At 50.0% G+C, this 57,008-nt stretch carries 61 protein-coding genes and 1 riboswitch (1 of these 62 running past the window's edge); of the genes, 28 read left to right on the top strand and 33 right to left on the bottom strand.

All coding sequences use genetic code 11. The features are described 5' to 3' along the window. Positions 1–394 precede the first annotated feature (394 nt). Complete coding sequence (locus IT781_RS08195) at positions 395–859, top strand: hypothetical protein (RefSeq protein WP_194969663.1); 465 nt, start codon at positions 395–397, stop codon at positions 857–859. Between the two features lie 787 nt (positions 860–1,646). On the opposite strand, the gene ilvC is transcribed toward IT781_RS08195, so the two are convergent. The 3 genes from ilvC to IT781_RS08215 form a co-directional block, all read right to left on the bottom strand. Beyond that, positions 1,647–2,663 (bottom strand): ketol-acid reductoisomerase, encoded by a 1,017-nt coding sequence (ilvC, locus tag IT781_RS08205; RefSeq protein ID WP_194969664.1) that lies wholly within the window; start codon positions 2,661–2,663, stop codon positions 1,647–1,649. Positions 2,664–2,739: 76 nt separating this feature from the next. Then, positions 2,740–3,231, bottom strand: a complete 492-nt coding sequence (gene ilvN, locus IT781_RS08210) for an acetolactate synthase small subunit (RefSeq protein WP_194969665.1) — start codon at positions 3,229–3,231, stop codon at positions 2,740–2,742. Then, positions 3,231–4,967 (bottom strand): acetolactate synthase 3 large subunit, encoded by a 1,737-nt coding sequence (locus IT781_RS08215; RefSeq protein WP_194969666.1) that lies wholly within the window; start codon positions 4,965–4,967, stop codon positions 3,231–3,233. Before IT781_RS08215 ends, ilvN begins: the two co-directional genes overlap by 1 nt. Positions 4,968–5,420: 453 nt before the next feature. Here IT781_RS08215 and IT781_RS08220 point away from each other — a divergent pair, with 453 nt between their 5' ends. Then, positions 5,421–6,680 carry a 6-phosphofructokinase gene (locus IT781_RS08220; protein WP_194969667.1) on the top strand — a complete coding sequence of 420 codons (1,260 nt, stop codon included), beginning with the start codon at positions 5,421–5,423 and terminating at the stop codon, positions 6,678–6,680. A 337-nt stretch (positions 6,681–7,017) separates the two neighbouring features. On the opposite strand, the gene IT781_RS08225 is transcribed toward IT781_RS08220, so the two are convergent. After that, entirely contained in the window at positions 7,018–7,836 is an 819-nt protein-coding gene (locus IT781_RS08225; protein ID WP_194969668.1) for a DUF2797 domain-containing protein, read from the bottom strand. 75 nt (positions 7,837–7,911) lie between these two features. Here IT781_RS08225 and ppa point away from each other — a divergent pair, with 75 nt between their 5' ends. Next, the gene (ppa, locus tag IT781_RS08230; protein ID WP_194969669.1) at positions 7,912–8,460 is read left to right on the top strand and encodes an inorganic diphosphatase; all 549 of its coding nucleotides are present in this window, start codon (positions 7,912–7,914) and stop codon (positions 8,458–8,460) included. A 63-nt stretch (positions 8,461–8,523) separates the two neighbouring features. Here the strand turns inward: ppa and IT781_RS08235 are convergent, their stop codons facing one another. Next, positions 8,524–8,973 carry a molybdenum cofactor biosynthesis protein MoaE gene (locus IT781_RS08235; protein ID WP_194969670.1) on the bottom strand — a complete coding sequence of 150 codons (450 nt, stop codon included), beginning with the start codon at positions 8,971–8,973 and terminating at the stop codon, positions 8,524–8,526. A gap of 2 nt (positions 8,974–8,975) precedes the next feature. Continuing rightward, positions 8,976–9,209 carry a MoaD/ThiS family protein gene (locus IT781_RS08240; RefSeq protein WP_194969748.1) on the bottom strand — a complete coding sequence of 78 codons (234 nt, stop codon included), beginning with the start codon at positions 9,207–9,209 and terminating at the stop codon, positions 8,976–8,978. Positions 9,210–9,383: 174 nt separating this feature from the next. Here IT781_RS08240 and moaC point away from each other — a divergent pair, with 174 nt between their 5' ends. Beyond that, positions 9,384–9,860 carry a cyclic pyranopterin monophosphate synthase MoaC gene (gene moaC / locus IT781_RS08245; protein ID WP_194969671.1) on the top strand — a complete coding sequence of 159 codons (477 nt, stop codon included), beginning with the start codon at positions 9,384–9,386 and terminating at the stop codon, positions 9,858–9,860. Positions 9,861–10,142: 282 nt separating this feature from the next. Here the strand turns inward: moaC and IT781_RS08250 are convergent, their stop codons facing one another. Together IT781_RS08250 and thiC are read right to left on the bottom strand one after the other, a co-directional pair. After that, the gene (locus IT781_RS08250) at positions 10,143–10,973 is read right to left on the bottom strand and encodes a hypothetical protein (RefSeq protein ID WP_194969672.1); all 831 of its coding nucleotides are present in this window, start codon (positions 10,971–10,973) and stop codon (positions 10,143–10,145) included. A 90-nt stretch (positions 10,974–11,063) separates the two neighbouring features. Beyond that, entirely contained in the window at positions 11,064–12,929 is a 1,866-nt protein-coding gene (thiC, locus tag IT781_RS08255; protein WP_194969673.1) for a phosphomethylpyrimidine synthase ThiC, read from the bottom strand. A 30-nt stretch (positions 12,930–12,959) separates the two neighbouring features. Then, positions 12,960–13,061, bottom strand: a riboswitch (TPP riboswitch). A gap of 451 nt (positions 13,062–13,512) precedes the next feature. On the opposite strand from thiC, the gene minC reads away from it, so the two are divergent. From minC to IT781_RS08275, 4 genes are read left to right on the top strand one after another with little or no spacing between them, the layout of a single operon-like run. Beyond that, positions 13,513–14,250, top strand: coding sequence for a septum site-determining protein MinC (gene minC, locus IT781_RS08260; RefSeq protein ID WP_194969674.1), 738 nt, complete (start codon positions 13,513–13,515; stop codon positions 14,248–14,250). Between the two features lie 29 nt (positions 14,251–14,279). Then, a complete protein-coding gene (gene minD, locus IT781_RS08265) occupies positions 14,280–15,089 on the top strand; it encodes a septum site-determining protein MinD (RefSeq protein ID WP_194969675.1) in 810 nt (269 codons plus the stop codon). Beyond that, positions 15,089–15,358, top strand: coding sequence for a cell division topological specificity factor MinE (minE, locus tag IT781_RS08270; protein ID WP_194969676.1), 270 nt, complete (start codon positions 15,089–15,091; stop codon positions 15,356–15,358). The genes minD and minE overlap by 1 nt, the downstream gene beginning before the upstream one ends. Positions 15,359–15,393: 35 nt before the next feature. Further along, entirely contained in the window at positions 15,394–15,591 is a 198-nt protein-coding gene (locus IT781_RS08275) for a winged helix-turn-helix domain-containing protein (RefSeq protein WP_194969677.1), read from the top strand. 55 nt (positions 15,592–15,646) lie between these two features. Here the strand turns inward: IT781_RS08275 and mgtE are convergent, their stop codons facing one another. From mgtE to IT781_RS08330, 11 genes are all read right to left on the bottom strand, one after another. After that, positions 15,647–17,005, bottom strand: a complete 1,359-nt coding sequence (gene mgtE, locus IT781_RS08280; RefSeq protein WP_194969678.1) for a magnesium transporter — start codon at positions 17,003–17,005, stop codon at positions 15,647–15,649. Between the two features lie 74 nt (positions 17,006–17,079). Then, a complete protein-coding gene (gene rapZ / locus IT781_RS08285) occupies positions 17,080–17,937 on the bottom strand; it encodes an RNase adapter RapZ (RefSeq protein ID WP_194969679.1) in 858 nt (285 codons plus the stop codon). 50 nt (positions 17,938–17,987) lie between these two features. Continuing rightward, positions 17,988–18,278 (bottom strand): ribosome hibernation-promoting factor, HPF/YfiA family, encoded by a 291-nt coding sequence (gene hpf / locus IT781_RS08290; RefSeq protein ID WP_194969680.1) that lies wholly within the window; start codon positions 18,276–18,278, stop codon positions 17,988–17,990. Between the two features lie 51 nt (positions 18,279–18,329). Next, positions 18,330–19,778: an RNA polymerase factor sigma-54 gene (locus tag IT781_RS08295; RefSeq protein WP_194969681.1), complete on the bottom strand. Its 1,449-nt coding sequence runs from the start codon at positions 19,776–19,778 to the stop codon at positions 18,330–18,332. 30 nt (positions 19,779–19,808) lie between these two features. Further along, positions 19,809–20,534 (bottom strand): LPS export ABC transporter ATP-binding protein, encoded by a 726-nt coding sequence (lptB, locus tag IT781_RS08300; RefSeq protein ID WP_194969682.1) that lies wholly within the window; start codon positions 20,532–20,534, stop codon positions 19,809–19,811. Between the two features lie 2 nt (positions 20,535–20,536). Continuing rightward, a complete protein-coding gene (gene lptA / locus IT781_RS08305) occupies positions 20,537–21,055 on the bottom strand; it encodes a lipopolysaccharide transport periplasmic protein LptA (RefSeq protein WP_194969683.1) in 519 nt (172 codons plus the stop codon). Continuing rightward, positions 21,042–21,608, bottom strand: coding sequence for an LPS export ABC transporter periplasmic protein LptC (lptC, locus tag IT781_RS08310; RefSeq protein WP_194969684.1), 567 nt, complete (start codon positions 21,606–21,608; stop codon positions 21,042–21,044). Before lptC ends, lptA begins: the two co-directional genes overlap by 14 nt. Further along, the gene (gene kdsC / locus IT781_RS08315) at positions 21,605–22,147 is read right to left on the bottom strand and encodes a 3-deoxy-manno-octulosonate-8-phosphatase KdsC (protein WP_370526966.1); all 543 of its coding nucleotides are present in this window, start codon (positions 22,145–22,147) and stop codon (positions 21,605–21,607) included. Before kdsC ends, lptC begins: the two co-directional genes overlap by 4 nt. Continuing rightward, the gene (locus tag IT781_RS08320; protein WP_194969685.1) at positions 22,147–23,124 is read right to left on the bottom strand and encodes a KpsF/GutQ family sugar-phosphate isomerase; all 978 of its coding nucleotides are present in this window, start codon (positions 23,122–23,124) and stop codon (positions 22,147–22,149) included. The genes kdsC and IT781_RS08320 overlap by 1 nt, the downstream gene beginning before the upstream one ends. A 15-nt stretch (positions 23,125–23,139) precedes the next feature. Beyond that, complete coding sequence (locus IT781_RS08325; protein WP_194969686.1) at positions 23,140–24,108, bottom strand: calcium/sodium antiporter; 969 nt, start codon at positions 24,106–24,108, stop codon at positions 23,140–23,142. 350 nt (positions 24,109–24,458) lie between these two features. After that, the gene (locus IT781_RS08330) at positions 24,459–24,707 is read right to left on the bottom strand and encodes a hypothetical protein (RefSeq protein ID WP_194969687.1); all 249 of its coding nucleotides are present in this window, start codon (positions 24,705–24,707) and stop codon (positions 24,459–24,461) included. Positions 24,708–24,928: 221 nt separating this feature from the next. Here IT781_RS08330 and IT781_RS08335 point away from each other — a divergent pair, with 221 nt between their 5' ends. The 14 genes from IT781_RS08335 (at position 24,929) to IT781_RS08400 (ending at position 37,604) form a co-directional block, all read left to right on the top strand. Then, a complete protein-coding gene (locus IT781_RS08335) occupies positions 24,929–26,194 on the top strand; it encodes a cobyrinate a,c-diamide synthase (protein ID WP_194969688.1) in 1,266 nt (421 codons plus the stop codon). A gap of 475 nt (positions 26,195–26,669) precedes the next feature. Then, positions 26,670–27,527 carry an ABC transporter ATP-binding protein gene (locus IT781_RS08340; protein ID WP_194969689.1) on the top strand — a complete coding sequence of 286 codons (858 nt, stop codon included), beginning with the start codon at positions 26,670–26,672 and terminating at the stop codon, positions 27,525–27,527. 2 nt (positions 27,528–27,529) lie between these two features. Continuing rightward, positions 27,530–28,309, top strand: a complete 780-nt coding sequence (gene mlaE / locus IT781_RS08345) for a lipid asymmetry maintenance ABC transporter permease subunit MlaE (RefSeq protein ID WP_194969690.1) — start codon at positions 27,530–27,532, stop codon at positions 28,307–28,309. Positions 28,310–28,314: 5 nt separating this feature from the next. Continuing rightward, positions 28,315–28,794, top strand: coding sequence for an outer membrane lipid asymmetry maintenance protein MlaD (gene mlaD / locus IT781_RS08350; RefSeq protein ID WP_194969691.1), 480 nt, complete (start codon positions 28,315–28,317; stop codon positions 28,792–28,794). Beyond that, on the top strand, positions 28,791–29,123 hold the full coding sequence (locus tag IT781_RS08355) for an STAS domain-containing protein (RefSeq protein ID WP_194969692.1): 333 nt from the start codon (positions 28,791–28,793) through the stop codon (positions 29,121–29,123). Before mlaD ends, IT781_RS08355 begins: the two co-directional genes overlap by 4 nt. A 30-nt stretch (positions 29,124–29,153) precedes the next feature. Next, positions 29,154–30,419 (top strand): UDP-N-acetylglucosamine 1-carboxyvinyltransferase, encoded by a 1,266-nt coding sequence (gene murA / locus IT781_RS08360; protein ID WP_194969693.1) that lies wholly within the window; start codon positions 29,154–29,156, stop codon positions 30,417–30,419. Positions 30,420–30,429: 10 nt separating this feature from the next. Then, the gene (gene hisG, locus IT781_RS08365) at positions 30,430–31,056 is read left to right on the top strand and encodes an ATP phosphoribosyltransferase (protein WP_194969694.1); all 627 of its coding nucleotides are present in this window, start codon (positions 30,430–30,432) and stop codon (positions 31,054–31,056) included. Positions 31,057–31,060: 4 nt separating this feature from the next. After that, positions 31,061–32,371 (top strand): histidinol dehydrogenase, encoded by a 1,311-nt coding sequence (gene hisD / locus IT781_RS08370; RefSeq protein ID WP_194969695.1) that lies wholly within the window; start codon positions 31,061–31,063, stop codon positions 32,369–32,371. A gap of 78 nt (positions 32,372–32,449) precedes the next feature. Beyond that, positions 32,450–33,538: a histidinol-phosphate transaminase gene (gene hisC / locus IT781_RS08375; RefSeq protein WP_194969696.1), complete on the top strand. Its 1,089-nt coding sequence runs from the start codon at positions 32,450–32,452 to the stop codon at positions 33,536–33,538. A gap of 194 nt (positions 33,539–33,732) precedes the next feature. Continuing rightward, positions 33,733–34,335 (top strand): ubiquinol-cytochrome c reductase iron-sulfur subunit, encoded by a 603-nt coding sequence (petA, locus tag IT781_RS08380; protein ID WP_194969697.1) that lies wholly within the window; start codon positions 33,733–33,735, stop codon positions 34,333–34,335. Continuing rightward, on the top strand, positions 34,332–35,732 hold the full coding sequence (locus IT781_RS08385) for a cytochrome bc complex cytochrome b subunit (protein WP_194969698.1): 1,401 nt from the start codon (positions 34,332–34,334) through the stop codon (positions 35,730–35,732). The genes petA and IT781_RS08385 overlap by 4 nt, the downstream gene beginning before the upstream one ends. Position 35,733: 1 nt before the next feature. Continuing rightward, positions 35,734–36,456, top strand: a complete 723-nt coding sequence (locus IT781_RS08390; protein ID WP_194969699.1) for a cytochrome c1 — start codon at positions 35,734–35,736, stop codon at positions 36,454–36,456. 168 nt (positions 36,457–36,624) lie between these two features. Continuing rightward, entirely contained in the window at positions 36,625–37,230 is a 606-nt protein-coding gene (locus IT781_RS08395; RefSeq protein WP_255528668.1) for a glutathione S-transferase N-terminal domain-containing protein, read from the top strand. Further along, positions 37,227–37,604 (top strand): ClpXP protease specificity-enhancing factor, encoded by a 378-nt coding sequence (locus IT781_RS08400; protein ID WP_194969701.1) that lies wholly within the window; start codon positions 37,227–37,229, stop codon positions 37,602–37,604. The genes IT781_RS08395 and IT781_RS08400 overlap by 4 nt, the downstream gene beginning before the upstream one ends. A gap of 40 nt (positions 37,605–37,644) precedes the next feature. Here IT781_RS08400 and IT781_RS08405 read toward each other — a convergent pair whose 3' ends face one another. Both IT781_RS08405 and IT781_RS08410 read right to left on the bottom strand, forming a co-directional pair. Beyond that, positions 37,645–37,998: a DUF1820 family protein gene (locus IT781_RS08405; protein WP_228779014.1), complete on the bottom strand. Its 354-nt coding sequence runs from the start codon at positions 37,996–37,998 to the stop codon at positions 37,645–37,647. Positions 37,999–38,064: 66 nt separating this feature from the next. Then, the gene (locus tag IT781_RS08410) at positions 38,065–38,565 is read right to left on the bottom strand and encodes an NUDIX hydrolase (RefSeq protein WP_194969702.1); all 501 of its coding nucleotides are present in this window, start codon (positions 38,563–38,565) and stop codon (positions 38,065–38,067) included. 141 nt (positions 38,566–38,706) lie between these two features. Between IT781_RS08410 and IT781_RS08415 the strand changes: the two genes are divergently transcribed. Next, positions 38,707–39,273: a cytochrome c gene (locus IT781_RS08415; protein ID WP_194969703.1), complete on the top strand. Its 567-nt coding sequence runs from the start codon at positions 38,707–38,709 to the stop codon at positions 39,271–39,273. Between the two features lie 210 nt (positions 39,274–39,483). Further along, positions 39,484–41,727, top strand: coding sequence for a fused MFS/spermidine synthase (locus IT781_RS08420; RefSeq protein ID WP_194969704.1), 2,244 nt, complete (start codon positions 39,484–39,486; stop codon positions 41,725–41,727). 80 nt (positions 41,728–41,807) lie between these two features. Here the strand turns inward: IT781_RS08420 and IT781_RS08425 are convergent, their stop codons facing one another. The 12 genes from IT781_RS08425 to IT781_RS08480 form a co-directional block, all read right to left on the bottom strand. Further along, a complete protein-coding gene (locus IT781_RS08425) occupies positions 41,808–43,421 on the bottom strand; it encodes a glycosyltransferase family 39 protein (RefSeq protein WP_228779015.1) in 1,614 nt (537 codons plus the stop codon). 36 nt (positions 43,422–43,457) lie between these two features. Then, a complete protein-coding gene (locus IT781_RS08430; protein ID WP_194969706.1) occupies positions 43,458–43,736 on the bottom strand; it encodes a lipid-A-disaccharide synthase N-terminal domain-containing protein in 279 nt (92 codons plus the stop codon). A gap of 1 nt (position 43,737) precedes the next feature. After that, positions 43,738–44,460: a glycosyltransferase family 2 protein gene (locus IT781_RS08435; RefSeq protein WP_194969707.1), complete on the bottom strand. Its 723-nt coding sequence runs from the start codon at positions 44,458–44,460 to the stop codon at positions 43,738–43,740. A gap of 109 nt (positions 44,461–44,569) precedes the next feature. Further along, positions 44,570–44,962 (bottom strand): 30S ribosomal protein S9, encoded by a 393-nt coding sequence (rpsI, locus tag IT781_RS08440; RefSeq protein ID WP_194969708.1) that lies wholly within the window; start codon positions 44,960–44,962, stop codon positions 44,570–44,572. A gap of 11 nt (positions 44,963–44,973) precedes the next feature. Beyond that, positions 44,974–45,402, bottom strand: coding sequence for a 50S ribosomal protein L13 (rplM, locus tag IT781_RS08445; RefSeq protein WP_194969709.1), 429 nt, complete (start codon positions 45,400–45,402; stop codon positions 44,974–44,976). 129 nt (positions 45,403–45,531) lie between these two features. Next, a complete protein-coding gene (locus IT781_RS08450) occupies positions 45,532–46,893 on the bottom strand; it encodes a sigma-54 dependent transcriptional regulator (protein ID WP_194969710.1) in 1,362 nt (453 codons plus the stop codon). A 21-nt stretch (positions 46,894–46,914) separates the two neighbouring features. Further along, a complete protein-coding gene (locus IT781_RS08455; RefSeq protein WP_194969711.1) occupies positions 46,915–49,056 on the bottom strand; it encodes an ATP-binding protein in 2,142 nt (713 codons plus the stop codon). After that, the gene (locus tag IT781_RS08460; protein WP_194969712.1) at positions 49,038–49,616 is read right to left on the bottom strand and encodes a DUF4390 domain-containing protein; all 579 of its coding nucleotides are present in this window, start codon (positions 49,614–49,616) and stop codon (positions 49,038–49,040) included. Before IT781_RS08460 ends, IT781_RS08455 begins: the two co-directional genes overlap by 19 nt. After that, complete coding sequence (gene rsmB, locus IT781_RS08465; RefSeq protein ID WP_194969713.1) at positions 49,594–50,880, bottom strand: 16S rRNA (cytosine(967)-C(5))-methyltransferase RsmB; 1,287 nt, start codon at positions 50,878–50,880, stop codon at positions 49,594–49,596. Before rsmB ends, IT781_RS08460 begins: the two co-directional genes overlap by 23 nt. 7 nt (positions 50,881–50,887) lie before the next feature. Continuing rightward, positions 50,888–51,811, bottom strand: coding sequence for a methionyl-tRNA formyltransferase (gene fmt, locus IT781_RS08470; RefSeq protein WP_194969714.1), 924 nt, complete (start codon positions 51,809–51,811; stop codon positions 50,888–50,890). 2 nt (positions 51,812–51,813) lie between these two features. Further along, complete coding sequence (gene def, locus IT781_RS08475; protein ID WP_194969715.1) at positions 51,814–52,320, bottom strand: peptide deformylase; 507 nt, start codon at positions 52,318–52,320, stop codon at positions 51,814–51,816. Positions 52,321–52,920: 600 nt separating this feature from the next. Then, positions 52,921–53,166, bottom strand: a complete 246-nt coding sequence (locus tag IT781_RS08480) for a hypothetical protein (RefSeq protein ID WP_194969716.1) — start codon at positions 53,164–53,166, stop codon at positions 52,921–52,923. A 250-nt stretch (positions 53,167–53,416) separates the two neighbouring features. Between IT781_RS08480 and IT781_RS08485 the strand changes: the two genes are divergently transcribed. The 4 genes in view from IT781_RS08485 to topA are tightly spaced (at most 50 nt apart) and all read left to right on the top strand, a layout consistent with a single transcriptional unit that may run on beyond the window. Then, positions 53,417–54,529, top strand: coding sequence for a LysM peptidoglycan-binding domain-containing protein (locus IT781_RS08485; protein ID WP_194969717.1), 1,113 nt, complete (start codon positions 53,417–53,419; stop codon positions 54,527–54,529). A gap of 50 nt (positions 54,530–54,579) precedes the next feature. Beyond that, positions 54,580–55,632 carry a DNA-processing protein DprA gene (dprA, locus tag IT781_RS08490; RefSeq protein WP_194969718.1) on the top strand — a complete coding sequence of 351 codons (1,053 nt, stop codon included), beginning with the start codon at positions 54,580–54,582 and terminating at the stop codon, positions 55,630–55,632. A 19-nt stretch (positions 55,633–55,651) separates the two neighbouring features. Continuing rightward, positions 55,652–56,119, top strand: a complete 468-nt coding sequence (locus tag IT781_RS08495) for a DUF494 family protein (RefSeq protein WP_194969719.1) — start codon at positions 55,652–55,654, stop codon at positions 56,117–56,119. 23 nt (positions 56,120–56,142) lie between these two features. After that, positions 56,143–57,008, top strand: partial view of a type I DNA topoisomerase gene (gene topA, locus IT781_RS08500; protein ID WP_194969720.1) — the beginning only. It continues 1,444 nt past the right edge of the window; the window shows 866 of its 2,310 coding nt (coding positions 1–866); the start codon lies at positions 56,143–56,145; its stop codon lies off the right edge, out of view.

A 57,008-nucleotide genomic window follows, 5' to 3' on the forward strand; every position in this document is an offset into this window, starting at 1 on the left:
TTTGGCACATCGTGATGCCGCAGGGAAGAGGAGGAGTCCATACCATTATCCTACGCGCTAGCGTATTGCGCCCTACGGATTGCGCCTTACCAGTTGGCGTCTGGAATGTCTGGGTAAGAGAAAACATGAGCACCAGCGCCTTAAGGAGGCAAAGAGCGAAATCATCGCTCGCGGTCGCCTAGCGATGATAACTTCATTGCAAGTTTATCAGTCAATGGTTAAGCTGTGTAGCGACAAAGTCCCTCGGTAATTAGTCCGTCAGTTCCCCCCTCGGTAATCACACTCTTACAAATTAGGGCTGAACCTCAACTAGACAATATCAGATTTGATCTGCTTTTTTAAAACCGTTCGCGTCGGACCTATGGAAAATAATGTGCACTTTCTGAATAAATTTATGTTCGCTCTGGCCTATCTGGGTATTGCTGGTCTCGTCTTTTTAGATACTGTCATTTTTTTATTCATTATATTTACGCTGAGTGCAGGAGTTGATCTTCTTAATGTTCTCTATCTTTCAGCGCTAGGCGCTATCTGGAGTGTCATTCTGCTTGTGATTTTTGCCCTCACAGGATCTAAAAGCTTCGTAAATAAATTTGTGTTCGCTCTAGCCTATCTGGGTCTTGCTTGCCTCGTTTTTTTAGATACTGTCATTTTTTTATTTATTATATCTATGCTGAAAAGCGCAAGCGTTGATCTTTTTTATGTTCTCCTTCTTTCAGCACTAGGCACTTTCTGGAGTATCATTCTGCTTGGGATTTTTGCTTTCAAAGGATTTAAAAGCTTTGAAAGATATTTGTTGGCGGTCTGTACAGTGCTGCCAGTAACTACTTTGGTATACCTGATATGGTTTCGGGGTCGGTAACCAAAACATGTAACAAATGTAACTTGAGGCACATTTGGCGGAAGACTGACACAGGCATTTATCCTAATGTTGGTCCCAGTATGCTAGGTTGTGTTGACATTTACCACGAGTTTCAGAGAAATTGCGCCATTTTTTGAGCAATGGCGAATCGACTGGTACTCAGTGATGACGAATGGCGTTATATTTTCCCCATTCTGGCGAAGCATCAGCATGTTTATGTGGGATCAGAACAAGCCCTTCGCAGCTTCATGACCTCAGCGCGTAGGATGCAATAATCGAGGAGTCCATATATGCGGTGAGGTACGAACCGCATCGATCGCGTTATGAAAGCTGGGGTGCGGCCAATCTTTAACCTACCTTAGTCGGCGGCAGTGAATTGCCACCACAACTACGTCAGCCGTGAACGTCATTATGGCAAAGACGTATTGGTAATCCGCAAGGACACCAAATCGTTTATCGTCCTCTGACTGGGCAACGAGGAAAGTTTTTGCAGTTGCAGCCACGGCACCGTGTAAATCATGTCAACAACGACGGCGAAAAAGCAAGTGTCGCTTTAAGAGCATATCGCCGCACCCAAGGGCGTGGAATGCCGCAAAGATCAGCCGGTGATCGATGCAAACCCGGACGACTACAAACCCATCAAGCAGGTCATGCAGGCGCAAAGCGATCTGGTGAAAAGCAGGTGATTTGGGCCAAAGGCTAACAATATCTTTTATACAAACTAAACCTGAAAGCAAAAAAAAGCCCGTCTAAAACGGGCTTTTTAAAACAGTTAAACTGAATTTGATCAGTTTTTGGTTTTATCAACGATCTGGTTGGCTTTGATCCAAGGCATCATGCTGCGCAGTTTTGCACCGACAACTTCGATCGGATGCTCTGCATTCAGGCGGCGTTTGGCTGTCATTTCAGGATAGCCGGTCATGCCTTCCAGGATGAATTTCTTGGCGTATTCACCGTTTCTGATGTTTTTCAGCGCTTCGCGCATCGCCCAGCGGCTTTCTTCGTTGATGACTTGCGGGCCTGTCACATACTCGCCATACTCTGCATTGTTGGAGATCGAGTAGTTCATGTTGGCGATGCCGCCTTCGTACATCAGGTCAACGATCAGTTTCAACTCGTGCAGGCACTCAAAGTAAGCCATTTCAGGCGCGTAGCCGGCTTCAACCAGCGTTTCAAAACCGGCTTTAACCAGTTCAACGGCGCCGCCGCACAATACTGCCTGTTCGCCGAACAGGTCGGTTTCGGTTTCGTCGCGGAAGGTCGTTTCGATGATGCCTGAACGGCCGCCGCCGATGGCCGATGCGTATGACAGACAGATGTCTTTGGCTTTGCCTGACGCGTTCTGATGCACAGCGATCAGGTCAGGGATGCCGCCGCCGCGGACAAATTCCGAACGCACGGTATGGCCCGGCGCTTTAGGCGCGATCATGATCACGTCCAGATCGGCGCGTGGTGCAATCTGGTTGTAAAGAATCGCAAAGCCGTGTGCGAATGCCAATGCTGCGCCCTGCTTGATGTTCGGCTCAATCTCGGCTTTGTACAGTTGAGACTGGAACTCGTCAGGCGTCAGGATCATGACCACGTCAGCGCCGGCAACGGCTTCAGGCACGTCTTTAACGGTCAATCCGGCATTCTGCGCTTTCGCAACTGAGGCAGAGCCTGCACGCAAGCCTACGACAACTTCAACGCCGGAATCTTTTAAGTTGTTGGCATGGGCATGACCTTGTGAACCGTAACCGATGATGGCTACTTTTTTACTTCTGATGATTGAAAGATCAGCATCTTTGTCGTAATAAACTTGCATAAGTTTTCCTATGTTTTAAGTTTTTAAAATTTCAAACCAGAACCGGCTGACCGGATTCTGAATAACCAAAGCAGAACTACAGGTGCAGTCCTTTCTCGCCGCGCGAAATGCCGGTCGGACCGGAGCGCACGACTTCAATAATATTGCCTGAGTCAATCGCCGCAATGAATGCATCCAGTTTATCCGACGTACCGGTCATTTCAACCACATAGGATGTCGGCGTCACGTCGATGATCCGGCCGCGGAAGATATCGGTCAGGTTTATGATTTCTCCGCGCGTCTGGTCCGTGGTTTTGACTTTCACCATCATCAGTTCGCGTTCAATGTGCGAGGACTCAGCCAGATCGATCAGCTTGACCACATCGATCAGCTTGTTGAGCTGCTTGGTGATCTGCTCGATGATGTCATCACTGCCGCGCGTGACCAATGTCATTCTGGACAGGCTGGGTTCTTCCGTCGGCGCTACGGTCAGCGACTCAATGTTATAGCCGCGCGCTGAAAACAGGCCGGCAACGCGCGATAATGCACCGGCCTCATTTTCCATCAGTATAGAAATAATATGTCTCATTATGCCAGTTCCCTGTCGGTCGGTGTTCCCGGTGCTACTCTCAATTTCATGTCATGATGGCCTTTGCCGGCTTCGATCATCGGATAAACGTTCTCGGTCCGGTCGGTTATGATGTCCAGGAACACCGTGCGGTCTTTCATCGCAAAGGCTTGCTCCAGCGCCGGCCGCACTTCTTCCGGCTTGTCGATGCGCATGCCGACATGGCCATAGGCGTCGGCCAGTTTCACGAAATCGGGAATCGTGTCCATATAGGAATGTGAATAGCGGCTTTCATACGTGAACTCCTGCCATTGGCGTACCATGCCCATGTAGCGATTGTTCAGGTTGACGATTTTGACCGGCGTATTGTACTGCAGCGCCGTCGATAATTCCTGAATGCACATCTGGATGCTGGCTTCGCCCGTAACGCAGGCTACATCGGCTTCGGGAAAGGCCAGTTTGACACCGATCGCGGCCGGCAAACCGAATCCCATCGTGCCCAGACCGCCGGAGTTGATCCAGCGACGCGGCTTGTCGAAATGATAATACTGAGCCGCATACATTTGATGCTGCCCTACATCCGAGGTGATGTATGCATCGCCTTTGGTCACTTCATAAAGCTGCTCGATCACATACTGGGGCTTGATGATGGCGCTGTTTCTATCGTATTCCAGGCACTTGACGGCTCGCCATTTTTCGATCTGATTCCACCAGCTTTCCAGTTTCTTCTTGTCCGGCTTCTTGTCGCTTTCCTTGATCATTTCCAGCATTTGTTCCAGCACCGGCTTAACATCGCCGACGATGGGCACATCGACTTTAACGGTCTTGGAGATAGACGCAGGATCGATATCGATATGGATAATCTTGGCGTACGGGCAGAACTGATCAAGCTTGCCGGTGACACGGTCATCGAAGCGCGCGCCGATTGCGATGATCACATCGCTCTCGTGCATGGCCATATTGGCCTCATAGGTGCCATGCATGCCCAGCATGCCGACGAACTGCTTGTCTGTCGCGGGAAACGCGCCCAGCCCCATCAAGGTATTAGTGACCGGATAGCCCAGTAGGTGAGCCAGTTTCGTCAGTTCCTTGCTGGCCTCGCCCAGCACGACGCCGCCGCCTGAATAAATCATCGGTTTTTCTGCGTCCAGCAACAGATCAACAGCTTTTTTGATCTGGCCTTTGTGCCCAGCTACGGCCGGGTTGTAGGAACGCATGGTGACTTTTTTGGGATATTTGTAAGGAACCTTGATTTTGGGATCGGTGATATCCTTAGGTATATCGATAACGACCGGTCCTGGGCGTCCTGTGGTCGCTACGTAAAACGCCTTTTTGATTGTTTCGGCCAGTTTGTTCACGTCCTTGACCAGGAAATTATGCTTCACGCACGGCCGGGTAATGCCGACCATGTCGACTTCCTGGAAGGCGTCGCTGCCAATCACCGGCGATGATACCTGACCGGAAATGACGACCAGCGGAATCGAATCCAGATAAGCGGTGGCAATACCGGTTACGGCGTTGGTCGCGCCCGGTCCGGAAGTCACCAGCACCACGCCGGGCTTTCCGGTTGCACGGGCATAGCCGTCGGCAGCATGGGTTGCCGCCTGTTCATGCCGGACCAGAATGTGTTTGACGTCGTCCTGCTGGAAAATGGCATCATATAAATGCAATACCGCTCCGCCAGGATAGCCAAAAATATATTCCACGCCTTCGTCTTTGAGACTCTGAATTACGATTTGTGCGCCATTTAGCTCCACGCTAATTTCCTCAATAAACTTAATAGGACTTTTGATTCAAGCCGATTATATTCGTTTTTCAAAATTCAGGCCCGATGTCGCCGGTATTATTTTGAAAAAAGTTGCATAAACTACTGATATTGTCTTATTCCGTCAAGATAATCTGGACTATTTTACTCGGTTCTTAATCAAATTGTAATTTTGACCTGATGTTAAATTACGGATCGTTTTTTTATGCCGTTTAACATCCAACACTATAACTCTTTGACTGCCTCAGCTAAAGTGCGTATAGATGCGTATATGCTTGTGTTTAATAAACGCCTGCGGTCGAATATCCTATAGGGCGCAGGTAAATTCGACTCTATAATTGCGCAATATCAATTTTGATATTGACTGTACGGTTTAATGCTTGTCTAGCCTATGACAATCCATTATTGTTCTAAAAATCACGCACTCACATAAGGAATCGATAAAATGTCAATAAAAAATGCTTTCTATGCCCAGTCAGGGGGAGTTACGTCTGTCATTAACGCCAGCGCATGCGGAGTTATAGAAACCGCTCGGCAGCATCCCGACAAGATAGGCACAGTCTATGCCGGCTACAATGGCATTATCGGTGCCTTAAAGGAAGAGTTGATCGATACCAGCCTTGAATCGGATGCCGCCATTGCCGCGTTAAGACACACGCCGGCCGGCGGCTTCGGTTCCTGCCGCTACAAACTGAAGAGCCTGGAACAAAACAAGGCCGAATACGAGCGTCTGATCGAAGTCTTTAAAGCGCACAATATCGCTTACTTCTTCTATAACGGAGGCGGTGATTCTCAGGATACCGCCTATAAAGTTTCTCAGTTGGGCGACCAGCTGGGTTACCCAATCACTTGTGTCGGCGTGCCCAAAACCGTGGACAATGACCTGCCCATTACCGATACCTGCCCGGGTTTCGGCTCTGTCGCCAAGTACATCGCCGTTTCAATGCGCGAAGCCAGCTTCGACGTGGCCTCCATGTGCTCCACATCCACAAAGGTTTTCGTGCTGGAAGTCATGGGGCGTCATGCCGGCTGGATCGCCGCGGCAGGCGGACTGGCGGCCGATGCCGACAACGACATCCCGCTGGTTATCCTGTTTCCCGAAGTCAAGTTTGATCAGGCCAAGTTTCTGGCCAAGGTTGATGAAAAAGTCAAAGCGCATGGCTACTGTTCTGTCGTTGTCTCGGAAGGCGTGAAAGGCGCCGACGGCAAGTTTCTGGCCGAGGCCGGCGGCACCGACGCGTTCGGCCATGCCCAATTGGGCGGCGCGGCACCGGTGGTCGCCAATATTGTCAAAGAGGCATTGGGCTATAAGTATCACTGGGCGGTCGCCGATTATCTGCAAAGAGCCGCGCGCCATATCGCTTCGAAAACCGATGTGGATCAGGCTTATGCCATGGGCAAAGCCGCAGTGGAACTGGCTATCTCAGGCAAGTCGGCGGTCATGCCCACTATTGTCAGGACATCGGACTGGCCTTATCAATGGCATGTAGGCCATGCCGAGCTCAAGGATGTCGCCAACGTTGAGAAAATGATGCCGGCCGAGTTTATTTCGGACGACGGCTTCGGCATTACCGAAGCGTGCCGCCGTTATCTGCAGCCCTTGATCATGGGTGAAGATTATCCGCCTTATAAAAACGGCCTGCCGGATTATGTGACCATGAAAAAACAGATGATCGCTAAAAAGCTGGCTGACTTTTCCATCTAGCTTGTCCTGGCCTTTTCTGAAGGGCAAGGAGGCAAGTACATACCGATAACCACGGAAACCGGGCTTTCCGTGGTTATTTGGTAAGGACAGACTCTGCTGAACACTATTCCGCCTAACCAGTCGCTCGTCTCTGCCCTGATCGTGTCTATCAGCGCTATTTCATACGGCCTGCGGTTTCGCCCTGGGTGCATCGTGCCCAGCACTGGCTGGCTTTACGGGTATAAATATTTCGGTTCGCGCCAATGCCTGCACGGTTTAAGCCGCCCGTACGGGCACGTCCCATGCATTTCTGATCGCCATCCGGGGCGACTCCATTACCGGCTTAAAGCCGATGGACTTATTCTGCAGTAAACTCGACCTCGTAACCGGAAAATTTCCGAATATTAATGACGCCTGTGTCCAGTATCAGATACTGGCCTTTAATGCCATGCAGAACGCCTGCAACTTCGGATTGCGAATCAAGATTGAAGGATTTGACCTTTACCGGATAATTGTCGACCGGATAATGAATATCGACCGCTTGCTCATGCGCCAGAAATTCAATCGCCTGTGAGCCGAAGCGCTCGCTTATATCCGCCAGTTCCGTTTTGCACACGACGATCAGTTCATCGCGTTTGGCGGCCAGATCAACCGGCTCGGCATGATTTTTCAACATCTGCTGCCAGCTGGTCTTGTCGCTGACATGCCGGGCGATGGCGACCTCAACCAGGCCGGAAATATAGCGCGACTGCGCTTTAAAAATCGGTAAGGCCTGTACGGCGCCCTGATCGATCCAGCGCGTCGGGATCTGACTCTGACGCGTAATGCCCACTTTGACGCCGGAGGAGTTGGCCAGGTAAACGATATGCGGCTGAAAACAAAATTCGGCCGCCCATGCCGGCTCCCTGCAGGTACCTGCCTCAAAATGGCAGGTTTCCGGCTTCACAATACACATATCGCATTGCGCCAGCGTAGAAAAACAGGGATAACAATAACCTTGGCTGAAACTTTTCTTGGTCTGCCTGCCACAATGCACGCAAAAAATCCTGCCGGTATAGGTAAGTTTGATCGGCTTGCCGATCAGCGGATTCAATGGAATCAGCCGATCCGTTAACGGCAATTCATACCGAACCGGATTGTCCAGTTGGGTATGCATTTTTCTTAATTGTCCCTGCATGCAGGTATTCCTCTAAAAAAGCTGGTAACAACTGATATAATGTCATGATTTGATAATCTACTAAAGAGGACAAGCATGTCACTAATGAGCGTTTCGTCTGGAAAAGATCTTCCGAACGATATTAATGTTGTCATTGAAATACCTGCCTATAGCGACCCGGTCAAGTATGAAGTCGATAAAGAGACCGGCGCACTGATGGTAGACCGCTTCATGGGCACGTCGATGCAGTACCCGACCAACTACGGCTATGTGCCGCATAGCCTTTCAGATGACGGTGACCCGGTTGATGTTCTGGTGATTACGCCTGCACCGTTGTTGAGCGGTTGCGTGGTGCGCTGCCGTCCTATCGGCGTCCTGAAAATGACTGATGAAGCCGGAGCAGATGCCAAGGTGCTGGCCGTGCCGGTGGAAAAGCTGACGCCGTACTATAACCGTGTGAAGACTTACGAAGACATTCCCGAAAGTAAATTAGCCAAAATCGCGCATTTCTTTGAGCACTACAAAGATCTGGAATCGGGCAAATGGGTCAAAGTTGAAGGCTGGTTTGGCCTGGAAGAAGCTCGGGAAGAAATCATGTCAAGCATAGAACGTTATAAAGCGGCCAAGAAGAAACCGCACTTCTAAACATTGTTATCAGCTATGCAGAGGGGGCGGTAGCAGCGCCCCCACAAACTATTCGGTCACCTTTCAGCGCTTATAACCGTCGGTATTTTTCTCGACCCAGCGCTGATCCTCCGACTTTAAAACTTCCTTTTTCCAGAAAGGCGCTTTCGACTTTAGCGCTTCCATAATATACCGGCTCGCATCAAACGCATCGCCGCGGTGTGATGTCCAGACCGCTACCAGCACGATGGGCTCATTAGGCAGAATATCTCCCACGCGATGCACGACCAGCGCATCGATAATCGGCCATTGCTGCTGCGCTTCGGCAACGATTTTTTCAAGCTGCTTTTCGGTCATGCCCGGATAATGCTCGAGATTCATGGCTTTGACATCATCGCCTTCATTGAAATCGCGCATTGTGCCGATAAAGAGGCTGGTCGCGCCGAATTTGCCGGCCATATGCTGCGCCGCGTTTTGATAGGCCTGAACTTCATGCCAGGGATCAAAACCTTCCGCACAAATTTTTACTGTCATTATCAGCCTCCGGTTACCGGCGGAAAAAAAGCCACCTCATCGCCGTCTTTGACAATACTGTTCCAGTCCACATATTCCATATTGACAGCTGCCAGCAGATTATCCGGCAGCGGCTTGCCGGCGTTGGCGCGGCGCCATACATCGCTGACAGTGGCAATGCCCTCAAACTCAAGATCGTCTTCCGAGCGCCCCAGGCTTTCTTTCAAACTGGCGAAATAACGCACTTTAATTGACATAGTCATTCACGCGGCCATAAAAAAAATAGATAATAATACTTTGAACCTCGCCTCGGCAAAACGGCTCAGATAATGACAAGCATGGTTACATATATCTCGCCTTCCTGCACTTTCATAACACGACTTAGCAGTTGCCAGGCCCTTTCATTCCTTTAACGATAATTCTACTGATTTGTGACTCAACTAACCCATTTTAATCAAGCCGGCGAAGCCCATATGGTCGATGTCGGCGACAAAGCGATCACTCAGCGCACGGCCGTCACCGAAGGCTATATTGAAATGCAACCGGAAACGCTCAAGTTGATCATCGAAGGCGGACATAAAAAAGGTGATGTGTTGGCTATCGCTAGAATTGCCGGCATCATGGCCAGTAAGAAAACGGCCGATTTGATTCCGCTCTGCCATCCTCTGCCCATCACGCATGTAGACATCAGCCTGACCGCGGAAACCGATAAAAACCGCGTACGCTGCCAGACCACGGTCAAAACCAACGGCCAGACCGGCGTAGAAATGGAAGCGCTTACCGCCACGCAGATCGCTTTGCTGACTATTTACGACATGTGCAAGGCCGTGGATCGGGGCATGGTCATTCAATCCGTCCAGCTGTTGGAAAAAGACGGCGGCAAATCGGGACACTGGCAACGCCAATAAACCCTCTGCCATAAATCTTCTCCCGGATACATTCTCTGCCGCGGCCGGTCTTATTTTCCAGCTTGGCCCCAAGGTTTATGAGATAGCCAAGCCTCCATAAAAATCTCGCTGATGGCCATGCCGGCGGTCATGATAGGTTTTCTGATTTTTTACAGCCCTCTCATCCTTAGCGGGGCTTGAAGAGAATTCGGTTCGCCGCACAGCAGACTACTGGCCATTGATCATACTCATGGGCATGGGGCGGACCGCCTAGGAACTCACATGAATAGCGATAGGAATTGGCTATGACTTATTTTTTCTTAACCCGGCTAATGCCTTAAACAGTTTCCCGGCTTTGCCGTTGTCAGGCTTTTGCTGAGCAAATAATTCATCACGGCGGACCAGATTCAGCCATTTTTCATATTCTCTTTGCGTTTCTTCCAGTTTGCTGCGAATTATTTTTTTATGTTCACTGGTAATCTCAAGCCGAATGAAATCGCTGTCTATCCTGAGCATGAACCGGGCAACTTCATCCAACAGATCATCATCGACTTCTTCAGGGGCAAAGCTTTTTTTATAGACGCCAAAATTCTCGTGATTATTGATGAGTATTTTTATATTTGAGGCGGCATAATCCACTTCAAACTTAAATCTTACCGGAACTTTCCGCATCACCGTAAAACTGGCATTTTGTACCGTACCGACGCCCTGGAAATACTTCCATTCAAAAGGCACCTTGTGCGCGCTTAAAAAGGCAACCTCCTGCTCAATCAGACTTCTTCCTTGCAGATGATAAGTAAATGTACCTTCGTTCTGGCAGAAGAAATTGACATTGACCTGCATAAGTTTATCGGGATCGGCATATCCCATAATGCCGTCGGTGTTTATTCTGTATCCGGTCTGGATCAGTCGGCCGAACTGGGGGTATCTGGAACTATAATCATCAATGAAAACGGCCTGTTCAAGATAAGTTAAATGCTCCACCATTTCTTTCATGAATACAAAAATGCTTTGCATTTTGGGCAGGATCGATTTCTTATAGCGCGCAGCCAATTCTTGCTCAATAGTTTGTTGATCCAGCGCATCATCTTGCTTTCGATTTACCTGATCCCTTAATTGCTCAAGAACCCCCATAGTCACTCCTTTAGCTTTTATTACAGATTACTGCAATAAGTGTAGCGCAGATTTCATAATAAATATGGGATCTGCGCTACTTTAGCGCCTCTAAATTTTATGATAGATGGCTGCGCCTTCCTCAACAAACTGCTTGGATTTCTCATCCATGCCTTTTTCCAGGGCTTCTTCTTCGGCGATGCCTTTTTCAGCCGCGTAATCGCGTACATCCTGGCTGATTTTCATTGAGCAGAAATGCGGACCGCACATTGAGCAGAAATGCGCGATTTTGGCCGATTCCTTGGGCAGGGTTTCGTCATGGAACTCGCGCGCCCGTTCCGGGTCCAGGCCGATGTTGAACTGGTCTTCCCAGCGGAATTCAAAGCGCGCCTTGGACATGGCATTGTCGCGCGCCTGCGCGCCGGGATGGCCTTTGGCAAGATCGGCGGCATGCGCGGCAATTTTGTAAGTCACGATGCCTTCTCGCACGTCTTGCTTGTTAGGCAGGCCCAGATGCTCTTTCTGGGTCACATAGCAGAGCATCGCACAGCCGTACCAGCCGATATTGGCGGCGCCGATAGCCGAAGTGATATGGTCGTAACCGGGCGCGATATCGGTCGTCAAAGGCCCCAAGGTATAAAAAGGCGCTTCGCCGCATTCTTCGAGCTGCTTGTCCATGTTGACCTTAATCATATGCAGAGGCACATGTCCCGGACCTTCGATCATGGTTTGCACGTCATGTTTCCAGGCGATTTTCGTCAGTTCGCCCAGGGTTTCCAGTTCGCCGAACTGCGCGGCATCATTGGCGTCGTAAATTGACCCCGGCCGCAATCCATCCCCTAATGAGAAAGACACGTCATAGGCTTTCATGATTTCGCAGATCTCTTCGAAATGCGTGTACAGGAAACTTTCCGTGTGATGTGCCAGACACCATTTCGCCATAATGGAGCCGCCACGCGACACGATGCCGGTCATTCTCTTGGCGGTCAGAGGCACATGATGCAGGCGCACGCCGGCATGAATCGTGAAGTAGTCGACGCCCTGCTCGGCTTGTTCGATCAACGTATCGCGGAAGATTTCCCAGGTCAGTTCCTCGGCCTTGCCGTTGACTTTTTCCAGTGCTTGATAGATAGGCACGGTGCCGATAGGCACGGGCGAGTTGCGCAAAATCCATTCGCGCGTTTCATGGATGTTCTTGCCGGTCGACAAATCCATGATCGTATCGCCGCCCCAGCGGATGCCCCAAAGCATTTTTTCGACTTCTTCCTCAATGGACGAGGTAACTGCCGAATTGCCGAGATTGCCGTTGATTTTCACGAGGAAGTTGCGGCCGATAATCATTGGCTCCAGCTCGGGGTGATTGATATTGGCCGGAATAATGGCCCGACCGCGCGCGACTTCGGAGCGCACAAACTCGGGGGTAATAACCGATGGAATCGACGCGCCGAAAGAATCGCCCGGATGCTGGTCTTTCCATAACTCGCGCATTTCTTCCATTTTCTGGTTTTCGCGGATCGCAATGAATTCCATTTCCGGCGTAATAATGCCCTGTCTGGCATAATGCATTTGCGTGACATTGGCTCCGGCCTTGGCGCGGCGCGGCTTGCGGATATGCTCAAAGCGCAGATCGGCGGTCGCCGGATCTTCCAGGCGCTGACGACCGAATTCCGAGCTTGGGCCAGACAGCTCTTCGGTATCGTTACGCTCGGCAATCCAGGCCGCACGGATGGCGCTCAGGCCTTTTTTTAAATCGACTTCAACCGCCGGATCGGTGTAAACGCCTGAGGTATCATAGACATACAGCGGCGGGTTTTTTTCCGCGCCAAACTGGGCCGGCGTATCGGACAGGGTAATCTTGCGCATCGGAACGCGTATGTCAGGCCGGCTGCCTTGAACATAAATTTTTTCCGATGCCGGATAGGAATCAATTTTGACACTGCTGGTAGCAGACGTAAGATCTTTAAGGACAGCGCTCATGCTTATCTCCGAAATTCAATAAAACAAGACGCAGGGAAGTGTGGGCTTTCCTACGCCGGTATTAACCGGGGTCAGGTTCAAAGGGTTTCTCTCAGCCTCAAGACGTATCTCGAAGCACCCCTAGCCTTTACGGATAAGGGCGCTAAGTTAAAGGAAAATGACCTGTTTTGCAAGCCAGCGCCGCATTGTGGCATTTATAAAAACCTTATAAATCAAAAGCTTTTATTTAAAGACTAACTTAAAATTATCCTTTCGATTCAAATTAAAGCACTACTGCCCTTAGGCATTGAGATAAAATGCTATGATGTGCCATCTTGAAGAAGGCGCGGACTGAACCAGGTATCGGCCAGAATCGAGCCGGCGGTCCATCGTTATCTGCCAATTACAGTTGCCATTATTTCGGCTATATTGCTTAAACATAGGCGCAAACGGTATCGCCAATTGGATGGATAGAAAAACTTATTACCTCTGTCTGCCCGGAAATGTCCCGCTGTTTCCTGTACAAAATTGTCGCGTTAGAAAAATGATTTTTTCCAACAGCAGTGTTAGAATCTCCCAACTAGTGACTAACCAGATTTAACGGATGTCGACAGACCCTCAACAAACGCCTCATCTCCCGCCCGCCCTGGAATTTAAGAGCAGTACATTTTCTGTACCTGTCTTGGTTTTATTCGATAACGATACGGCAGTGATCGAACAGCAACTCCAGGAAAAAGTTCGTCTGGCGCCTGAGTTTTTCAAAAACTCACCGCTGGTGTTTGACCTGCAGGAACTGAATAGGCAGGAGCGCGAGATTGATATTGACGTACTGACGAAAATCATCCGCAAACTTAATTTACTGCCGATTGGCATACGCGGCGGCAACCCGCAGCAGAACCAGCAGGCCATAGCGCAGGGCATTCCGGTCCATTCAATTCATAGCAGCAGCGCCTCCGCGCCTGTAGAAGCTGTGAAACAGAAAAAAACCGCTCCGGAACCCACCCCAAAAGCAGAGCCTGTAATGAGCACGCTTATTACGCATCCCATCCGTTCCGGCCAGCGCCTCTATGCCGAGGGAGATTTGATCATTCTGGCTCAAGTCAGTGCGGGCGCCGAAATCATGGCCGAAGGCAATATTCATGTTTATGGAACATTAAGAGGCCGAGCACTGGCCGGTGTGCAGGGCAATCCGGAAGCGCGCATTTTCTGTTCCGATTTGCAGGCTGAGCTTATTTCGATTGCCGGCACCTACAAAATCAGTGAAGACCTGAACGAATCCGTCAGCAACAAGCCCGTCCAGATCTATTTGCAAAACGAAAATTTGATCATTAAAGATCTTTAATTAATACCGCTAACTTGGAGGAACAACCCTTGGCAAGAATCATCGTCGTAACATCCGGAAAAGGGGGTGTTGGCAAAACAACAACGAGTGCGGCCATCTCCATGGGGCTTGCAAAAAAAGGCTTTAAAACAGCCGTCATTGATTTCGACGTAGGCTTACGCAACCTGGATTTGATCATGGGCTGTGAACGCCGTGTCGTTTATGACTTTATCAATGTCATGAATGGCGAAGCCAACCTGAACCAGGCATTGATTCGCGATAAACATTGCGACCAGCTTTACATTCTGCCCGCTTCCCAGACGCGCGACAAAGATGCGTTAAGCATCGAAGGCGTAGGCAAGGTATTGGAAGAATTATCCAAAGATTTTCAGTATATTGTCTGCGATTCCCCGGCCGGCATCGAGAAAGGCGCTCACTTAGCCATGTACTTCGCCGACGATGCCTTCATCGTGACCAACCCGGAGGTTTCCTCGGTTAGAGACTCAGATCGCATGCTAGGGCTTTTAGCGAGCAAATCGCGCCGGGCCGAGCGAAACGAGGAGCCGATTAAAGAATACCTGCTATTGTCCCGCTACTCGCCGGATCGCGTAAAACTAGGGGAAATGCTCAGCGTGAAAGACGTGCAGGAAATTTTATCCCTGCATTTACTGGGTGTAATTCCGGAGTCGAAATCGGTATTGAATGCGTCAAACTCAGGCGTTCCTGTTATTCTGGATGAAAAAAGCGATGCCGGCCAGGCCTATGCCGATATCGTTGCCCGCTATTTAGGCGAGGAGAAACCCCATCGTTTTATTGATGAGAAAAAAGGTCTTTTCGGGAAGCTTTTCGGGGGTAAATAATGAGTTTACTCGACTATTTTAGAAGCAATAAGGCCAGCTCGGCATCGGTGGCGAAAGAAAGGCTGCAAATTCTGGTGGCTCATGAGCGATCCTCCAGAAACCAGCCCTCCTACCTTCCTCAGTTGCAAAAAGAGCTGCTGGAAGTTGTAAGAAAATACATTAACGTAGGGCAGGATGCCATTTCAGTTAATTTTGAACAGGATGACGATCAGGAAATACTCGAATTAAATATCGTATTGCCTGATCATCACACTAATAAGAAGTCTTAATTTTTTAATCAACCCTATACATCAAGGTGATCAATATGTCTTATACAATCGGCGAGGCTGCGGGTAAAATCTGGCGTTATCTGGAGGAGAATGGTCCCGCCAGCGTATCTAAAGTGACTTCTGAAACAGGGATCAGCAAAAATGATATTCAACGCGCAATTGGCTGGCTGGCTAAAGAAGACAAGCTATCCATTGAAATGAAAGGCCGCGCTGAAACCCTTTCATTGAAATAAAGCATAGATCAAGGGCTAAAGTTAAAAACCCCAGCACTTTAGCCTTGCAGTTGCCCTACACCAGAAACAGGGTTGCCAGCCCCAGGAAAGCCATAAAGCCGATCACATCGGTAACCGTAGTCAATAGCACACCACCTGCCAAGGCAGGATCTACGCCTATCTTTTGCAGTGCCAGCGGAATGCTCGCACCAGCCAATGCGGCGCAAACCAGATTGATAAGCATGGCGCTGCCCAGCAATAATCCGATACTGCTGCTTTGAAACCAAATCCCTGCAATGCAGGCAACGATAACTGCCCATAAAGCGCCGTTCACAACACCGACAGCGATTTCCTTTCGAAACAGCCTTATGGCATTGATGCTGCTGATCTGCCGCAACGCCAATCCACGTATCACCAGGGTCAGCGTCTGACTTCCGGCAACACCGCCCATACTGGCGACAATAGGCATCAATACCGCCAACGCGACAATCCGGTCTAAAGTTGCCTCAAACAAACCGATAACCCAGGATGCCAGAAAAGCCGTCAGCAGGTTAATGCCCAACCAGATTGCACGCCGCTTGGCGCTCGTCATCACAGGAGAAAATATGTCCTGTTCTTCATCCAGGCCCGCCATACTCATCAGTGAATGATCCGCTTCCTCGCGAATAACATCGACGATGTCGTCGACCGTGATTCTTCCCAGCACCTTACCGTCTTCCGCGACAACAGGCGCGGAAATCATATCGCGCTGCTCAAATAATAAAGCGACTTCCCCGGCCGGCATCTGATAAGGGATGCCGCTCATACTGAAATCCATCACTTCCGACACCATGGCATGAGGATTTTTGGTCAGCAATACGGCTAAAGGCAAAACGCCCTGAAAATGATCGTTTCGGTCAACAACGACCAAGTTGTCCGTCGCTCTGGGCATGGATCCGCGCTTTCTTAAATAGCGCAGCACAACATCCAGCGACACGTCGGCGCGCACGGTCAATACATCAAGGCTCATTAAACCGCCCGCGGTATTATCATCGTACGATAAAGCCGATTCCAGGCGACGCTTTTCCTGTATGCCGATCGATTCCGTCACTTTGGAAAGCAGCGGCTCGGGAAGCGTATGCAGCAGATCGATCAGATCATCCGACTCCAGACTTTCCACTGCAGTAGTCAGGTCTTGCCAGTCAGTAATTTCTATGAGCCCGTTCGCCACCTCGACATGCAGATCGACCAGAATCTCTCCAACTGTGTTCAGCGGAATCAGTTTCCAGATTACTTTTCGGTCTTCAGGCGCCAGCGATTCGATTAAAAGCGCTATTTCCGCGGGGTATAATTCTTGAATAAACTGCCTGACTTCATTCTCTGAGCCTGAACCCAGCAGTTCTGTCATGCGTTTGAGGAGAAGCTCGTTATTGTCCTGTTGTGCAGTAGCTGACATAGAAGAAATATCCGTAAAAACCGGCACAACAGCCCCATGCTGCGTCAGTTTCAGTTGATCAATGCAGAAAAAGACTAATGCAATTCTCTATGGCGAACAATTACGTTCAGAGAACAATTCTTAAAATGCTGGGCTAATGAATCAACCAGATAAACCGATCGGTGCTGCCCGCCTGTGCATCCGATTGCAACGGTTAAGTAACTCCGGCCTTCTGCTTCAAACCGAGGTATCCAGCGTTGAAGAAAATCGGTAATATCTTGAAAAAACTCAGCGACTAAGGACTCGCCTTTAAGAAAATCCGCTACCGGCTTATCCTTTCCGGTCAAACCGCGCAATTCCGGGATCCAGTGAGGGTTTGGCAGAGAACGGGCATCAAATACAAAATCGGCATCCAGCGGCACGCCATGCTTAAAACCAAACGACTGAAACTGTAAGGCAATATGCTGGGCATTCCTTTCGCCGATCTGCTCTTTGATCAGCTCCCGCAACTGATGGTAATGCGTTCGACTGGTATCGATGACGACATTGGCATGTCGGGCAATCGGGGTCAGCATTTCCCTTTCGATTTTCAGCGCTTCTTTTAACGGTATATTAAAGTCCGTCAGCGGATGGCGCCGCCGGGTTTCGCTATAACGCTTCAATAATGTCGATTCTTCAGCCTGCATGAATATGATTTCGCAATCTATCCCTTTGCTGCGAATCAGGTTCAGGCAATCCGAGAAACTGAGCAGGCTTTCGCTCTGGTTCCTGGCATCAATGCCGATCGCGGTTTTTTTATAAGTTTTTTTATCGGCCAGCATGACGTGGTTGATAAAGTCTTCCAGCAATGTGACCGGAAGATTATCGATACAGAAATAACCACAATCCTCTAGCGTTTCTAGCGCGATACTTTTACCGGAACCGGAAAGGCCGCTGACGATTAACAGTTTCATAATAATTAGCTGCAAGGTTAAAAGCTTATTTTAACCTTGCAGTTTACACCTTATCTATGGCTTCCGATTTTTTCTTTATGCTTGATAATCTGGCGATCCAATTTATCAACCATACTATCGATGGCTGAGTACATGTCTTCCTGCTCATCTTCAGCAAACAATTTTGCACCGCTCAGCTGCAAGGTGGCTTCGGCTTTCTGGACTAATTTTTCAACACTCAAAATAACATGGACATCAGTCACATGGTCAAAATGACGCGCCAGCGTTTCAAATTTATTTTCTACGTGCGCTTTTAACGCATCGGTTATTTCAAGATGATGGCCTGTTATATTAACTTGCATGGAATAAACTCCTAAGGGTGAAAGATTGGTTTTTATTGTTATCAGCCAGCGCTATAAAATGCGCTTTCTCTGACTGGACGGCGAAATCAACATCGCTTCACGATACTTCGCAACTGTCCTTCTCGCGACATTGATGCCTTTTTCTTTTAATAAGTCCGCTATTTTACTATCGCTTAACGGTCTTGCCGGATTTTCACTTCCGATTAATTCTTTAATAAATGCCCTGATAGCCGTAGCTGAACATTCTCCGCCGCTTTCCGTCGACACATGACTGGAAAAGAAGTATTTGAATTCGACGATGCCGTTCGGCGTATGCATGTATTTCTGCGTCGTCACGCGCGATATGGTTGACTCGTGCAATTCCAGTTCCTCGGCAATATCTCTGAGCACCATGGGCTTCATCGCTATAGGACCATGCTCAAGAAACGCCGGCTGCTTTTCCACGATACAGCGCGCCACGCGCAGCAAAGTATCATTACGGCTGTGCAGGCTCTTGATAAACCATCTGGCCTCCTGCAAGTGATCCTTCATGGCCGCATTGTCTTTGCTGTTGTCGGATCTTTTGATCAGCGACGAATAAAAAGGATTTATGCGCAGCTTGGGCGCAATGTCCGGATTAAGATGCACTTGCCATGTACCGTTCTGTTTGGTCACATAGACGTCAGGGATCACATATTCGGACTCGGCCTCCTGTACGCGCGCGCCGGGCTTGGGATCCAGAGTCCTGATCAACGCGATGATCGCCTCCAGCTGGCGCTCTGTGACGCCTAATCGGCGCATCAGCTTTGACTGGTCGTGCGAAGCCAACAAATCCAGATGCCGCGAAACGAGAACCAGCGCCTCTTCCTTGAAAGGCGTCGAGTCCGGCAACTGCTGCAGTTGTATTCTCAGACAATCGCTTAAATCAACCGCCGCGACGCCTGCCGGATCAAAATTCTGCACGCGGTGCAATACCGCCTTAACTTCGTCAAAATCAAGATCTTCCAACTGCACCTGCAGGCCCTGAAAGATGTCATCCGGGCCGGTTCTCAGATAGCCGTCCTCATCCACCGCATCGATAATAGCCATGGCGATGGCGTGATCGCGCTCGGAAAAACGGGTCAACTCCAATTGCCACAGCAAATGGTCCAGCAATGTTGAAGACTTGCTGCGCTGCGGTTCAAATTCGCCGGCATCATCGGAAGAACCGGCCCCCGCAGCCATCACGCTGTCATAAACGTCCTCCCAGGAATATTCCAGCGGCAATTCCTCCGGAATATCGGTTTGCGAGCCTTCGCTGGTCTGCAGATCCGAATTGTCAATTTTCTTTTCGGATGCCGGCTCAGCCTCCGGCGACACGCTTTCTTCTTCATTGATCTCCAGCATTATATTGGATTCCAGCGCCTGTTGTATTTCCTGCTGCAGATCCAGAGTCGACAATTGCAGCAATCTGATCGCCTGCTGCAATTGCGGCGTCATAGTCAGTTGCTGGCCCAGCCGAAGATGTAAGGATTGTTTCATCGGAATAAGATCTTTTCTAACTATTTTAACTTAAAGACTAAAGTTATCGCCTAAATAAACTTTTCGTACTTCCTGATTGGCAACGATGGCTGCTGCTCCGCCTTCTGCGATCACCCTGCCATCGGCAAGTATATACGCTCGATCACAAATACTTAATGTTTCTCTGACATTATGCTCGGTAATCAATACACCGATGCCCCGATATTTTAAATGCTCAATGATCTTTCTGATATCCTCTACCGAAATCGGATCAACACCGGCGAAAGGTTCATCAAGCAAGATGAATTGCGGATTGGTGGCCAATGCCCTGGCAATTTCAACGCGCCGGCGCTCTCCGCCGGACAACCCCACGGCAATCTGGTCGCGCAGATGCAGGATATGAAACTCCTGCAGCAACTCTTCTATTACCAGTTCAGCCTGCCCCTTGGTTAAATCGGAACGAATCTGCAGTACGGCGCGCAAATTATCCGCCACACTCAGCTTGCGGAACACCGAAGGCTCCTGCGGCAAATAACCGATGCCCAATTGCGCCCTTAAATGCATAGGATGATGGGTCAAATCGTGCGAGTCCAGCATAATCTGGCCTTCATCGGCCTTAATCAAACCCACCATCATATAAAAACTGGTCGTTTTACCGGCCCCGTTAGGTCCCAGCAAGCCGACGACTTCGCCGGTATTGACATGCAATGACACACCGTTGACTACATTGCGCTTGTTGTAATTTTTAATCAGCTGTTTTGCTGCTAATTTAGCCATTGTTACTTAGCTTCTTTGGGTTTCGGTTTCAGTATGACGCGCACGCGCTTTGAGTCGGAAGACTTTTCGCCGGCTCTGACGACCGAATTTTTACTGTCGTATTCGATTAATTTGCTGGAATAAGTGGCATTGCCCTGCCAGACTGTCGCATCATCGATCAGAATCAGCAGGTTCTTTTTAGGATAATACTCGCCGATCATGGCTTCACCGGTGATATCTTCCTCACCCTCGTTGGGCTTTTGTCTGAATTTTGCCTTGTTGCCTGTAAACACCAGTTTTTCGGCGTCGCCGTCGACAAAATAAACCACCAACTTATCGGAATTGACTTTAATACTGCCCTGAATGGAAACCACGTTGCCGGTATAAGTGCTTATGGCTTTGCTGTCGTCATAAGTCGCCGTGTTGGAATCTATCGTGATAGGCTGTTCGGAATCACTTTCCAGCGCCACGGAGGCAGAGTCATATAAACCTAAGAATAAGGCAAAGCAGCAAAAAATTGCCGATTTTTTATTTCGTTTCATATTTTCCTCGCACATTAGCGAGCAATTTAATATTAATCGGGTTGGAAAAAACGAGTTTCATGCCGGTACCCGTAGTCACATTGGGAGGACTGATCAGTTCCGCCCATTCATCTGTTTCCGCATAACTGGTTTCCGGCTTAACTCTGACATTGGAGGTGTTGATGATAAGCTGGTTGACGCCCTCGCCCTTGGCTCTCTCAACGTGGACCTTCCCCGTCAGCAGCAAATCCTTGCCATCGGCGGATAAAACGCCGGTTTCAGATTTAACGACCCAGGGCGGCGTTTTCTCCTTGTGGAAAGACATCACGGGCTTTTCCAGATGCGTTGTGCCGTCATCGCTGTAGTGCGTCATTTTATCGGCAAGCAATTTATTTTTTAATTTGCCTGCTTCATTCATTTCCCACTTCGTATAGCCTGTACTGAAATAATCAGGACTGTGAGGCGGAGCCGGAGCCCGCAGCTCATCCAGTCCGGTCAATTTAACCAGCCACCAGCTCATTACTGCAATAATGATAGTGTACAGGTAAATATATTTGCCGCTTAGATTGATCATTTCAGATAAGCATTCACAACGTCTTCAAAGCGTCCCTGGGCCTGCATGATCAGATCGCAAACTTCCCTGACCGCACCGTGTCCGCCGGGCAAAGTCGTGCACCAGTCGGCGTGCTGTTTGACGGCAAAATTCGCATCGTCAACCGCAATGGCAAGACCGACTCGGGTCATGATCGGCAGATCCAGCAAGTCATCGCCGACATGGGCCGCCTGGTCCGGCGTAATCCGCAACTTATCGATGATTTCATCAAACGCGGCAATTTTGTTTTCATGGCCTTGGTAGACATATTCGATGCCCAGACTTTTCATACGCAGCGCTACCGAGTTCGATTTGCGCCCTGAAATAACGGCGACTTCCACGCCGGTCTGCCGCAACAGCTTGATACCGTGCCCATCGCGTGCATGAAAGGCCTTGTATTCATTGCCTTCATTGTCGAAAAAAAGCTTGCCGTCCGTTAAGACGCCATCCACATCCAGGATCAGGAGTTTCAGCTTTTTGGCCTTTTCCAGCACGGCCTGCATTTGTCCTGTTTCTGTCATCAAACTATTCCCGCATGAATCAAGTCATGCATATTTAAAGCCCCTATCGCGCATCGCTGCCCGTCGACGACAATCAATGCGTTGATTTTTTTCTGTTCCATGATGCGCATGGCTTCGGCGGCCAGGATATCGGCCGTAATAACGGTGCAATGCGGCGTCATGACTTCGGTAATGGCGGTACGGTGAATGTCCAGATTCCGCCCCAGCATGCGCCGCAAGTCGCCGTCGGTAAAAACCCCGACCACCCGGTTATCGGCATCGACGACCGCAGTCATGCCCAGTTTTTTTTCGGTCATTTCCAGCAGCGCCTCGCTGATCAATGCCGTCTCCGGAACGGACGGCACTTTACTGCCCGCATGCATGATATCGCTCACCATCAATAATAGCCGTTTTCCCAGACTGCCGCCGGGATGCGACAAGGCGAAATCATCGCGCGTAAATCCGCGTGCTTCGAGTAATGAAACAGCCAAGGCATCGCCCATTACCAGCGCCGCGGTCGTGCTGGAAGTCGGCGCCAACCCCAACGGGCAGGCTTCCTGCTCAACACCGACATGAATGTGGACCGTTGCAAATTTAGCCATCGTGGAAGCGGGGTTTCCGGTCATCGCGATTAAAGGCACGCCCAATCGCTTGATAATCGGCAGGATAGTCAAAACTTCGCCGGTTTCGCCGGAATTTGACAGCGCTAGCACCACGTCCTGACGCGTAATCATACCCAGATCGCCATGGCTGGCTTCGCCCGGATGCACAAAAAAAGCCGGCGTTCCCGTACTCGCCAGCGTCGCGGCAATCTTGCCGGCGATATGCCCTGACTTGCCCATACCCGTAACGACAACGCGGCCGGTACAATTGAACATCAACTTGCAGGCGGCAACAAAATCATCATTGATCTGCTCGGTCAATGCGGCAATCGCGCGATTTTCCACCTGGATAACAGCCAGCGCCAGTTCGCGGAGCTTTTGATCGTGTATCTTCATGTTCTGCCGGCAATATCAAACGGCAACCGCGCTTTGATAAAGAAACCATCCATAGACAGTATAAACCGACACTAAGCCGAGCCCTTCCATGCGACTGATATGCCCGGCTTTTGAAATGCCATAACCCAAAATAAACAATGCGCCGGTAAAAGCCAGCATGACCGGAAAATCGCGAGTCAGCACACTCTCGGCAACCGGCCCCGGCGCCAGCACGCCCGGCACTGAATAAACAGCCAGCAGATTATAGATATTCGAACCAACGACGTTTCCGACCGCCAAATCATCCTCACCTTTCAAAACACTGCCGATTGATGCGGCCAGTTCCGGCAGGCTCGTGCCTACAGCAACGATCGTCAGGCCAATCACTACATCACTGACGCCAAAAAACTGAGCGATATTGACCGCTGACATCACCAATACGCGAGAGCTCAGCAATAACCCAACCAATCCAAACCCGAAATACAGCCATGCTTCCTTATTAGGCAAATTCTCGGACAGTTCGGCTTCCATCTCCTCCCCCAAAGGATCGCGTTGTTTTTCATTAGATGCTGTACGGATCAACCATCCTGTAAAGGTGACCAACCCTACCAGCATCAAAGCGCCGTCGAAAAAATCCCATCCATCCAGGGACAGCAGGTAAGCGCCGATACTGAGAGCCATCAATACCGGCAATTCTCTTTTTAAAATGCCGGAATGAAACGCCAAAGGCGCCACCAGCGCCGTAGAGCCCAGGATCAAACCGATATTGGCTATATTGGAACCCAATGCGTTGCCTATGGCCAGACCGGCATTTCCCTGCCATGAAGCAATGGTTGATACCAGGATTTCCGGCGCAGATGTGCCTACGCTGACTATCGTCAGACCGATGAGCAATGGAGAAACGCCGAGATTTCTGGCAATGGAGGCCGTTCCCGTAACGAATTTATCCGCTGAATAGACTAAAATAGCTAATCCTGCTAGCAGAGCAATAAAGTTGATGACCATGGAGTTCCAGCTCAAAAATTGCGTATTATGCCATGTTTATCTCATTCATGTACTATGCATGATAAGCCCTCTACCATGACTCCATGCATGTCGAGATTTATCGATGCAGCGTTATAAAAACAAATACACATCCTTAAATTAATACATCCGCCTATTTGCTCAACACATTGATCATTGGAGAGACAAGATTCACCCATTGCCGAATAGATTCTGTTTTAAAGATTACTGCAAACAGCGGGCGAAATTGAAATTCGGCTAGCAATTTGGGCAATTCTGCAGCGGCAAGGGCTTGCCAACATAAATGCGGAGATAAGACTGGAGCAGTAACAGCGACACTGTGAAGAAATTTATCACATACCGGCTTTGGGGTTATCTTCTGTACTATTTATTTCAATTAGCCAAATGCGGGATTGGCAATCATGCAAACGTATTTTCCCGACAACAGTAATTCCTCCTTCAAAATTTCCTATAACTTTGACGCCCCTGCACTGGCCCGACTCTAGTCTTAGACGCCGATTTCCTGCAGGAAGTCGGCAATTATCTGTATCATCAATAAAAATCTCCGGCAGTTCTTGAGCTTGTTTTTCGGCAAAAACCATTGGCCATAAATCAGCATCGCCATTATGCTATTAGCTTCGCACATAGTCAGTGTCCACAATCCGATATCGCCCGGGCGATGACTGCCAAGCCTCCAGTGAACACTATGAAGATTTGCTTCAATAAGGCCCTGTTCTGGCGGGCTTGTTATTAGACTGCGCTCTTACCCAAATTCAGACTTTAATTCATGGCATCTTCATCCTTACCTCAACATTGCTCCGCTATGCTAATCAGCGCGCCTGCTTCCGGCCAGGGCAAAACCACCATTACCGCCGCGCTGGCTTACTATCACCGCCAACAAAACCGCAAAGTTCGGGTATTCAAGACCGGCCCCGATTTCATCGATCCGCAAATCCTGGCCCATGCCTCGGGACAACCGGTGTATCAGCTCGATTTGTGGATGATGGGCGAAGCGCATTGCCGCGAACTGATATATCGCGCCGCCGCCGACGCCGACCTCATTCTGATTGAAGGCGTGATGGGCTTGTACGATGGCGACACCAGCAGCGCCGATCTGGCGCAGGCCTTGTCTGTGCCTGTTGCGGCAGTGATAGATACCCAAGGCATGGCGCAAACTTTTGCCGCCGTCGCGTACGGTCTGGCCAATTATCGGCCGCAACTGCCGTTTGCCGGCGTGATCGCCAACAAGGTCGGCAGCCCAGGTCACGCCAGGCTGCTGGAAGAAGCACTGCCGGATGCGATGCCGTTGCTGGCGATAATGGCAAAAGACGAAACGGTCGGCTTGCGGTCGAGGCATCTCGGTTTGCTGCAGGCCGATGAAATCGGCGATCTCGACCTGCGACTGGCGCGCGCCGCCGAATTGCTGAGCAGTCTCGCGCCCTGCCGTTTACCAAACAGCGTAGCTTTTGAGCCTGCCGAAGCCATGCCGCTGCCTCGCCTGCTGGCAGGCAAGCGCATCGCCGTCGCCCGCGATGCGGCGTTTTCGTTCATTTATCAGGCCAATCTCGATTGTCTTCAGGCCATGGGTGCGGAACTGCGGTTTTTCTCGCCATTGGCCGACAGCGGCCTGCCGGACGCCGACAGCCTGTATTTGCCCGGCGGCTATCCGGAACTGCATTTGCAGACCCTGGCCAATAATCTGGCGATGAAGCAGGCCCTGCAGACCCATCATCGGGCCGGCAAACCAATCTATGCCGAATGCGGCGGTTTTTTGTATTTATTGAATAGCCTGGCAGATCGAGACGGCAACCGCGCAGAAATGGCCGGCCTGCTGCCCGGCAGCGCCCGGATGCAGAGCCGGCTGGTCAATCTCGGCATGCACAGCTTGCAGCTGGAGCAAGGCGAGATCCGCGGCCACAGCTTTCATCATTCACAACTGGAAACGACTATGGAGCCGTTGACCCTGTCCGTACCGCAACGCAGCTTCGGCCACGGCGAAGGTTTTTTTCGTTCCGGACGCCTGCAAGCCTCTTACCTGCACAACTATTTTCCATTTAATCCCCAGCTTGCCGCGGGGTTCTTTTCATGACCGACCAGCCTTCGGCAACTGCTCCTGCGTTGCTTAAAGCGCCTACTGCTGGTACTCTACTACACGCCATCCATGGCGTTATGCAATCTCTGCATTCCCCCCAACCGCGTGGTTTACACGGGAGGCAGAGGGCGCCTGGAACATCAATATAAAGCACTAGGAAAATCAAGGCATGCCATCTTACGGCAACTTCATAAATTTATCTGGGAACATTAGCAAGCATTTGAATTTCAAAGCCTTCGCGTCCTTCATTGTGAAATGCTCAGGCTAAATCAGGCAAAAGATTTCTTCCCCTCTGACCTCTCTTTAGCGGCTCACCCTTATAGTATTTCCGAAGCTCACGCTTCCCATCCTATGTGCTGAACCGATGCGGCGAAGTGCTACTTTTTCTTTCTCAAACAACCGTATATTGACTTGACAGGGACTAGTCATAGAAAATAGCGGGTTTAGATTCTGAAATATATCCTGACCACGCATGGATAACAGCGTTTCCTCTCAAAACAGCTTAGTTTCTGTTCACAATTTGTCATTTTCCCGGGGCAATAAGAAAATATTTGACGATATTTCGCTGGAATTCGAACGCGGTAAGATTACCGCCATCATGGGTCCCAGCGGCACGGGCAAAACCACGCTGTTGAAACTGATCGGCGGCCAATTGTTTCCCGACCACGGCTCTGTGACGGTAGACGGGCAGAATGTCCACCGCTTGCGCCGGTCGGAATTGTACAATTTGCGCAAACGCATGGGCATGCTTTTTCAAAGCGGCGCCTTATTAACGGATATGAACGTATACGATAATGTGGCGTTTCCGTTGCGCGAGCACACCCATCTGCCCGAATCCATGATCCGCACGCTGGTGTTGATGAAACTCCAGGCCGTAGGACTGAGAGGCGCACGCGACCTGATGCCTAATGAGTTGTCCGGCGGCATGGCCAGGCGCATCGCCCTGGCCCGCGCAATCGCCCTGGACCCGATGATGATCATGTATGATGAACCGTTTACAGGTCAGGACCCGATTTCCATGGGCGCACTGGTGCACCTTATCAAATCGTTGAATAATACCCTGGGCTTGACCAGCATTATCGTCTCGCACGATGTCCATGAAACGGCGGCGATCTCCGATTATATTTACGTATTATCGGAAGGCAAAGTCGTCGGCCAGGGCACGCCGAAAGAAATTCAACAGTCGGAATCTGAATGGGTTCAACAATTCATGACCGGAGCGGCAGACGGCCCGGTGCATTTTCATTACCCTGCAACAGACTATGTTGACGACCTGCTGTCATCCAAAAAACGTTCTGGCCGGGTATCAAAGCGTTACGGGCAGCTATAAACATGACTCAATTTCTACAATTTTTAGGCAGAACGACACGCACCGGTTTTACCAAGCTGGGACGCGGCACATTCTTCCTGCTGCATACGCTTGGCGGCATCGGCAGCATTTTGCCGCGGCCCAGGCTGATCCTTAATCAGATGTATGCGGTCGGCGTCCTGTCCTTTCTGATTATCACCATCTCTGGGCTGTTTGTCGGCATGGTGCTGGGGCTGCAGGGCTTTTACATCCTGTCCGATTTCGGCGCCGAAGAGACGCTGGGCCTCATGGTCGCGGCATCGCTGGTCAGGGAATTGGGCCCGGTTGTGACAGCCTTGTTGTTCGCCGGCCGGGCCGGTTCCGCTTTAACGGCGGAAATCGGCCTGATGAAAGCGACTGAGCAGCTTTCCGGCATGGAAATGATGGCCGTCGACCCGATCAAGCGCATTATTTCGCCGCGCTTTCTGGCCGGCTTGCTATCCATGCCCTTGCTGGCGGCTTTATTCAGCATGATCGGCATCCTGGGCGGACACATGGTCGGCGTCGGCCTGCTGGGCGTGGACGAAGGCTCTTACTGGTCACAGATGCAGGCCGGCATCGATTTCCAGGATGATATCGTCAACGGCGTCATCAAGAGCATTGTTTTCGGTTTTGTCGCCACCTGGATAGCGCTGTTTGAAGGTTATGACACCATCCCGACTTCCGAAGGGGTCAGCCGCGCCACTACACGTACCGTCGTCAATTCAGCTTTTAGTATTTTAGGTCTCGATTTCATCCTGACCGCACTCATGTTCGGAGATTAATTTAAATGCAGCACACCAGTACCCAGGACACGCTTGTCGGGCTTTTTGTCGCCGCAGGCATCGTCGGCCTGCTCTTTCTTGCCTTGCAAGTCAGTAATTTGAGCACTTTTATTGAGGAAGACACCTACACTGTGGCTGCACGCTTTGAGAATTCCGGCGGACTGAAGGTTAAGTCGCCGGTTTCCGTAGCCGGCGTTAAAATAGGCCAGGTCAAAGCCATCAGCTTCGACCCGACCACTTATGAATCCGTCGTTGAAATGCATATCAACGCGAAGTACAACACCCTCCCGGATGATACCAGCGCCAGCATTTTTACCGCCGGCCTGCTAGGCGAACAATACGTCAACCTGGTGCCGGGCGGCTCGGAAGAATATCTGAAAGAAGGCAGCACGATTGAAATCACGCAGTCCGCCATCATCCTGGAAAAAGTAATCGGCCAATTCCTGTTTAAATCAGCCGAAGAAAAAGCGGAAACGAAAAAGTGAGCGGGCTGAATATTATTGATCAGGGAGCGGGACACTTCATTATCGATGGCGATTTGACCTTTTCAACGATAGATAAGAAAACAGTCAAATCATTTGACTTCTTGAAGACGGCAAAACACATCACCATCGATCTCAGCCGGGTCACATCTACGGATAGTGCCGGGCTTGCACTCATGATCGAATGGATAAAGTATACGCGCGACCATAAAATCCAGCTGCACTTTAAGAACATTCCTAAGCAGCTGCTCAACCTTGCCAGATTGAGCGGCTTTGACAAGACGAACCATTTTACAAGTCAGCCAGATTCGCCAGAGTTTACTGATCTTTAGCATTTATCGAGATAACCCAAGACATTCTGTATGGATAAACTAATCATTACCGGCGGCAAAAGACTTTCAGGAGAACTGCGCATCTCCGGCGCCAAGAATGCGGCTTTACCCATTCTGGCCGCAACGTTGCTTTCGGAAACGCCCGTCAGCGTCGGCAACATACCGCACCTGCACGACATCACGACCACGATGGAATTACTGGGCCGCATGGGGGTTCAGCTCATCGTCGACGAAAAAATGAACATTGAAGTCGACGCAAGCTCGATCGCCTGTTTTGAAGCGCCGTATGAACTGGTCAGAACCATGCGCGCATCGATCCTGGTGCTGGGCCCTTTACTGGCCCGGTACGGCGAGGCGCATGTATCGCTGCCCGGCGGCTGCGCCATCGGCACGCGTCCTGTGGATATTCACATCAACGGATTGATCAAGATGGGCGCCGACATCACCGTCGAAAACGGCTATATCCATGCCAAGGTCGACCGACTGAAAGGCTGCCGACTGGTGCTTGAACAGATCACCGTTACCGGCACTGAAAACCTGCTCATGGCCGCCGCACTGGCCGAAGGCACCACGATTATCGAAAATGCCGCCAAGGAACCGGAAGTCAGTGATCTGGCTTATTTCCTGAATGCCATGGGCGCCAAAATTTCCGGCATCGGCACCGATGTTCTCGTCATTGAAGGCGTCGAAAAACTGGGCGTGGAAAATCTGCACTACAACATCCTGCCCGACCGCATCGAAACCGGCACTTATCTGGTCGCGGCTGCCATCACCGGCGGCAAAGTCAAACTGAAAAATACCCGGCCTGATCTGCTGGATGCCGTTCTGGAAAAATTGGTTGAGGCCGGCGCCGACATTACAACCGGCGAAAACTGGATCCAACTCGATATGCACGGCAACAAGCCCAAAGCCGTCTCCGTGCGCACTGCCCCCTACCCGGCTTTCCCGACCGACATGCAGGCCCAGTTCACGGCCATGAATACGGTCGCGGAAGGTGTCGGCATTATTACCGAAACGGTCTTTGAGAACCGGTTCATGCATGTCCAGGAAATGCAGCGCATGGGCGCTGACATCAAGCTGGAATCGAATACCGCTATCTGCACCGGCGTTAAAAAGCTGACCGCTGCCCCCGTTATGGCGACCGATTTAAGAGCGTCCGCAAGTCTGGTCATCGCCGCCCTTGCGGCCGAAGGCGATACGCTGGTTGACCGCATCTACCATATAGACCGCGGCTACGATCACATCGAAGAAAAACTTTCGCAACTGGGCGCGACTATACGCCGCGTCCCAAGATAAAGGATCAGCCATGCTGACTATCGCCGTATCCAAAGGCCGAATTTATGAAGAAGCCCTGCCCTTCCTGGAAGAGGCAGGCATCACGCCGATCGACGACCCGAAAACATGCCGCAAGCTGATTTTGCAGACCAGCCGCGACGACGTTCAACTGGTCATCATCCGTGCTACTGATGTACCTACATTTGTAGAATATGGCGCCGCAGACCTCGGCATCGCCGGCAAGGATGTGTTGCTGGAGCACGGCGCCGAAAGCCTGTACGAGCCGCTGGACCTGAAGATTGCCTGCTGCCGGCTCATGACCGCCGCGCCCAAGGATGCGCCGGACATCTCGGGCAGAATCCGCGTGGCGACCAAATACGTCAAAACCGCCCAACGCTATTTTGCCGGCCGAGGCATTCAGGCCGAAATCATCAAGTTATACGGCTCCATGGAACTGGCGCCCCTGGTTGGCCTGGCCGATTGCATCGTTGACCTCGTCGATACCGGCAACACCCTGAAAGCCAACGGTCTCGAACCGCGCGATCTCATCATGAACATCAGCTCCCGCCTGGTCGTGAACAAGGCGGCCATGAAGATGAAGCATCAGGCCATTCAGTCACTACTCGATCAATTTGAAAAAACCCTTGCGGAAAGATAACGCCATGTCCGATTTAAACATTACCAAACTGGATGCCTCATCAGCTGATTTTGACCGGCAATTGAAAAATCTGCTGGCCTGGGATGAAACCGACGATCTGGAAATTCATCAACGCGTGCTGTCCATCATTGCCGACGTGCGCAAAAACGGCGATAAAGCCGTGATCGAATACACCAACCGCTTCGATCACTGCCAGATCACCGATGCCAGCCAGCTCGAACTGTCCCGGGATACGCTGAAATCAGCCTGGGAAAAACTGCCGGCCGATCAAGCCAAGGCATTGCAGACAGCGGCCGACCGCATCCGCGCCTATGCGGAAAAACAGAAGATGGAGTCATGGCAGTACACCGAAGCCGACGGTACGCTGTTGGGACAGAAAGTCACCCCGCTGGATCGCGTAGGGCTTTATGTGCCGGGCGGCAAAGCGGCTTATCCGTCTTCGGTGCTCATGAACGCTATCCCGGCCAAAGTCGCCGGTGTCGGCGAACTGATCATGGTCGTGCCCACGCCGCATGGCGAAACCAATGAGCTGGTGCTGGCGGCCGCTTATCTGGCCGGCGTCGACCGCGCCTTTGCCATCGGCGGCGCACAGGCTGTCGCAGCGCTCGCTTACGGCACGGAAACGGTGCCGGCTGTGGCCAAAATTGTCGGCCCCGGCAATATCTATGTCGCCACGGCCAAAAAACTGGTTTTCGGGCAAGTCGGCATCGACATGATTGCCGGCCCTTCGGAAATCCTGGTGATCTGCGATGGCAAAACCAACCCGGACTGGATTGCCATGGACCTGTTCTCGCAGGCCGAGCACGATGAAGACGCGCAAGCCATCCTGATCAGTGATGACGCAGATTTTCTGACTGCCGTCGAGCAGAGCATCCGCAAATTATTGCCGCAAATGGAGCGGGCCGACATCATCAGAACCTCGCTGACCACGCGCGGCGCTCTGATCAAGGTCGGCAATTTAAAAGAAGCCGCCGAGGTGGCCAACATCATTGCGCCGGAACATTTGGAACTATCGGTTGAAAATCCGACCGCCTTATGTGAAGACATCCGCCATGCCGGCGCCATTTTCATGGGCCGCTATACTGCCGAAGCCTTAGGCGACTACTGCGCCGGCCCCAACCATGTCTTGCCGACATCGAGCACCGCCCGCTTCTCATCGCCTTTGGGCGTTTACGATTTCCAGAAGCGTTCCAGTCTGATCAACTGCTCCGAAGCCGGTGCAGATCAGTTGGGCAAGACCGCATCGATACTGGCGAGAGGTGAAAGCCTGACCGCCCATGCGCGCTCTGCCGAATACCGAATAAAGTCAGAGTAAGGCCCAAGATGCAGGGCGGATAAGTCTTCGCCCTGCATCTTGCCAGTTACTTTTCACCTTTGCCCTGAATCTTAATGTATGCCACAAAATGATCTGATTGCCTCCGTGTTCCGCCAGGAAGTGCGGGCCTTGTCTGCCTACAAAGTGGCCGATGCCACAGGCCTGATCAAACTCGACGCCATGGAAAATCCCTATACCTGGCCCGATGATATCAAGGCCAGCTGGCTGGAAGCGCTGAAAGACTGCGCGCTGAACCGGTATCCTGATCCTGAAGCCAAAGCGCTCGCAGCAACGCTGAAACGTTTGAACCAGCTGCCCGATCAATTCGAACTACTGCTGGGCAATGGCTCCGATGAAATCATTCAATTGCTGCTGATGGCGCTGCCATCGAATGCTTGCGTAATGGCGCCTGATCCTGGCTTTGTCATGTATAAACAACTGAGCCACTGTCTGGGATTGAATTATCATGGCATTCCGTTACGGGCCGACGATTTCGATCTGGATGTGCCTGCCATGCTGTCTGCGATTGAAGCGCATCAGCCTTCGGTTATTTTTCTGGCCTATCCCAACAACCCGACCGGCAACCTGTTCAGCGAAGACGCGATGCTGGCGGTTATCAAGGCGGCCAATGGACTCGTGGTCATTGATGAGGCTTACGCGCCTTTTGCCGATGCCAGCTTTATCGACCGGCTGGATCAATTCGATAACCTTCTGGTCATGCGTACCGTCTCCAAACTGGGACTGGCCGGTCTGCGCCTGGGTTATATTGCCGGCAGCCGTGCCATTATCGAGCAACTGAACAAAATCCGCCTGCCTTATAACATCAACAGCCTCACGCAAATCAGCGCCGACTTTGCCTTGTCCAATAAATCGCTGTTTGACAACCAAACCCGGCAGATCTGCGCTGAGCGAGCCGGCGTATTTGAACAACTGAATGACATGGACGGCATTACCGCCTACCCAAGCGCGGCTAATTTCATTCTGTTCCGGACGCCGAAAAATCAGGCCGACAGCATTTTCGCTTCATTAAAAGAGCAAGGTGTTTTAATAAAGAATCTGGCGCCGCAAGGGGGATTATTAAGTGATTGCCTGCGCGTCACGATTGGCACGCCGGAAGAAAACAAGGCTTTTCTTGCGGCATTAAGAAAAAGTCTGGCCGGTCATTGAGCTGACTATCAAACCGTTGACTGTACAGATACAGAGATTGTGATGCCGTCTATGTATTTGCCCTGGATGCCGATTCCCGGACCATTGCGCATAAACGCTTCAAAACACATAAGTTGTAATGGTATATTGGCATCGATAAAAACTATAAAATCATGTGCTCTTTAAAGCACAGACCCAATCAGGAGACTTTATAAATGAATAATGAAGGCGTCGATAAGTCCAAGCGCCAGTTTTTAACCACGGCGTTGACCGTGGTTGGGGCGGTCGGCACAGGCTATCTAGCGGTTCCGTTTCTGGCTCAAATGCAGCCCAGCGTTAAAGCGATGGCGGCCGGGGCACCTGTTGAAGTTGACATCAGCAAAATGGAACCTGGTCAATTGCTCAGAGTCGAGTGGCGCGGCAAACCGGTCTGGATTCTGAACAGAACGCCGGAAGTCCTTGAGACGCTTAAAACACTTGATAATGAGCTTCGTGATCCGCTCTCGCAGGAATCGATACAGCCGTCCTCGAGCAAGAACCAAATGCGTGCGATCAAACCTGAGATTTTCGTTGCCATTGGTTTATGCACGCATCTGGGCTGCTCGCCTACTTACCGTCCGGAAATTGCCCCTAACGATCTGGGCGATAAATGGAAAGGCGGCTTTTTCTGTCCTTGCCATGGCTCCTGGTTCGATCTGGCCGGCCGTGTTTATCGCGGTGTGCCGGCGCCTACCAATCTGGAGATTCCACCCTACCGTTATGTTACCGACACGCAGATCATCATTGGCGAAGAAGCTACCGCGGGGGCAAGCGCATGAAACCATCACGTCTAACAACATACGGCAACTGGGTCCTGGACCGTTTTCCGCTCACCAAACTCTGGAATGACCACATGGCGCAATACTATGCGCCGAAAAACTTCAATTTCTGGTATTTCTTTGGCTCACTGGCCCTGCTGGTGCTGGTCAATCAGTTTGTGACCGGCATTTTGCTGACCATGAACTATAAGCCGGATGCGCAGCTGGCCTTCGACTCTGTCGAATACATCATGCGCGACGTCAACTGGGGCTGGCTGGTGCGCTATATGCACTCCACCGGCGCTTCGGCCTTTTTCATTGTGGTTTATCTGCATATGTTCAGAGGCTTGCTGTACGGCTCATTCAAGCAGCCTCGCGAATTGATCTGGATCTTCGGCATGCTGATATTCGTTGCACTGATGGCCGAAGCCTTCATGGGCTACCTGCTGCCTTGGGGACAAATGTCTTACTGGGGCGCTCAGGTTATCATTTCACTGTTCAGCGCCATACCCGTAGTCGGCGATGAATTGTCGCTCTGGGTTCGCGGCGATTATGTCGTATCCGATGCCACGTTAAACAGATTCTTTGCCTTTCATGTTATCTCGGTGCCATTGGTTCTGGTATTACTGGTTTTCCTGCATATCGTAGCGCTGCATGAAGTAGGCTCCAACAACCCGGACGGTATCGAAATCAAGAAAAACAAGAACGCCAACGGCATTCCGCTGGATGGCATTCCTTTTCATCCTTACTATACCGTTAAAGATATCGTCGGCGTCGGCGTATTTTTAGTGTTTTTCGCGACCGTCATTTTTTACATGCCGGAAATGGGCGGTTATTTCCTGGAGCACGCCAACTTTATTCCGGCTGACCCGATGAAAACGCCCGAACATATTGCGCCGGTCTGGTATTTCACCCCATTTTATGCCATTTTGAGAGCGATTCCTGACAAATTCGCCGGCGTTATCGGCATGGGCGGCGCCATTGTCGTGTTGTTCCTGCTGCCGTGGCTGGATCGCAGCGAAGTCAAATCCATCCGCTACCGCGGCGGCACCTATAAAAAAGCCCTGTTGCTTTTCGTCATCAGCTTTCTCGGCTTAGGCTATCTAGGCACGCAACCCGCAACGCCGGCAGCGACAACCGTGGCTCGTATTTTTACGGCGATTTATTTCGGCTTCTTCCTGCTGATGCCGCTGTATACGCGTTGGGAAAAAGCAAAACCGTTACCGTCACGCGTGACGGATCAGCCAAGCCTTGAAGACCGCATTCCTGCACTGATAGAAACTTATCATGAAATGACTGTGCAGAAACCGGTCACCCAAGAAGACGGCACAACAGTTATGAAGAGAAGACCCCATCCTGCAGGCATTCTCAACGTCATCACTCGACTAGCAATAAAACTAAAAAAGAGCCTCGATTGATATGAAAAAATTTATCACCCTATTTTTGTTGTTGATTCTGCCTTTGGGCGTTCATGCATCTGAAGGCATGCCATTGCAGGAGGCCGATATCGATCTGTCCGATAGCGCATCCTTACAGCGCGGAGCCAAGCACTTCGTAACCTATTGCCTGGGCTGTCATTCGATAAAACATATCCGTTATCTGCGCATTGCCCTCGATCTTGGCGTCGACGAAAAGAAAGTTTTGAAAGACATTGCGCCGGAAGGGGCCGGTATTTATGACCAAATGCACACGGCGATGAATGCGCATGACGCAGAAAAATGGTTTGGCATTCAGCCCCCCGATCTGTCATTGGTCGCCCGCTCACGCGGCGCTGATTGGCTGTACAGTTATTTAAAGGGATTCTATACCGACAAAACCAAAGTCTTGGGCACAAACAATGCGGTTTTTCCGGATGTCGGCATGCCTAATGTATTCTGGCAATTGCAAGGCGAACAGAAACCCCTTTATAAAAAAGTGGATGGCAAACAGGTTATTGATAAACTGGTTATAGAAGAACCAGGCGCTTTAACTGAACTAGAGTTCGATCGCGTAGTCAACGATCTGGTCAATTTCCTGGTTTATGTCGGAGAACCCGTGCAACTGGAAAGGCAGCGCATGGGCAAATATGTCATATTCTTTATTTTCATGTTTGTCGGCATAGCCTATCTGCTGAAACGAGAGTATTGGAGAGATATTCATTAATTTACGACGCTGAAAACAGGGACGTTTTCTTGTCATATACATTTGATTCTAATATCGTCTGCCGGTCAAAAACCTGATCTTCCGTGTTATAATGCCCGCTTTTACCGCCCCACACCGTCCTAAATGAGGTTGTTATTCGTGGCAAATATTAATACTCGTAAATCTGTAATGACGCTTTTTTCATCTCCAACATGTGCCATGAGCCACTGCGCCCGCTTTGTCTTACACGAAAAAGGGGTTGTCGCAGACATTGAATATTATGATCCGAATAACCCACCTGAGGATTTGCTTGAACTGAATCCGACAGGCGTATCCCCGACGCTGATAGAGCGGGACCTGGTTCTCTATGATTCGCGCATTATTATGGAATATCTTGACGAGCGCTTTCCGCATCCTCCATTGCATCAAATGGACCCGGTTTCGCGCGCCAACGCCAGGATGCTGATTAAACGCATAGATCAGGACTGGTATCAATTACTTGACGAGATCTTATATTCGGGCGAGAAAAAGTCGGCCCGGGCTAAAAAAATGTTGAAGGAAAGCCTGCTGTCCGCCGCGCCTATTTTTGCGGCCAGACCTTATTTCATGAGTGACGAATTTTCGCTGATCGATTGCGCGCTCGCTCCTTTATTATGGCGATTGCCGAGCATAGGCATTGATGTGTCGACACCGAGCGAAGCTATTACAAACTATGCCCAACGCATATTCAGAAGACCTGCATTCAAGCGCAGCCTCAGCGATGCAGAAAAAGAAATGGCTGAACCACCAAAATGACTTCTTTAAAACCCTATTTAATCCGTTCAATCTACGAATGGATCATTGATAACCACCTGACTCCGCATTTGCTGGTAGATGCTGAAAACAGCAGCGCGGTTCTGCCGCAGGAATATATTGAAGACGGTAAAATCGTCTTGAATATACGGCCTGAAGCCATACAAGGACTTTCTCTGGGCAATGAGGAAATTCAATTCAACGCCCGGTTTGGCGGCAAACCGATGCATATCGTCACACCGATAGCCGCTGTGATGGCCATCTACGCCAAAGAAAACGGCAAAGGCATGATCTTCGATCATGAAGACACGGAAGGCGATGAACCGCCTCCTGAGAAAACCCCGCCTAACAAACCTAATTTACGTATCGTAAAATAATTTCCTTGCCCAATCTGCCCAAGGCGATTGGGCAGGCGCTTTATTGCTTATCCGGCGTATAAAGCGCAGACAACCGGCCACGATCCTCTGCCGCATCCTTGGGAATAGCCACAATCTTTGCCGTCCCTCGCTTTTTTACCTGATCGATACGGATAATCTTGTGCATAGGAATAAAAGAGCGATTGACGCCCTCAAACTCAGACCGGAGCCGCTCTTCCGTTGGATCGACAACAATTGAGCTTTTCTCGCCGAAAATGAAATCCTCAACAATTACAAATCCATAGAGTTCCGCTTGATAGACGCTCTTAACGTAAACTTCATAAACCTGCTCCTGATTGATAAAAGCGACTTTATAAATATGTTTTTCCGACATGCCGATTATGAACCCGAACAAAGATAAACTTCCGATATTTTAACCGGATTCAGATGCTTATACACTAAGGGATCCCATGCAAAGCATTTACAGTAAAGGAATATAGTCCGTGCCCTTCGAATCAACATCGTACAATCCAGCCAAATGATCTTCTTTATAAATGCAGAAGGTGCGCCTGACGATCTCCGCCAAACCTTCAACTAACTCATAATCAGCAAGATTTTCCAAATCGACCCATTTGGCATCGGCAATATCGCTCTGAGCTATCGGCACAGCCTGTTCTTCGCCAATTAACAAAGCCAAATAGTCAATAATCACATAGTGAAAATTCTCAATCCGCCTTTCGACTACCGCCACAATATTTTTAATGTCCGTTTCCAGACCCGTCTCCTCTTTAATCTCCCGCTTACAGGCTTCTGTTAAAGACTCGCCCGCCTCCAATTTCCCGCCAGGTATGGACCACAAACCCATCGCCGGCGGCTGATTGCGCTTTATCAATAAAACCTGATTTTGCCGATTGAAGATGATTCCACCGACACCAATAGCGGGTATAGGAAATAAGCTTACAGTGTTGTCCGGTGTAATCATACTCAACCTCTGAACTTTTTTATTATCACTTAATCTTTTTAGTTGTATAGTAAATGCTCCCAATAACAATAAGACAGACGCCTGTCATATTGCGTCCAGTTCAATAATCATCTAAAGCCCAATACTTTTGTGAGGTGAAACATGGTTGTATTCAAGCAAATCCTTACGCTATTTCTATGCCTGGCCTGGTCTGCAACTGTGCCGGTTTCGGCTGCCGATGCTGCAGCCGGCGAAAAAAAAGCAGAAACTTGCGGCGGTTGCCACGGGCCCAAAGGCAATAGCAGCAATCCCCAATGGCCTAGTCTTGCGGGCCAGCAATCAAACTATATCATTAACCAACTGAATGCCTTCAAAAAGGGAGAGCGTAGCAATCCTGTCATGCAACCGATGGCGGCCAGCCTGTCGGATGAAGATATAGCAAATCTAGCCGCTTACTTTTCAACCCAGAAAGCCGAAAAAGCCGGCGGCGATGCTGCGCTGGCTCAAACCGGCAAAGCTAAAGCGGGCATGTGCCTGGGATGTCATGGCGCATCAGGCGAAGGCAATGGCCAGTTTCCGAGACTTGCCGGACAACACCCTGAATACCTGGCCCAGCAGTTGAAAAGCTTCAAAGACGGTTCGCGCAAAGGCGGACCGATGCAGGCTATTACCGCGAATCTGTCCGAAGAAGACTTTAAAGCCTTGGCCGCCTACTTTGGCTCGCTATAATGCCGGATGCTTTCATAACGTCCGCCATTGTCATGAGGTCAAGCAAGGTCGATAATCTCCTGTGACGATAAACACCAATGGTCGGAAAATAGGTGAATAAAAAAGGCGGTAAAACCGCCTTTTTTATTGCCTTTTCTTATCCCTGAGCAAAGCTAAATGCTTTATCATTAGCGCATTTTATAACAATAAGCCCAAAGGGCGATTTAAGAAATGCGTAACCATTCAGAAGCAAAAACAGACCGAAATCTATCTCTGATATTCTTGTTTGCAGCGACATTATTTACCAGCGCCTCGCTGATGTTCGTTCTGCAACCCATGTTCGGAAAAATTTTATTACCTTTACTGGGAGGCTCTCCGGCAGTCTGGAACACCTGCATGGTGTTTTATCAAAGCATTTTGTTTCTCGGGTATCTGTACGCCCACTATATTTCGACGCGCCAAAGCCAGCACCGGCAAATTCTAATACACGCAGGCGTGATGCTGATCAGCTTTCTGGCCCTGCCACTGGCATTGCCTGAAAACACGGCTCCGCCGACAGACAGCGACCCGACCTTCTGGCTGTTCTGGACCTTGCTTTTGGCTATCGGCCTGCCCTTTTTTGTGGTTTCGACCACCGCGCCCTTGATTCAAAAATGGTTTTCCAATGTCGGCCATCACACCAGTCATGATCCTTATTATCTCTATGCAGCCAGTAATGCTGGCAGCCTGATAGCCCTACTGAGCTATCCCTTTATTTTAGAACCAAACATAGGGCTGGCTGACCAGAAAACCTACTGGAGCATCGGCTACCTGCTGCTTTGCTTGCTGATCGCCGGTTGCGCATTTATTTTATGGAAAACCCGGCTACAAGCCGAGACTTCGCAAGAAAACCTGCTGGAAAGCAATGAGCTGAGCCCTTACACTCAACTGCACTGGCTGGCGTTGGCCTTTGTCCCCTCCAGCCTGCTGCTGGGTTTGACCAATTTCATCAGCACCGATATCGCCTCGGTGCCGCTGCTGTGGATCATTCCGTTAACGTTGTATCTCTTGTCCTTTATTATTGTTTTTTCCAAATGGAATCCTGTCATTCATCCATTAATGGTCAGGCTGCAGCCTATTGTACTGCTGCCGTTTATTGCTTACTCGTTCATTAATCCGGCAGTTCTGCCCTATTGGATGGATCTGATGCTGCACCTGCTGGCTTTTTTTCTGGCCGTCATGGTCTGCCATGGCGAACTGGCTAAAAGCAGGCCCCATACCCGTCATTTAACAACCTTTTACCTGATCATGTCATTTGCGGGCATGCTGGGCGGCATGTTCAATACTTTCGTGGCGCCGTTTGTCTTTAATGGCGTCTACGAATACCCGATCATGATAGTTGCGGCATTATTGCTGCGCCCTGGCCTGAAATCATCAATAGGCAAATATAAAATGGCTTGGGCGGCGCAATTGATATTGCCGGCAACGCTTGTCATCATTGGCCTGCTTATTTACTCCAGCAGCGATAATCTGCCTCAATATCTCGATACGATCGGTGTCGGCCTGATTTTAATAGCCGGCTTGACTTATGCCTTCCGACAACAGCCGATTACGCTTGCCTTGCTTACCGGCACGCTTATCTTCTTTACACAGGGCCTGCATGGACTGCTGTCCAACACGCTTTATCAGGAGCGCAGCTTTTTTGGCGTCCTTTCGGTGAGAGAGAGCGTGTTAGCCGATGAGCAAAATCATCCGGAAAAATACCATGAGCTCTTCCACGGCACGACCAAACACGGAGCGCAACGCCTGACGGCAGCCCACATTCAAACGCCGCTGACTTATTACAGCCGCCCAGGGCCTATGGGCCAGCTGTTTAAAGAATACGATAATGCCGATCAGAACTGGCACATCGGTGTCGTAGGCCTTGGCGCTGGTGCTTTGACCTGCTATGCCAAGCAGCAACAGGAGTGGACCTTGTACGAAATTGATCCGCTGGTAGTCGAAGTCGCAAGTAATCCGGCCTATTTCAGTTATCTTAAGCTATGCAGCCATAATGCAGCCATGCGCATAGGCGATGCCCGCCTGTCGCTGGAAAAAGACCCTGATAAGAAATTCGATTTGCTGGTCATGGATGCGTTCAGCTCGGACTCGGTGCCAACGCATCTGCTGACTCAGGAAGCCCTGAAGCTTTATTTCAAGAAACTGAAGCCAGACGGCATCCTGGCATTTCACATAACCAATCGTCATCTGGCGCTTAAGAAAGTATTATCCGATCATGCCAGACAGTTGCATTTAGCGGCTATGATTCAGGAATTCAAACCGCAACAAGAAATTCCGCTGGTCGTGGCGACAGATTGGGTGGTTATGGCAAATCGCGCTGAAACGCTGGAACCACTGCGCCTAAGCCGCCTTGGCCATTGGCAGAAATTGCCGTTGTATTTTGACGTGAAGCCGTGGACGGATGATTTTACCAATATCGTCAGCATCTGGAAGTAACCTTGCTAGCCGGCGCTTTAGCTAAAGCGCCGGCTGTGCGCCAGAAATCGTTTACAAGCAGTGCGTTATTACAAATGACGTTATGAGGGTTTCAGCACAGAGCCAAGACTGGGGTTTTCAAGAAGCGTCTTGCATGAAAGCAAGCCTATATTCTGGCTTTTATAAGGATAATGATAGCTGATAATTGACTCGGGCAATGCGTCCGCATCCTTATAAGTGACAATAATGTAACCATCCTGATGACGCTTGGCCCAGTCATACAGACCATTGAAATCCATCATTACCGCAATCGGCTGTTTGAGCCGTCCGGCAAAATGATATTGACCGTGGTATTTGCTGCCATAAAAAGAAATGGCTCTGTTCTCGTCCATTAAGCTGGCAATTTCTTGAGCCGCCGCTTTGGTATCGTAATGGTCTGCTTTAATCTCAAAAAAAGCGCATGAAATCGCCAATGACGCCACAAGCGATGCTATGCAGAGATAAAAGGCGGAATCCGGCGCATCCTTGGCCTTGGCCAGTCCTATAGCAATGGAAATCGCCAATAGCAAAACGCCCCATACTGGCGAAATTAACGATAGCTCAGCGCGCCACTGATAATGATCATTCAAGGCTGGCACAGCCGTCATAATCATGCCCAATAAGGCAAATATTCCCACAACAGCAAGATGAGCCCGCTTCCAGCAAATTTGATCGGTTATTTCATCGGCAGCCCGCGCCAATATCAACGCCAAAGCAGGCAGCAAAGGCAATAAATAATGGATGCGCTTGCCGCTGACCAGCGAAAAAGCGATAAAAACCGGTACTGCCCAGGCCAGACAAAAACGTATGCCGACATCATTAAAATTCAGCTTCCTGAGCCCTGTCCATACGGGTTTCCAAAGCAACCACGGCAACAACAATAACGGCAATATTTCCAAATACCACCACCAAGGCAGCCGATGGGCAAAAGACTCGATCAGGCGACCGCTGGTCTGCCCTAAAAAAATTGCCTTTCTGTAAGCATCACCGCCAGCCATGCCGGCAGGTATCGCCCAGCACAAGGCCATACCTGCGCCTATTAAAACAGCGACGCCAATATGATAATACCAATGCCGCCAGCAAAACCCGGCAGTCTGGAGCCACCATGGCGCTAATAATGCAACAGGCAATAAATGCAGCAAAATCACCGGACCTTTTGTTAAGACGCCCGCCCCTATCGCCAATCCAAGCAACAGCAAATACTTAAAAGATAAGTCCGAATAAGCGAGTTTCAACAGGCTATAGATGCCCAGCAATGCAAAGAAAGCCAGCATCATATCGAACATCGTCAACGTACTGAAGACAATCCAGAAAAAGCATCCCAGCAAGATCAAAGGCGCTAGCGCTTCGATTTGCTTTCTATCCGGCCATAAAGTCCGGGCAATGTCACGGGACAAGAACAAGGATGCCAGCGAGAATAGCGGCCCGATAAGCCGCAATGACCAATCGTTGACGCCCAATACCAGCCAACTGAGTTGCATCAGCCAGAATAACAACGGTGGTTTATGACTATAGCTGTCACCGTTTAGATAAGGAACGAGAAAATCTCCCCTGACCCACATTTCCCAGGCAACAGCGGCATAACGGGTTTCATCGACCGGGATTAATGGGCGCGTAGAGAGATTAACCGCGATTAAGCCCCCCCAAAGAAAAAAAATCCAAAATCGGGCAGGCAAGAATTGATACATTGGCAGTAAAAAATGAGAAAAAGCTTATTCGACTTTCAGATTCTTGTGTTCGTAAATAACAAAATACAGATTTCGCAGATAAATGAACAAACCGGTTAATTGACCCACAATGAAAACAGGATCCTGTCGATGCACCGCATAAGCAAAAAGCGTAACTCCACCGGCGATACTGAAATACCAGAACGCTATAGGAAACACACTTTTCTTCTCGCGCTCGCTTTTAAGCCATTGCACGATAAAGCGAGCCGAAAATAACCCCTGCCCCAAAAAACCGATAACTAGCCAAATATTCTCGGTGTCCATTTCAAATTTCCTTGATTATTGGCAGTTTTGCCCGTTGCTTCAACCATATAACGCCCAACAAATCGGTAATTCCTACCCAAAGCCGGTCCAAAGTGCCATATTTAGAATACCCCGCCATTCTGGGGCGGTGATTGACAGGTTCAGAGATTACCTGCCCTCCGGCTCTTAAAATTAAAGCCGGCAAAAAACGATGCATATGATCGAAATAAGGCAATTCAAGAAATTTGTCCCTTAAAAACACTTTTAGCCCGCATCCTGTATCAGGCGTATTATCTCCCAGCAACCGGGAGCGCACTGTATTAGCCACTTTAGATGAAAATAGCCGCCAGGCAGAATCATGGCGTTTATTACGCCATCCCGCCACCATCCATAAGTGGTTCAGGTTTTTGTTTTGTCGCATAAATACTTCATACAAGCGGGGAATATCGGCAGGGTCATTCTGACCATCACCATCCAAAGTTGCTATATAGGGATAATTTGCAGCCTTGACTCCTGTATGAATCGCCGTGCTCTGCCCGCAGCTTTGCTCGTGACGAATGACTCTCAGCGCCGCAACCTGTTGAAGCGCATGCTGTAAAACAGCCGCAGTATCATCGTTGCTGCCGTCATCAACATAAATAATTTCATAAGCTTGCGCCTGACTCATCGCCTTAACGATTTCTTCAGTCAACGAGAGAATATTATCGGCTTCATTATGAACAGGAACAACAATAGATATTTTCATATGACCTCCTGAGCAGGAGATTCCTAAAACTCATAAAAAAAGGGCGGCACTCTGAGACGAATGCGACCCTTTTTTAGTTGTATGTATAACCTTAGTTATACATAAATAATTAACGTTTGGAGTATTGTGGACGTTTTCTAGCTTTGTGGAGACCCACTTTTTTACGTTCTACCACACGTGAATCACGTGTAACGAACCCGGCTTTTCTAAGCGGTGAACGTAATGCTTCATCATATTCCATCAATGCACGTGTCAGACCGTGACGAATGGCACCAGCCTGACCAGAAGGACCTCCGCCTTTAACAATCACGTTAACGTCGAATTTGGCTTCCATATCGACGCACTCCAGCGGCTGACGCGAAACCATCTGGTCGGTTTTACGGCCAAAATATTTTTCGATGCTGACGTTGTTAATTGTGATTTTTCCAGTGCCTGTTGTTGCGTAAACGCGCGCTACTGCACTTTTACGACGGCCTGTTCCATAATACTGAGCTGCTGCCATGGTCTACCCGTTTAAAATTCTAAAACTTTTGGCTGTTGAGCCTGATGATCGTGTTCGGGACCTGCATAAACTTTCAATTTCTTGAACATTGCACGACCCAGTGGATTGTTTGGTAACATTCCTTTAACCGCAGTAGTAAGAATACGATCAGGGAAGGTTTTTCTTAATTTGCCCAGACTAACGGTTTTCAGATTACCAATATAACCTGTATGGTGCTGATACAATTTGTCTTTTTCTTTATTGCCAGTAACGCCGATTTTTTCTGCATTTACTACAATAATGTAATCACCGGTATCAACGTGCGGCGTATATTCTGGTTTGTGTTTACCGCGAAGACGACGCGCAATCTCAGAAGCAAGACGACCCAGCGTCTTCCCTTCCGCATCAATTACGTACCAATCGCGCTTAACTTCTGCTGGCTTTGCACTAAATGTTTTCATCGTTACTTAGTCTTTCTGTTAAAGGCCCAATAAAAGAGCGAGAATTCTACTAAACGCCATCAATTTTTTCAAGTTTATTTATTACTTCAGACGCATCAATAACATATGATAACAAATCACCGGCGTTCCTCATAATTTAATATTCAATGAATGCAGTTTCCGATAAAGATGCGTACGCTCCATGCCCACAGCGGCCGCTAACTTTGCCACACTGCCGCCATTTTTTTCAAAATGGTATTCCAAATACGCTTTTTCAAAATGATCTCTGGCTTCTTTCAACGGCAGACTGAAAAAATCAGGGACTGACGAAGCATTGTAAACGTCACTGACCACTGACCCCAGCGCCAGCTTGACTTCGTCCAGTTCGATATCTTCCCCGACTCCGAGAATCATGAGCCGCTGCACCAGATTTTTCAATTCGCGCACATTGCCGCGCCAGCTGTAATTGCGCAGAAAATTCTGCGCCGCTATGGAAAACCGGCGAAACGGCAGCTTATCCTGATTAACGAAATAATCGACATAAAAACTCAGCAATGCCGGCACATCCTCACTGTGCTCCCGAAGCGGCGGAATCTCGAGCGTAACCTCATTAAGCAAATAATACAAATCCTGCCGGAAGCGGCCCGCCTTGACTTCCTCATCCAATGCAATCCGGGTTGAAGCAACCACTCTGACATCGACGCGGACTGCTTGGCTGCCGCCTACCCGCAGAAAAGAACTGGACTCCAATGCACTGAGCAGCCTTAACTGGGTTTCTTTATCCATGCCGCCGATTTCGCCTAAAAACAGTGTTCCGTTATGGGCCCGCTCCAGCAGTCCCGGATAAACTTTGCCGCCATCCTCTTTGCCAAAGAATTCTACGGCTGAGTTTTCCGGCGAGATGCTGCCTACGGCCACATCGATAAAAGGGCCATGCCGATGAGCGCTGTTATTATGCAAATAGCGCGCATACATCTCTTTACCAACCCCCGCCTCGCCGACCAGCAGCACACGAGCCTCATGCTGCGCAAGACGCTTTAACTGATCCTTGGTTCTTGCCACTGTGGCGCTCTTGCCCACAGGCTCAACATCAGTGATCAGCTGCTGCTTGAGCCCTGCATTCTCTTTTTGCAGATTACTGGCTTCCAGAGCTCTTTCAACAATCAATAACAGCTTTGCCATCGACAAAGGCTTTTCAAGAAAATCGTAGGCGCCCAGGCGAGTTGCCTCGACAGCAGCTTCTACAGAGCCATGTCCGGACATCATGATTACGGGGCAAAGCTCCTCATCTTCGACAACCCATTCTTTCAGCAGCGTAATCCCATCGCTGTCCGGCATCCAGATATCGAGAAGAATCAGATTGGGATCGTTAATTTTTTTTAACTCCCGGGCTTCGCTGGCGTTTTCGGCCATAGTGACCTGATACCCTTCATCCTCAAGAATTTCGCATACTAGGCGGCGAATATCCGGCTCGTCGTCTACGACTAATATTCGTGGTGTATTTGCATTCATATTGTTGAGAGGTTTTAAAATTTAAATAGCGGGCAATTGGATTATAAAACCGGCCCCCGCTTTACGGCTGGTATCAACCCATATGGCTCCGCCATGTTCTTCGACTATTTTTTTGACAATGGCCAGGCCCAAGCCTGTCCCTTTGGCCTTGGTCGTCACATAGGGTTCAAAAATCTTCTCAATCTGATCCTCTTTGATACCAGGACCGTCATCATAAAGCGCAATTTCGATAAAATCGCTATTGTTTTTGCGCAATCGATTCAGGTTTACTTCAATCTGGCCTTTTGCATCGATCGCTTCCAGCGCATTTTTGATCAAATTATGCAGAACCTGCCTGATACTGACAGGATCGCCCTTAATCATCAGCAGGCCTGCCTCATAATCGACTTTAAACTTGACGCCCGGCTGAACCGCATAAAGCGCCAGCACCTCCTGCACCAAGCCTGGCAAGTCAATATCCGCCGTCTGTTTCTTTGAAGGCTTGGCATATTCCGAGAAATCATCCACCATTTCCTTCATCGCTTCAACCTGCTGTACGATGGTTCGCGTGGAACGCTGCAGAATATCCGCGTCAGTAGCAGCCAGCTTGTCAGCCAGTTTATGCTGCAACCGCTCTGCCGACAATTGTATCGGTGTCAAGGGATTCTTGATTTCATGCGCCAATCGTCTGGCCACTTCGCCCCAGGCCGCGTTCCTTTGTGCCTGGATCAGATCAGTTACATCATCAAAAACCACAACCGAGCCTACCCGGCGGCCTTCCTGGGAAAAAAGAGGCGTACCCCGGCATAACAGTTCACGCCTGCCATTTTGCCCCAAAAAGGCAATCCGATGCTGCCAGATATCATCGGCCTGCTCCAATAAGCGCTGAATGACTTTTAGAGGCTCGGCCAGCTCGGCATAGCCGTGCGCTATATCCAATAATGTCTGCCCGATAAAGTAACTGACCGGAATATGAAAAATTCTATAAGCCGCCTGATTAACCGTGCGGATTTTATACAACGCATCAAAACTTATGACACCGGCCGTCAAGTTCGCCAGAATCGTCTCCAGATAAGCCCGCTGATTTTCGACTTCAAGGCCGGCCAACCGGGTTTCATCCCGAGCCCGGGCAATACGAAGCGTCATCTCATTGAACGACTCCACCAAAAAACCCAGATCATCCTGCACAGCAACCGGCAACTGCTGGTCATAATGCCCGGAAGCTACTGCCTGTGTGCCTTTAACCAGCTCCTTGACCGGCGCGATAATATTACGGATGCTGATAAAGGCCACCCAGATAGCCGCCAGCAAACTCATTAACAAGACGAGCGACAATGCCAGAGAGAAGCTTAATTTTAGTGAATCCCTTAAAAAGTGCATCTCCTGGTAACGCACAAAGGCGAATTCCACCGAGTCGGCCAAATCGGCAATTCTGACCGGCACCGGATACAAGGCCTGCAGATACTGCGGCTCTTCCGCTTTGACAGCCACAATAACCCGGATCATTAATTGGTCTTCACGCACGGGCGCTAAAGCGACATATTCCTCATGCTGCCTTAATTGCAACCAGATATGCTCATCCGGCAGGCTCGGCAAGATATCGCCGGGATTAATGCTGCTCGAAGCAATAATTCTGCCCTGACGGGAAAACAGCGTCATCTCAGACGCTTCCGAAAGCTCGCGCAGATTCTCTATTTCCAGAGTAGCCAGACTTTCCGAGGCATCTTGCAATCTGTCGGTTAATTGTTGCGTTTGTCTTAAATGCCAGCGCATGCGTTGATCCAGCGATGCCTGGCTCAGCTCCAGCGAATCCTCCATGGCTTTATCGATTTCCACGTTGAACCAGCTGTCTATGCCCTGATGCAGGAACTGCATGGAAAAATAAAACACGATGGCGGCAGGTACCAAAGACAGCACCACAAACAGCGAGACCATGCGCGTGGTTAATCTGGAACCTGCCTCACGCTTCTTTAACTGCCGGGTCAATGAATAAATATTGGCTCCGACCAACCCCAGCAGCACGACCGAACCCAAGGCATTGACCAAAAGCAGCCATGAATACATCGCGCTCAATTGCGAAGATTCCTGAGTCGCAGAACTCATCAGCTGCAATGACAGCAGAATGAGACCGAACAGAACCAGAACAGAAAGACCGACAGGCGGCTTTATTTTTTCAGGGACCATAAATACCAGTCACTGGATAAATACCATTGAGGATTAATATAGGCGATCGGGCGTAGCGGCAAAGGCAGTGCGTCGCGTTCGAACCTGACCTTTACGCCGACGCTATAATCTGTGTCCGAAGCGACTTCGGCCTTATCCATAATGGGGATATTGCGTATTGTCGACATCGCATGCAAGGCTGCGGACAGTGTGGAAAAGTTATCGACTGCATCACTGCTTTCATCTCTGACCCGGTACATATTCAATAAAGCATGATACTGGATACGATAACGTATTTCTTTATCAAGCAGCTTTTTGTTCCAGAGATAATCGCGGTGCTGCTGAACCTTAACCAGCACAGTCCAGAACAAAGGAATTCCGTTTTGCAATGCGTCCTTGGCGCTATCGCTGAGCTGATAATTGATATCGGCCGATAAAACATAGCTATTTTCCCGCAGAATCAACTCGGCCTTTTTGATGCTGACTGAAAACTCATCGGCATGAACAGATGCTGGCCACAGCAGCAGATAAAACAGACAGATCAACAACAACCGGAATTTATCGCTTAATGATGCGGGCATAATAAAAGCCATCCATCGCAGACTCTCCGGTAAAAATCTGCCGCCCAAATTCCCTGGCCGACCCCCAGCCCGCCTCTATAGGCAATTGTGACGCATCGATGTGCTCCGCTAAAAAGGCCTCAATCTGTTGCTCATTTTCCTGCTTTAAAACGGAACAGGTGGCATAGAGCAGTATGCCGCCGGGCGCCAGAAGCGGCCAGATCGCACCGAGAATATTTTTCTGCAGCGACTGGAGCTGCGCAATATCCTCGGCCCTGCGCAACAGTTTAATGTCGGGATGGCGGCGGATGACGCCCAAGGCCGAACACGGCGCATCCAGCAAAATCCGCTCAAACGGCTGACCGTCCCACCAGGCTTCAGGATTTGCCGCATCGCCGACCAGCAAGCCGGCTTCCAATTTCAGTCTCTGCAAATTGTCGCTGACGCGTTGCATGCGGGACGCATCGATATCGACAGCCACCAATTCCTTCAATTGCGGTTGGCTTTCAAGAATATGCGCAGCTTTGCCGCCCGGGGCTGCGCAAACATCAAGCACCCGATGCCCCGGTTGAACATCGAGCAATTGCGCCGCCAATTGCGCCGCCGTATCCTGTACCGAAACCAGCCCCTGCTCGAAGCCAGGCAGCAAGTCAACCGGAACCGGCTTATCGAGCATCAGCGCTGAAGGACAGAAATCGACCGGCACAGCGCTGATATCGCGCTCTGCCAATTGATTCAGATAACGTTCGCAGCTGATGCGCGCCAAATTGACGCGCAGGACCATCGGTGGCTGACGATTGTTTTCCAGGAACAGTTGCGCGGCCTGCTGCGGCCAATCCTGTTGAATCTTGTCGATGAGCCAGCGAGGATGGCTGAAGGCGGCCGATGGTTCCTGATCAGCTTGCTGGTCAAGGCGGTCCTGCTCCCGCAGATAGTTTCTGAGCACCGCATTAACCAATGCCTTGGCCCAGGGCTTTTTACGGGCGGCCGCAACCGTTTCGGATACCGCGGCATGAGGCTTAACCCTCATGAATTGAAGCTGATACAAGCCGATTAAAATCAACGATTTGACATCGATATCCTTCAATGGCTTATCGAGCAATTGATTTAAGATGAAATCCAGCCGGTGGTAATACCGGCAGACGCCGTAACAGAGTGCCTGGATAAACGCCTTGTCCTTAACAGACTCAACGGTAGGTATAACGCTGTCCAGCGCAGCCGTTAAAGACTGCCCGTCCTGCAACACCCGGGATAGCACCCGGGCGGCGATCAATCTTGAATTCACTGTCTGTTCAACCCAACTTCAGCGCATCGACGTCATGAGCATTAAGAAAAGCCTGAATACTCATGCGTTTCCCTCCCGGCAGTTGCACTTCATGCAACCGCAACATGCCCTTGCCGGTAGCAACATCCATTGTTTTATTGACGCATCGCACACTGCCGGGGTCCGCACTGGTATCGGCATTGATGGCCTCGGCATGCCAGATTCGCAATACTTCGCCCCGGCAAAGCGTCTGGGCGACAGGCCAGGCATTCAAGCCCCGAACCTTTCTGGCCAATTGTTCGGCCGGCTGCGTCCAATCCAGGACGGCTTCGCTTTTTTCCAGCTTCTCCGCATAAGTCACCAGCGCCTCATCCTGCTTTTCCGCATGCACGGCTCCGGCTTCTATTTGCTTCAGCACTTTAGCCAGGCCGATTGCTCCCAACTGCGCCAGCTTGTCATGCAGATCGCTGGCCGTATCGTTTGGCCCGATCACGCATTCTTCTTTATGCAACATATCGCCGGCATCGAGTTTTCGCACCATCTGCATGATTGTCACGCCGGTTTTTTCATCACCGGCCATGATGGCGCGCTGGATGGGCGCCGCCCCGCGCCAGCGCGGCAATAGCGAGCCATGCACATTGATACACCCCAGGCGAGGCGTATCCAGCACAGCCTGCGTCAATATCACGCCATAGGCGACAACCACCATAAGGTCGGCGTTAAACGAAGCAATTTGCTGCAAATCCTCGTCGGTCTTCAATGTCTCCGGCTGAAAAACAGGAATGCCCGCTTTCAAAGCCAGTTCCTTGACGGGGCTCGGCTGTAATTTACGCCCTCTGCCGGCGGGACGGTCGGGCTGAGTATAGACGGCGCAAACCTCATGCTCCGAGTCCAGCAGCATCTGCAGGGTAGGCACGGCAAATTCGGGCGTGCCGGCAAAAATAATCTTCATGATCAGCTGTGTTCCATCTTATGGATTTTTTCCAGTTTTTTCTTGATGCGCTGCCGCTTTAGCGGCGAGATATAATCGACGAACAGCTTGCCATCCAGATGATCCAGTTCATGCTGTACGCAGACGGCCAGCAAATCCCTAGCTTCAAACTCAAAAGGCTGTCCATCCCTGCCGAGAGCTCTTACTCTGATATGCTCGGCCCGTTTTACTTTTTCGAAAAAACCGGGCACAGAAAGACAGCCTTCTTCAGACTCCTCTACGCCGTCTTTTTCAATGATTTCGGGGTTAATCAGGAATAGCGGCTCATTTTTTTCTTCACTGACATCAATCACGACAATACGCTGATGAATGTTCACCTGAGTGGCGGCCAGCCCTACTCCGCGTGATTCATACATCGTTTCAAGCATATCATCGGTTATTTTTCTGATTTGATCGTCGACCGTTTTGACAACAGTGGCTTTCTTCCGCAACCGCTCATCCGGAAACTCGAGGATAGTTAAAATACTCAACAAACTCTCCACAAAAATATAATTGTATAGGAATTCTATATGATTTTGGACAGAATCTAAAACCCATTGTTACCAATGGACTAACGGCATAATTTGCCTTTGATATCCTAATTTTAAAGACCCTATGCCCCATTGACAGACTAAGGGGATAGAAATGGATAAAAGTTCCATATAGGCATCTTAAGCGCTGGTGAACTGATGCAGCAAAAAACGGCATTTCACAAACCAGGCATTCAGGAAAATTCAGTCGGAGACTCCGCTTCAAAAACATCAAAGCATGCGGAAAATATACGCCGTCATGAATTGTGGAGCGTGTCCAATGAAATATTGGGCATGTAATTAAGATGCAAGGATTAGGCAAGAAGCCGCACAGCACCCACTTGATTATTAACCATGCGGTCGACTACGAAATTAGCCAAGACCCAACCTAATAACTCACTATAACAAAAAATAATAAATTATTGATTTATATAAATTATAACTTCTTGACAACCCCCAGCTGCTTCTGAAAAAATCTTAGCTCTTTAAATAAAAAAACCGCAAGTCCACATGGAACCCCACAAAATTTCCCTTCAAGAGCTAGCCGATATCATAAAATCATCAATCGTAATCAGCACTACCAGCCATACCGGAATTCTGATTCATATCATTGCGCATCCCATATTCGGCAAGGCAGCAACGATTCAAGTCGATGATGGTGCGTTGCTGGTCAGGGATTTGTGAGCGCAATAAACGGCCGGTTAACCCCTCTACTTCACATTTTTCACTTAATAAAGCCAACTTGTGAGCCTTGCCGCCAAGTCCGGGGCGATGCCTGGCTTTCTTCGCCGCGCTCGGCATCATCATTCTTTAAAAATGACGCAAGATACCTGAGCCTTAATTCAAAACCGGCAAACTTCACATATACCAAAATGCTGCTATCTTTAATCGTATAAAGCGACGGCGCAGAGGCGCCGCACTTTCTTGCAGATCCACCAAAGGCGAATTAGCTTTCTCATTAAAATCAATATATTGCGCTTTTGTTAGATTTCCATATGAATTCATCTAAACTTTGGATTCAGACAGACTTAAAAAAGACCTCCTTCAGGAATCAAATATGGCTTTTCGAACACTTATTGGATGTATAGCTGCTCTCTCTTTCAGCATAAGCGCATGGGCTGACGAGATACAAATAAATCCGTCTCATCCCGACCAATACACCGTCGTCAAGGGCGATACATTGTGGGATATATCCGGCAAATTTTTAAAGCATCCTTGGCAATGGCCCGAGTTGTGGAGCTACAATTCCCAAATTCAGAATCCACATCTGATTTATCCTGGCGATACGATTTATTTCTCCATGGTCAACGGCAGGCCCCAGCTCAGCTTGTCCAGACCTGGCTTTTCCGGTACCCAGCAGCAATCGCCATGCGTTCTGAAGGAACAGGACGTTAAAGACGGACGCACGTACTTTGCCGCTTCCGGTGACGGAAAACTATCGCCCTGTATCCGGGAAACCAGTCAGGAAGAAGCGATCAAATTGATTCCAAGCGATGTCATAGCACCGTTTTTGACTTCTCCACGGGTCGTCAGCGAAAAAGAGCTTAATGAAGCGCCTTATGTCGTTGACTTTGCCGGCGAGCATTTATTGGCGGGCACCGGCGACAGGCTCTATGTCCGCTCAATCCTCAAACCGGAAACGCTGTCATATACCGTCTACAGAAAGGGAGAGCCTTATGTCAGCCCCGACACCGGAGAGCTTTTAGGCTATGAAGCCAAATACATTGCCGACGCCACTTTGCAGCAGGAAGGCGATCCTGCGACCTTATCCATCAGCAAAGTAGCCAGTGAGATCCGCATGGGCGACAGAATAATGTCCACGCCTGAAGAAGAACTGACTCTAACTTATTTCCCTCGCCCGCCTGAGGAAAGTATTAAAGGCAACATAATCAGCGTACTTGATGGCGTTTCTCAAATTGGACGCTATAATGTCGTAGTGATCGACAAAGGCACGGTTGACGGTCTTCTGCCCGGCCATGAACTGGATATCTATCAAAATGGCAGAATTACCCGGGACCCGTTCAGCGCCATTCAAAACGACGCTGTTAAATTGCCTGACGAACTGGCCGGCACGCTGATGGTTTTCCGTCCTTTTGAACGCATCAGTTATGCCTTGGTCATGAGAGCCTCACGCAACATTCATGTATTAGACAAAGTCCAAACCCCCTGAATATTTCCATCCGCCAAACCGACAACGACATCAAATACTGGCTTGCGCTTTTGCGTACGCCAGGATTTGGCTGCCGGACATTTCTCAAAATACTCGAAAGCCATACGCCTGGGCAGCTGTTTGCGGAATCGGCGTCAAGACTTGCGACGTTACGGTTAACGAACGCTGTAATCGAGTCCATAAGAAACCCGGACTGGACGGCTATCGATTATGATCTCGCCTGGCTGGAACAGGAAAACAACCATGCCCTTACCCTCTGTGATCCTAATTATCCTGCCCAGTTAAAAGAAATAGCCGACCCGCCGCCCGTCCTATTTGTGCGCGGCAACCCTGATCTCTTGAAACTGCCGCAAATCGCCATGGTCGGCAGCCGCAATCCATCCGTTTCCGGCATGGAGACCGCCAGAGACTTCGCCAGAACGCTGAGCCGGCACGGCTTTGTTATTACCAGTGGCCTGGCTTTAGGCATCGACGCCGCCAGCCACCGCGGCGCACTCGATGCGCACGGATACACTATCGCAGTCGCAGGCACCGGTCTGGATCGTGTCTACCCAGCCCGGCACAAAGACCTGGCCACCGAAATCGTCAATACCGGCGCCATCGTTTCAGAGTTTCCGCCTGGCACGACGGCTAAAGCCAACCATTTTCCCCGGCGTAACCGCATCATCAGCGGATTGTGCCTGGGCTTGCTGGTCGTTGAAGCGGCCAAACAAAGCGGCTCATTGATTACGGCCCGAATGGCTTTGGAACAGAACCGCGAGGTGTTTGCGATTCCGGGGTCCATCCATAATCCGCTGGCCCGGGGCTGCAATTCACTGATTCGGGAAGGGGCAAAACTTGTCGAAACCACGCAGGACATCATGGAAGAATTACATCAATATAATCAACGGGATGACATTTCAGCACCACTGCCCGTGCAAACAACACTTGACCTGGAGCAGCAAACATTATTGAATCTCGTCATGTTCAGCCCAACTTCTATCGATATGCTGGTTGAAAATACCGGGCAATCCGTGGAAGTGATTTCATCAATGCTACTGGTTTTGGAACTGCAAGGATACATAGAAGCGACTGCTGGTGGTTGCTATACACGCATAAAATAAACAGCACAGACCATACCCTATGAAAGAAAATATTTTTGATGTCCTGATGTATTTATTTGAAAATTATATGGAAGATGAAATCGAAATACTTCCAGACAGCGATATCATCAGAACCGAATTGATGGAAGCCGGCTTCGAGCAGGTCGAGGTTAATAAAGCGTTCGACTGGCTTGAATCGCTCAGCCTTCAACGCCCTATACAATCGACGACATCGCCCGCCTTCCGTATTTTCTGTAGCGAGGAACAAGAAAAGCTGGATCTTGAATGCCGCAACCTGCTCATATTTCTGGAAAACAGCGGCATTCTGAACTCAACCAACCGCGAAATTGTCATCGACCGTGCCATGGCATTGGAAAATGAGGAAATATCGTTGGAAAAACTGAAATGGATCGTGTTGATGATATTGTTAAGTCAGCCGGATGAAGAACTTGCTTTCTCAAGAATGGAGGACATCGTTTATGACCTCGTTCCGACTTATTTACATTAATACCCACTCGCTCGCATTATTAAATGAGTAAAAATCTTGTCATTGTAGAATCGCCTGCAAAAGCCAAAACCATAGAAAAATATTTAGGTAAAGATTTCCAAGTTCTAGCTTCCTACGGACACGTGCGCGACCTCGTCCCCAAGGAAGGCGCCGTTGATCCCAGCCATGACTTTGCCATGAAATACGAGGTCATCGAGCGCAATCAACGCCATGTCCAGACCATCAGTAAAGCGCTCAAAACCGCTGATACCTTATATCTTGCGACCGACCCGGACAGAGAGGGCGAAGCTATCTCCTGGCATCTCTATGAGCTGCTGAAGGAAAAAAAATTGCTGAAAGACAAGCCGGTGCACCGTGTCGTCTTTCATGAAATCACCAAAAGGGCCGTTACCGACGCCATCGCCCATCCTGCGGAACTGTCCACCAACCTGATCAACGCTCAGCAGGCCCGCCGCGCGCTCGATTATCTGGTCGGGTTTAAATTATCGCCGCTGCTATGGAAAAAAATCCGCCGCGGCTTATCGGCAGGCCGCGTGCAAAGCCCGGCCTTGCGCATGATCGTCGAACGCGAGCAGGAAATCGAAGCCTTCAAATCGCGCGAATACTGGACCATTGATGCCTTGCTGACTGCGCATGACCAAGCCTTCAAGGCCAAATTGACGCATTTTGCCGGCGAAAAGCTGAGCCAGTTCAGCATCGATAATGAAACACAGGCGGAACAAACCCGCCAAGCCCTGCTCGAGGCCGCGGACGGCCAGCTAATCGTTGCCAAGCTGGAAAAGAAACAGCGCAAACGCAACCCTGCGCCGCCCTTCATCACTTCGACGCTGCAACAGGAAGCGGCCCGCAAGCTGGGCTTCACGACCAAGCGCACGATGATGGTCGCACA

Origin of the sequence: Methylobacter sp. BlB1, from assembly GCF_015476545.1 — a bacterium.
Lineage (GTDB): Bacteria > Pseudomonadota > Gammaproteobacteria > Methylococcales > Methylomonadaceae > Methylobacter.

Excerpts from the sequence above, each read along its gene's own strand:
- hisG (WP_194969694.1), top strand. The coding sequence starts at position 30,430 with ATGCTGACTATCGCCGTATCCAAAGGCCGAATTTATGAAGAAGCCCTG.
- IT781_RS08435 (WP_194969707.1), bottom strand. The coding sequence starts at position 44,460 with ATGAAAATATCTATTGTTGTTCCTGTTCATAATGAAGCCGATAATATT.
- IT781_RS08325 (WP_194969686.1), bottom strand. The coding sequence starts at position 24,108 with ATGGTCATCAACTTTATTGCTCTGCTAGCAGGATTAGCTATTTTAGTC.
- IT781_RS08395 (WP_255528668.1), top strand. The coding sequence starts at position 36,625 with ATGACGCTTTTTTCATCTCCAACATGTGCCATGAGCCACTGCGCCCGC.
- IT781_RS08250 (WP_194969672.1), bottom strand. The coding sequence starts at position 10,973 with ATGGGGGTTCTTGAGCAATTAAGGGATCAGGTAAATCGAAAGCAAGAT.
- lptB (WP_194969682.1), bottom strand. The coding sequence starts at position 20,534 with ATGGCTAAATTAGCAGCAAAACAGCTGATTAAAAATTACAACAAGCGC.
- hisD (WP_194969695.1), top strand. The coding sequence starts at position 31,061 with ATGTCCGATTTAAACATTACCAAACTGGATGCCTCATCAGCTGATTTT.
- minE (WP_194969676.1), top strand. The coding sequence starts at position 15,089 with ATGAGTTTACTCGACTATTTTAGAAGCAATAAGGCCAGCTCGGCATCG.
- rapZ (WP_194969679.1), bottom strand. The coding sequence starts at position 17,937 with ATGAAACTGTTAATCGTCAGCGGCCTTTCCGGTTCCGGTAAAAGTATC.
- IT781_RS08400 (WP_194969701.1), top strand. The coding sequence starts at position 37,227 with ATGACTTCTTTAAAACCCTATTTAATCCGTTCAATCTACGAATGGATC.
- kdsC (WP_370526966.1), bottom strand. The coding sequence starts at position 22,147 with ATGACAGAAACAGGACAAATGCAGGCCGTGCTGGAAAAGGCCAAAAAG.
- IT781_RS08480 (WP_194969716.1), bottom strand. The coding sequence starts at position 53,166 with ATGATGATGCCGAGCGCGGCGAAGAAAGCCAGGCATCGCCCCGGACTT.
- IT781_RS08485 (WP_194969717.1), top strand. The coding sequence starts at position 53,417 with ATGGCTTTTCGAACACTTATTGGATGTATAGCTGCTCTCTCTTTCAGC.
- IT781_RS08330 (WP_194969687.1), bottom strand. The coding sequence starts at position 24,707 with ATGGTTTTTGCCGAAAAACAAGCTCAAGAACTGCCGGAGATTTTTATT.
- petA (WP_194969697.1), top strand. The coding sequence starts at position 33,733 with ATGAATAATGAAGGCGTCGATAAGTCCAAGCGCCAGTTTTTAACCACG.
- mgtE (WP_194969678.1), bottom strand. The coding sequence starts at position 17,005 with ATGTCAGCTACTGCACAACAGGACAATAACGAGCTTCTCCTCAAACGC.
- IT781_RS08295 (WP_194969681.1), bottom strand. The coding sequence starts at position 19,778 with ATGAAACAATCCTTACATCTTCGGCTGGGCCAGCAACTGACTATGACG.
- IT781_RS08495 (WP_194969719.1), top strand. The coding sequence starts at position 55,652 with ATGAAAGAAAATATTTTTGATGTCCTGATGTATTTATTTGAAAATTAT.
- mlaE (WP_194969690.1), top strand. The coding sequence starts at position 27,530 with ATGACTCAATTTCTACAATTTTTAGGCAGAACGACACGCACCGGTTTT.
- lptC (WP_194969684.1), bottom strand. The coding sequence starts at position 21,608 with ATGATCAATCTAAGCGGCAAATATATTTACCTGTACACTATCATTATT.
- lptA (WP_194969683.1), bottom strand. The coding sequence starts at position 21,055 with ATGAAACGAAATAAAAAATCGGCAATTTTTTGCTGCTTTGCCTTATTC.
- fmt (WP_194969714.1), bottom strand. The coding sequence starts at position 51,811 with ATGAAGATTATTTTTGCCGGCACGCCCGAATTTGCCGTGCCTACCCTG.
- IT781_RS08240 (WP_194969748.1), bottom strand. The coding sequence starts at position 9,209 with ATGTCAATTAAAGTGCGTTATTTCGCCAGTTTGAAAGAAAGCCTGGGG.
- IT781_RS08415 (WP_194969703.1), top strand. The coding sequence starts at position 38,707 with ATGGTTGTATTCAAGCAAATCCTTACGCTATTTCTATGCCTGGCCTGG.
- IT781_RS08385 (WP_194969698.1), top strand. The coding sequence starts at position 34,332 with ATGAAACCATCACGTCTAACAACATACGGCAACTGGGTCCTGGACCGT.
- rplM (WP_194969709.1), bottom strand. The coding sequence starts at position 45,402 with ATGAAAACATTTAGTGCAAAGCCAGCAGAAGTTAAGCGCGATTGGTAC.
- IT781_RS08335 (WP_194969688.1), top strand. The coding sequence starts at position 24,929 with ATGCTAATCAGCGCGCCTGCTTCCGGCCAGGGCAAAACCACCATTACC.
- ilvN (WP_194969665.1), bottom strand. The coding sequence starts at position 3,231 with ATGAGACATATTATTTCTATACTGATGGAAAATGAGGCCGGTGCATTA.
- IT781_RS08235 (WP_194969670.1), bottom strand. The coding sequence starts at position 8,973 with ATGACAGTAAAAATTTGTGCGGAAGGTTTTGATCCCTGGCATGAAGTT.
- IT781_RS08410 (WP_194969702.1), bottom strand. The coding sequence starts at position 38,565 with ATGATTACACCGGACAACACTGTAAGCTTATTTCCTATACCCGCTATT.
- thiC (WP_194969673.1), bottom strand. The coding sequence starts at position 12,929 with ATGAGCGCTGTCCTTAAAGATCTTACGTCTGCTACCAGCAGTGTCAAA.
- IT781_RS08420 (WP_194969704.1), top strand. The coding sequence starts at position 39,484 with ATGCGTAACCATTCAGAAGCAAAAACAGACCGAAATCTATCTCTGATA.
- minC (WP_194969674.1), top strand. The coding sequence starts at position 13,513 with ATGTCGACAGACCCTCAACAAACGCCTCATCTCCCGCCCGCCCTGGAA.
- IT781_RS08340 (WP_194969689.1), top strand. The coding sequence starts at position 26,670 with ATGGATAACAGCGTTTCCTCTCAAAACAGCTTAGTTTCTGTTCACAAT.
- ilvC (WP_194969664.1), bottom strand. The coding sequence starts at position 2,663 with ATGCAAGTTTATTACGACAAAGATGCTGATCTTTCAATCATCAGAAGT.
- hpf (WP_194969680.1), bottom strand. The coding sequence starts at position 18,278 with ATGCAAGTTAATATAACAGGCCATCATCTTGAAATAACCGATGCGTTA.
- IT781_RS08225 (WP_194969668.1), bottom strand. The coding sequence starts at position 7,836 with ATGCAGGGACAATTAAGAAAAATGCATACCCAACTGGACAATCCGGTT.
- ppa (WP_194969669.1), top strand. The coding sequence starts at position 7,912 with ATGTCACTAATGAGCGTTTCGTCTGGAAAAGATCTTCCGAACGATATT.
- IT781_RS08430 (WP_194969706.1), bottom strand. The coding sequence starts at position 43,736 with ATGGACACCGAGAATATTTGGCTAGTTATCGGTTTTTTGGGGCAGGGG.
- rpsI (WP_194969708.1), bottom strand. The coding sequence starts at position 44,962 with ATGGCAGCAGCTCAGTATTATGGAACAGGCCGTCGTAAAAGTGCAGTA.
- IT781_RS08220 (WP_194969667.1), top strand. The coding sequence starts at position 5,421 with ATGTCAATAAAAAATGCTTTCTATGCCCAGTCAGGGGGAGTTACGTCT.
- mlaD (WP_194969691.1), top strand. The coding sequence starts at position 28,315 with ATGCAGCACACCAGTACCCAGGACACGCTTGTCGGGCTTTTTGTCGCC.
- IT781_RS08455 (WP_194969711.1), bottom strand. The coding sequence starts at position 49,056 with ATGGTCCCTGAAAAAATAAAGCCGCCTGTCGGTCTTTCTGTTCTGGTT.
- murA (WP_194969693.1), top strand. The coding sequence starts at position 29,154 with ATGGATAAACTAATCATTACCGGCGGCAAAAGACTTTCAGGAGAACTG.
- IT781_RS08195 (WP_194969663.1), top strand. The coding sequence starts at position 395 with ATGTTCGCTCTGGCCTATCTGGGTATTGCTGGTCTCGTCTTTTTAGAT.
- IT781_RS08390 (WP_194969699.1), top strand. The coding sequence starts at position 35,734 with ATGAAAAAATTTATCACCCTATTTTTGTTGTTGATTCTGCCTTTGGGC.
- hisC (WP_194969696.1), top strand. The coding sequence starts at position 32,450 with ATGCCACAAAATGATCTGATTGCCTCCGTGTTCCGCCAGGAAGTGCGG.
- IT781_RS08275 (WP_194969677.1), top strand. The coding sequence starts at position 15,394 with ATGTCTTATACAATCGGCGAGGCTGCGGGTAAAATCTGGCGTTATCTG.
- IT781_RS08450 (WP_194969710.1), bottom strand. The coding sequence starts at position 46,893 with ATGAATGCAAATACACCACGAATATTAGTCGTAGACGACGAGCCGGAT.
- IT781_RS08460 (WP_194969712.1), bottom strand. The coding sequence starts at position 49,616 with ATGCCCGCATCATTAAGCGATAAATTCCGGTTGTTGTTGATCTGTCTG.
- IT781_RS08320 (WP_194969685.1), bottom strand. The coding sequence starts at position 23,124 with ATGAAGATACACGATCAAAAGCTCCGCGAACTGGCGCTGGCTGTTATC.